Annotated in this window: 46 protein-coding genes, 2 tRNA genes and 1 riboswitch (1 of these 49 running past the window's edge); of the genes, 15 read left to right on the forward strand and 33 right to left on the reverse strand. The window is 50.9% G+C overall.

The window, feature by feature from the left end; translation table 11 throughout:
• The 5 genes from BLU47_RS13120 to pyrE all read right to left on the reverse strand — a co-directional run.
• The coding region (locus tag BLU47_RS13120) for a helix-turn-helix domain-containing protein (RefSeq protein ID WP_143025578.1) at positions 1 to 292 on the reverse strand (292 nt) is incomplete at its 3' end.
• A gap of 128 nt (positions 293 to 420) precedes the next feature.
• Positions 421 to 999 carry a hypothetical protein gene (locus tag BLU47_RS13125; RefSeq protein ID WP_091963719.1) on the reverse strand — a complete coding sequence of 193 codons (579 nt, stop codon included), beginning with the start codon at positions 997 to 999 and terminating at the stop codon, positions 421 to 423.
• Entirely contained in the window at positions 996 to 2,333 is a 1,338-nt protein-coding gene (gene argH / locus BLU47_RS13130) for an argininosuccinate lyase (protein ID WP_091963722.1), read from the reverse strand. The genes BLU47_RS13125 and argH overlap by 4 nt, the downstream gene beginning before the upstream one ends.
• Positions 2,333 to 2,746, reverse strand: a complete 414-nt coding sequence (locus BLU47_RS13135; protein WP_091963725.1) for an SRPBCC family protein — start codon at positions 2,744 to 2,746, stop codon at positions 2,333 to 2,335. The genes argH and BLU47_RS13135 overlap by 1 nt, the downstream gene beginning before the upstream one ends.
• Positions 2,747 to 2,766: 20 nt before the next feature.
• Positions 2,767 to 3,399, reverse strand: coding sequence for an orotate phosphoribosyltransferase (pyrE, locus tag BLU47_RS13140; protein WP_091963728.1), 633 nt, complete (start codon positions 3,397 to 3,399; stop codon positions 2,767 to 2,769).
• A gap of 234 nt (positions 3,400 to 3,633) precedes the next feature.
• A riboswitch (TPP riboswitch) is annotated at positions 3,634 to 3,729 on the forward strand.
• Between the two features lie 38 nt (positions 3,730 to 3,767).
• Here pyrE and BLU47_RS13145 point away from each other — a divergent pair.
• From BLU47_RS13145 to BLU47_RS13165, 5 genes are all read left to right on the forward strand, one after another.
• Complete coding sequence (locus BLU47_RS13145) at positions 3,768 to 6,032, forward strand: TonB-dependent receptor (RefSeq protein WP_091963731.1); 2,265 nt, start codon at positions 3,768 to 3,770, stop codon at positions 6,030 to 6,032.
• A 7-nt stretch (positions 6,033 to 6,039) separates the two neighbouring features.
• The gene (gene pnuC / locus BLU47_RS13150) at positions 6,040 to 6,615 is read left to right on the forward strand and encodes a nicotinamide riboside transporter PnuC (protein ID WP_091963733.1); all 576 of its coding nucleotides are present in this window, start codon (positions 6,040 to 6,042) and stop codon (positions 6,613 to 6,615) included.
• Complete coding sequence (locus tag BLU47_RS13155) at positions 6,585 to 7,196, forward strand: thiamine diphosphokinase (RefSeq protein WP_091963735.1); 612 nt, start codon at positions 6,585 to 6,587, stop codon at positions 7,194 to 7,196. Before pnuC ends, BLU47_RS13155 begins: the two co-directional genes overlap by 31 nt.
• A gap of 213 nt (positions 7,197 to 7,409) precedes the next feature.
• Complete coding sequence (gene argS, locus BLU47_RS13160) at positions 7,410 to 9,194, forward strand: arginine--tRNA ligase (RefSeq protein ID WP_091963738.1); 1,785 nt, start codon at positions 7,410 to 7,412, stop codon at positions 9,192 to 9,194.
• A 1-nt stretch (position 9,195) separates the two neighbouring features.
• Entirely contained in the window at positions 9,196 to 9,654 is a 459-nt protein-coding gene (locus BLU47_RS13165) for an RNase H family protein (RefSeq protein WP_091963740.1), read from the forward strand.
• Here BLU47_RS13165 and ribD read toward each other — a convergent pair.
• On the reverse strand, positions 9,599 to 10,564 hold the full coding sequence (ribD, locus tag BLU47_RS13170; protein ID WP_091963743.1) for a bifunctional diaminohydroxyphosphoribosylaminopyrimidine deaminase/5-amino-6-(5-phosphoribosylamino)uracil reductase RibD: 966 nt from the start codon (positions 10,562 to 10,564) through the stop codon (positions 9,599 to 9,601). The two genes, BLU47_RS13165 and ribD, sit on opposite strands and share 56 nt — an antisense overlap.
• Before the next feature lie 42 nt (positions 10,565 to 10,606).
• Between ribD and prmC the strand changes: the two genes are divergently transcribed.
• From prmC to BLU47_RS13185, 3 genes are all read left to right on the forward strand, one after another.
• Complete coding sequence (gene prmC / locus BLU47_RS13175; RefSeq protein ID WP_091963746.1) at positions 10,607 to 11,446, forward strand: peptide chain release factor N(5)-glutamine methyltransferase; 840 nt, start codon at positions 10,607 to 10,609, stop codon at positions 11,444 to 11,446.
• The gene (locus BLU47_RS13180) at positions 11,443 to 11,928 is read left to right on the forward strand and encodes a regulatory protein RecX (RefSeq protein ID WP_091963749.1); all 486 of its coding nucleotides are present in this window, start codon (positions 11,443 to 11,445) and stop codon (positions 11,926 to 11,928) included. Before prmC ends, BLU47_RS13180 begins: the two co-directional genes overlap by 4 nt.
• 136 nt (positions 11,929 to 12,064) lie before the next feature.
• The gene (locus BLU47_RS13185) at positions 12,065 to 12,604 is read left to right on the forward strand and encodes a ComF family protein (RefSeq protein ID WP_255402208.1); all 540 of its coding nucleotides are present in this window, start codon (positions 12,065 to 12,067) and stop codon (positions 12,602 to 12,604) included.
• A 6-nt stretch (positions 12,605 to 12,610) separates the two neighbouring features.
• On the opposite strand, the gene BLU47_RS13190 is transcribed toward BLU47_RS13185, so the two are convergent.
• A tRNA-Arg gene (locus BLU47_RS13190) sits at positions 12,611 to 12,682 on the reverse strand.
• Between the two features lie 84 nt (positions 12,683 to 12,766).
• Here BLU47_RS13190 and BLU47_RS13195 point away from each other — a divergent pair.
• On the forward strand, positions 12,767 to 13,231 hold the full coding sequence (locus BLU47_RS13195) for a MaoC family dehydratase (RefSeq protein WP_091963757.1): 465 nt from the start codon (positions 12,767 to 12,769) through the stop codon (positions 13,229 to 13,231).
• A gap of 101 nt (positions 13,232 to 13,332) precedes the next feature.
• Here BLU47_RS13195 and secDF read toward each other — a convergent pair whose 3' ends face one another.
• The 3 genes from secDF to BLU47_RS13210 form a co-directional block, all read right to left on the reverse strand.
• Positions 13,333 to 16,356, reverse strand: coding sequence for a protein translocase subunit SecDF (gene secDF / locus BLU47_RS13200; protein ID WP_091963760.1), 3,024 nt, complete (start codon positions 16,354 to 16,356; stop codon positions 13,333 to 13,335).
• A 113-nt stretch (positions 16,357 to 16,469) separates the two neighbouring features.
• On the reverse strand, positions 16,470 to 17,294 hold the full coding sequence (locus BLU47_RS13205; RefSeq protein WP_255402209.1) for an endonuclease/exonuclease/phosphatase family protein: 825 nt from the start codon (positions 17,292 to 17,294) through the stop codon (positions 16,470 to 16,472).
• 260 nt (positions 17,295 to 17,554) lie between these two features.
• Positions 17,555 to 18,472 carry a rhomboid family intramembrane serine protease gene (locus tag BLU47_RS13210; RefSeq protein WP_091963765.1) on the reverse strand — a complete coding sequence of 306 codons (918 nt, stop codon included), beginning with the start codon at positions 18,470 to 18,472 and terminating at the stop codon, positions 17,555 to 17,557.
• Positions 18,473 to 18,700: 228 nt separating this feature from the next.
• Here BLU47_RS13210 and BLU47_RS13215 point away from each other — a divergent pair, with 228 nt between their 5' ends.
• On the forward strand, positions 18,701 to 18,976 hold the full coding sequence (locus BLU47_RS13215; protein WP_091963768.1) for an HU family DNA-binding protein: 276 nt from the start codon (positions 18,701 to 18,703) through the stop codon (positions 18,974 to 18,976).
• A 65-nt stretch (positions 18,977 to 19,041) separates the two neighbouring features.
• Here BLU47_RS13215 and BLU47_RS13220 read toward each other — a convergent pair whose 3' ends face one another.
• The 13 genes from BLU47_RS13220 to BLU47_RS13280 form a co-directional block, all read right to left on the reverse strand.
• Positions 19,042 to 19,845: a gluconate 5-dehydrogenase gene (locus BLU47_RS13220; RefSeq protein ID WP_091963770.1), complete on the reverse strand. Its 804-nt coding sequence runs from the start codon at positions 19,843 to 19,845 to the stop codon at positions 19,042 to 19,044.
• 13 nt (positions 19,846 to 19,858) lie between these two features.
• Positions 19,859 to 20,701 (reverse strand): 5-dehydro-4-deoxy-D-glucuronate isomerase, encoded by an 843-nt coding sequence (gene kduI / locus BLU47_RS13225; RefSeq protein WP_091963774.1) that lies wholly within the window; start codon positions 20,699 to 20,701, stop codon positions 19,859 to 19,861.
• A gap of 141 nt (positions 20,702 to 20,842) precedes the next feature.
• Positions 20,843 to 20,913 (reverse strand) — tRNA-Gln (locus BLU47_RS13230).
• Positions 20,914 to 20,975: 62 nt separating this feature from the next.
• A complete protein-coding gene (tyrS, locus tag BLU47_RS13235) occupies positions 20,976 to 22,271 on the reverse strand; it encodes a tyrosine--tRNA ligase (RefSeq protein ID WP_091963777.1) in 1,296 nt (431 codons plus the stop codon).
• Between the two features lie 44 nt (positions 22,272 to 22,315).
• Entirely contained in the window at positions 22,316 to 22,558 is a 243-nt protein-coding gene (gene yidD, locus BLU47_RS13240; RefSeq protein WP_091963780.1) for a membrane protein insertion efficiency factor YidD, read from the reverse strand.
• Complete coding sequence (locus tag BLU47_RS13245) at positions 22,555 to 22,950, reverse strand: ribonuclease P protein component (RefSeq protein ID WP_091963783.1); 396 nt, start codon at positions 22,948 to 22,950, stop codon at positions 22,555 to 22,557. Before BLU47_RS13245 ends, yidD begins: the two co-directional genes overlap by 4 nt.
• Positions 22,951 to 22,953: 3 nt before the next feature.
• Complete coding sequence (locus BLU47_RS13250; protein WP_091963786.1) at positions 22,954 to 23,703, reverse strand: uroporphyrinogen-III synthase; 750 nt, start codon at positions 23,701 to 23,703, stop codon at positions 22,954 to 22,956.
• A 7-nt stretch (positions 23,704 to 23,710) separates the two neighbouring features.
• Positions 23,711 to 24,727 (reverse strand): DUF4271 domain-containing protein, encoded by a 1,017-nt coding sequence (locus BLU47_RS13255; protein WP_255402211.1) that lies wholly within the window; start codon positions 24,725 to 24,727, stop codon positions 23,711 to 23,713.
• Between the two features lie 5 nt (positions 24,728 to 24,732).
• Complete coding sequence (metK, locus tag BLU47_RS13260) at positions 24,733 to 25,992, reverse strand: methionine adenosyltransferase (protein WP_091963789.1); 1,260 nt, start codon at positions 25,990 to 25,992, stop codon at positions 24,733 to 24,735.
• A 130-nt stretch (positions 25,993 to 26,122) separates the two neighbouring features.
• Positions 26,123 to 28,948, reverse strand: a complete 2,826-nt coding sequence (locus tag BLU47_RS13265; RefSeq protein WP_091963792.1) for a M16 family metallopeptidase — start codon at positions 28,946 to 28,948, stop codon at positions 26,123 to 26,125.
• Between the two features lie 512 nt (positions 28,949 to 29,460).
• The gene (locus BLU47_RS13270; RefSeq protein WP_091963795.1) at positions 29,461 to 31,152 is read right to left on the reverse strand and encodes a BACON domain-containing protein; all 1,692 of its coding nucleotides are present in this window, start codon (positions 31,150 to 31,152) and stop codon (positions 29,461 to 29,463) included.
• 18 nt (positions 31,153 to 31,170) lie between these two features.
• On the reverse strand, positions 31,171 to 34,479 hold the full coding sequence (locus BLU47_RS13275) for a TonB-dependent receptor (protein WP_091963799.1): 3,309 nt from the start codon (positions 34,477 to 34,479) through the stop codon (positions 31,171 to 31,173).
• A 79-nt stretch (positions 34,480 to 34,558) separates the two neighbouring features.
• Entirely contained in the window at positions 34,559 to 36,286 is a 1,728-nt protein-coding gene (locus BLU47_RS13280; protein WP_091963804.1) for a Na/Pi cotransporter family protein, read from the reverse strand.
• Between the two features lie 82 nt (positions 36,287 to 36,368).
• Here BLU47_RS13280 and BLU47_RS13285 point away from each other — a divergent pair, with 82 nt between their 5' ends.
• From BLU47_RS13285 to BLU47_RS13295, 3 genes are all read left to right on the forward strand, one after another.
• Positions 36,369 to 38,030 (forward strand): nucleoside kinase, encoded by a 1,662-nt coding sequence (locus tag BLU47_RS13285; protein ID WP_091963807.1) that lies wholly within the window; start codon positions 36,369 to 36,371, stop codon positions 38,028 to 38,030.
• A 149-nt stretch (positions 38,031 to 38,179) separates the two neighbouring features.
• A complete protein-coding gene (locus BLU47_RS13290) occupies positions 38,180 to 40,027 on the forward strand; it encodes a 2-oxoacid:acceptor oxidoreductase subunit alpha (protein WP_091963811.1) in 1,848 nt (615 codons plus the stop codon).
• A 34-nt stretch (positions 40,028 to 40,061) separates the two neighbouring features.
• Complete coding sequence (locus BLU47_RS13295) at positions 40,062 to 41,066, forward strand: 2-oxoacid:ferredoxin oxidoreductase subunit beta (protein WP_091963814.1); 1,005 nt, start codon at positions 40,062 to 40,064, stop codon at positions 41,064 to 41,066.
• A 182-nt stretch (positions 41,067 to 41,248) separates the two neighbouring features.
• Here BLU47_RS13295 and BLU47_RS13300 read toward each other — a convergent pair whose 3' ends face one another.
• Positions 41,249 to 43,453: a S8 family serine peptidase gene (locus tag BLU47_RS13300; protein ID WP_091963817.1), complete on the reverse strand. Its 2,205-nt coding sequence runs from the start codon at positions 43,451 to 43,453 to the stop codon at positions 41,249 to 41,251.
• A gap of 179 nt (positions 43,454 to 43,632) precedes the next feature.
• On the opposite strand from BLU47_RS13300, the gene BLU47_RS13305 reads away from it, so the two are divergent.
• Both BLU47_RS13305 and BLU47_RS13310 read left to right on the forward strand, forming a co-directional pair.
• Complete coding sequence (locus BLU47_RS13305; protein ID WP_091963820.1) at positions 43,633 to 45,186, forward strand: S28 family serine protease; 1,554 nt, start codon at positions 43,633 to 43,635, stop codon at positions 45,184 to 45,186.
• A gap of 16 nt (positions 45,187 to 45,202) precedes the next feature.
• Positions 45,203 to 46,708, forward strand: coding sequence for an SLC13 family permease (locus BLU47_RS13310; protein ID WP_091963823.1), 1,506 nt, complete (start codon positions 45,203 to 45,205; stop codon positions 46,706 to 46,708).
• Here the strand turns inward: BLU47_RS13310 and BLU47_RS13315 are convergent.
• From BLU47_RS13315 to BLU47_RS13350, 9 genes are all read right to left on the reverse strand, one after another.
• A complete protein-coding gene (locus BLU47_RS13315) occupies positions 46,705 to 48,366 on the reverse strand; it encodes a glycoside hydrolase family 43 protein (RefSeq protein ID WP_091963826.1) in 1,662 nt (553 codons plus the stop codon). The genes BLU47_RS13310 and BLU47_RS13315 overlap by 4 nt on opposite strands.
• A gap of 71 nt (positions 48,367 to 48,437) precedes the next feature.
• Positions 48,438 to 49,886, reverse strand: coding sequence for a family 43 glycosylhydrolase (locus tag BLU47_RS13320; protein ID WP_369796992.1), 1,449 nt, complete (start codon positions 49,884 to 49,886; stop codon positions 48,438 to 48,440).
• A 4-nt stretch (positions 49,887 to 49,890) separates the two neighbouring features.
• Complete coding sequence (locus BLU47_RS13325; RefSeq protein ID WP_091963834.1) at positions 49,891 to 51,861, reverse strand: family 43 glycosylhydrolase; 1,971 nt, start codon at positions 51,859 to 51,861, stop codon at positions 49,891 to 49,893.
• A 4-nt stretch (positions 51,862 to 51,865) separates the two neighbouring features.
• Positions 51,866 to 53,812 (reverse strand): glycoside hydrolase family 97 protein, encoded by a 1,947-nt coding sequence (locus BLU47_RS13330; RefSeq protein WP_091963852.1) that lies wholly within the window; start codon positions 53,810 to 53,812, stop codon positions 51,866 to 51,868.
• A gap of 14 nt (positions 53,813 to 53,826) precedes the next feature.
• Positions 53,827 to 54,717: a poly(ethylene terephthalate) hydrolase family protein gene (locus BLU47_RS13335; protein WP_091963837.1), complete on the reverse strand. Its 891-nt coding sequence runs from the start codon at positions 54,715 to 54,717 to the stop codon at positions 53,827 to 53,829.
• Between the two features lie 120 nt (positions 54,718 to 54,837).
• On the reverse strand, positions 54,838 to 55,848 hold the full coding sequence (locus BLU47_RS13340) for an amidohydrolase family protein (protein ID WP_091963840.1): 1,011 nt from the start codon (positions 55,846 to 55,848) through the stop codon (positions 54,838 to 54,840).
• 57 nt (positions 55,849 to 55,905) lie between these two features.
• Positions 55,906 to 57,138 carry a serine/threonine transporter SstT gene (gene sstT / locus BLU47_RS13345; RefSeq protein WP_091963843.1) on the reverse strand — a complete coding sequence of 411 codons (1,233 nt, stop codon included), beginning with the start codon at positions 57,136 to 57,138 and terminating at the stop codon, positions 55,906 to 55,908.
• 13 nt (positions 57,139 to 57,151) lie between these two features.
• Positions 57,152 to 57,298 carry a hypothetical protein gene (locus tag BLU47_RS14895; RefSeq protein ID WP_176780594.1) on the reverse strand — a complete coding sequence of 49 codons (147 nt, stop codon included), beginning with the start codon at positions 57,296 to 57,298 and terminating at the stop codon, positions 57,152 to 57,154.
• A 16-nt stretch (positions 57,299 to 57,314) separates the two neighbouring features.
• On the reverse strand, positions 57,315 to 57,671 hold the 3' portion of the coding sequence (locus BLU47_RS13350) for a hypothetical protein (protein WP_143025580.1). 2,316 nt of this gene lie beyond the right edge of the window; only the last 357 of its 2,673 coding nucleotides appear in the window; the start codon falls outside the window, past its right edge; it ends in the stop codon at positions 57,315 to 57,317.

The following is a 57,671-nucleotide window of genomic DNA, read 5'->3' on the forward strand; positions in this document are numbered from 1 at the left end:
CCCATGTCTCAAGATTAGTGCGACTGATGTCTGCGGAGGTGTAAATCTCGCGCAAAGATAAGTCTTTTTCCAGATACAAACGAACTAAATGTTCTTTTTCTGCACAAGAAATCTGCCTGTAGGTCTTATGACGTACTAAACCAGCCTCTCCTTGTTCATCATAACGACGTACCCACTCGAGAATCTGATCACGCCCTGTGTGTAGGTCTTTGCATAACTGGACGATGGGTACGCCAGACTTTACCTTTAATACTGTTTCTAATCTTTCTTTTAATGAATGAAAACTACTCATAATGTACCTCTAAAAGCTTTATGTCTAACTTTAGGGGTGCATTTCACTTAAACCGTAGGTCAGAGGTAGGAAAAAATGGGAGTGTGCCCATTTTTTTGCGTTAATAATTGCGAAACATGGTGGTTTTCTTATCTGCGGAAGACGCTGATAAAGCCAAAAGGACCCGTGGTGTTAGCCACATATTTCTCCAATCCGGTGTCACCAGCCTGTCCGTTTTGCAGGATGCCGTTGTTGTTCAGGTCGTACTTCCTGCCGCATTTCGAACAGGTGGCAATGCCCGTTGCTGCCATTCGGATGTAGAACGTGGGGTTGATGTAGTTGTTATTGGCACGCACACAATTAGGACATTGTACGTCGTAGGCTACAAAACCACCGTAGGCGCCATCCGTGTTAAGTGTCTGGAAACCAACGATGATGCCATTGTTCATACCCAGAATGTAGTTGGCTTGCATCTCCATCGCGGTCTCGCGCTTCTGCGACTGCTGACCAGTACTGCTGGTGAAATTAAGATAGCGAACGCCCTTACTCGATGTTTCCGAAATCTGACAGAACACGCCTCGCGAACCATTGTTCATGGCTGACGCCAGCACGTCGTCCAGATAGACGCTGTTATCGTAGGAGAAGCGGCAGGGCCACGTCGAGAACTCCTGATCGGCATTACAGCCAACCAGCATCAGCACCATGAGTCCTGCCAGCCATTTTCTCATTTCAGCAATTGTTTTTCCGCGTTCAACATCTTCTCGAAGGCAAAGCCCTCCACCACGCTTTGCATCAGGGCGCTGATGCGGTCGTTGCACAGGTTGCCTATCGAACCCTCGTGGGTGTGGTGAATATCCTTGTCAGGACGGAAGGTACCAGCCTCAATGTCGAGTCCTACCTTCTTATAAGCATCACGGAAAGGCATTCCTGCTGATGCCAGACGGTTGACTTCCTCCACGCTGAACATCGGGTCGTACATAGGATTGTCGAGGATGTCCTCGCGCACCTCTATCTTATTAATGATATAAGCAGCCATCTGCAGACAGTCCTTCAGCTCGTCGAAGGCAGGGAGGAACACCTCCTTGATAATCTGCAGGTCGCGGAAATAGCCTACGGGCAGGTTGTTCATGATGAGCATCACCTGCTGAGGAAGGGCCTGTATCTTGTTGCACTTGGCTCGTATCAGTTCGAAGACATCAGGATTCTTCTTGTGCGGCATGATGCTCGAACCCGTAGTACACTCCTTGGGCAGTTTGACAAACGAGAAGTTCTGCGAATTGAACAGGCAGGCGTCGAAAGCCATCTTGGCCAGTGTGCCTGCGATGGTAGCCAATGCAAAGCCCACATTACGCTCCATCTTGCCGCGTCCCATCTGGGCATATACCACATTATAGTCCATCGAGTCGAAGCCCAGCAGGTCTGTTGTCATCTGACGATTCAAGGGGAATGATGAACCATAGCCAGCTGCTGACCCCAAAGGATTGCGATTGGTCATCTTATAGGCAGCCTGCAGGAACAGCATGTCGTCGCAGAGCGATTCAGCATAAGCACCGAACCAAAGTCCGAAACTTGAAGGCATAGCCACTTGCAGATGGGTATAGCCAGGCATCAGCACCTTCTTATACTGTTCGCTTTTCTGGATAAGTTCGTCGAAGAGCACCTTCACACCATCAGCCACCTCCATCAGTTCGTGACGAGTGAAGAGTTTCAAGTCTACCAGCACCTGGTCATTGCGCGAGCGGCCCGAATGGATTTTCTTACCCATATCGCCCAACTTGCGCGTCAGCATCAGTTCCACCTGCGAGTGCACATCCTCTACCCCATCCTCTATCACGAACTCACCGCGCTCGCAAATCTGATAGATATTCTTCAGTTCTGCCAACAGCAGGGGCAGCTCGTCCTTTCCAATGAGTCCGATGCTTTCCAGCATGGTGATGTGCGCCATTGAGCCCAGCACATCATATTTGGCGAGGTAGAGGTCCATCTCGCGGTCTCTGCCAACGGTGAATCGCTCAATCTCCGCATTCACCTCGAAGTTCTTTTCCCACAGTTTGTTTGCCATTATACAAAAGGTATTTGTGACAGCGCATCTGCTATCTTCTCAACGCCATCCTGCAACGGACCAGCCACCATTCCCTTCAGCATGAAGGGGATATCGGCCTGTACGGTAATCTTCATCTTGCTCTCCGTAGCTGTGACAGGAAGCACCTGAATCCACAGATTGAAGGGCAGAGGGGTCTGCACACCCTCGAACTTCACGCACTTGCCTTCCTCGCGCTCTATGATGCGTAGCTTTAAGTCGCCTACGGGAGCCACATTGACACTGACGGAATCCTTATCAAAAGAGAAACTCTTCAACTTGTCCTCCGGAATACGGTCGCGCACACGCTCAAGGTTGTTCAGGTCACTGATATTACGATACACATCCTCTACGGGATAGGGTATCTGCTTGACGCTACTTTCAAATTTTGTCATTTCGATTTACAATTTACCATTTATTGTTTCCATGTAGAGGGGCTTTTGCGCCATTCCTTCAACACTTCAATCTCCTCAGGCTTGATATAGCCCGTCTCAGCAGCCTGCTCCAAGACGGCATTGTAGTCGCTGAGCGTGACCAGACGGACACCAGCCTCACGGAAAGCCTCCTCAGCAACGGGGAAGCCATAGGTGAACGAAGCCACCATACCAATCACCTCGACACCATACTGGCGCAGAGCCTCAACAGCTTTCAGTGACGAACCACCTGTGGATATCAAGTCCTCGACAACGATGACCTTGGCACCCTTCTTCAGTTCGCCTTCCACCTGATTACCCATTCCATGATCCTTGGGCTTCGGACGGACATAGGCATAGGGCAAGCCCAGTTCGTCAGCCACCAGCGCACCTTGTGCAATAGCGCCCGTAGCCACGCCGGCTACTGCCTCAGCCTCAGGGAATTCCTGCTGAATGGCGTGACAAAGTTCCAACTTGACAAACGAGCGGACATCAGCATAGCCTAATGTCTTACGGTTGTCGGTATAGATAGGCGATTTCCAGCCCGAAGCCCATGTGAACGGCTCGTTAGGCTGCAACTTGATGGCTTTGATATCCATCAGTTTCTGAGCAAACTGTTTCTTGATAGTATCCATTTCACTATAATTTTGGCGCAAAGGTACAAAAAAGTTGAGAGTTGAGAGTTGAAAGTTGAGAGTTTTTTCTATTGCGGCAGCAAATTTTTCACTTTTCACTTTTCACTTTTCACTTTTTTTTACTTCCTTTGACTGACGTCGAAGGTAGGCTGCATTTCGGAAATAAAACAAAAAAATGGTTTTTTGTTTTGTATTTCGCTCAATTTGCACTACCTTTGCAGCCGATTTAGCAAAGTGCTTGTCAAGGGGTGCTCACGGGTGTGGGCTGAGATGATACCCTCCAAACCTGATACGGATAATGCCGGCGTAGGGATGATAGAGTAACTGAACCCCCTTATTTTTGTGTATTAATAAATAAGGTAAAAGAAATGAGAAAAATTTTCATGATGACAGTTTGGTGCGCATCTTTGTCGCTGCAGGCTGCCGAACTGGACACGCTGAAAAGCGTGGAACTGCAAGAAGTAGAGGTAAAGGCCACTCGTGCTACGAAAAAGACACCTATGGCATTCACCAACATGGATAAGGAACAACTGAAGGCCGTGAATTTCGGACAGGACATTCCTTTCCTGTTGTCGCTGACACCTTCTGTCACAATGACCTCCGACGCTGGTAACGGCATCGGATACACCTCACTCAGGGTGCGCGGCACAGACCCCAGCCGCATTAACATCACGGCCAACGGCATCCCCATGAACGACGCGGAGTCAGCCCAGCTCTACTGGGTGAACATGGGCGACTTTGCCAGCAGCGTGCAGTCCATGCAAATTCAGCGTGGTGTAGGTACATCGACCAATGGTGCCGGTGCCTTTGGTGCTACCCTGAACATGCAGACGGAGAACATCGGGATGGAACCTTATTTCGGAGTGGACTTGAGTGGCGGTTCGTACTACAGCCATAAGGAGACTCTCCGCTTCGGTACGGGTCTGATGAAGGGACATTGGGGCATTCAGGGCCGTCTGTCGAACATCGGCTCGAAAGGTTACCTGGACCGTGCTTCCACCAAACTGAACAGTTATTTCGTTCAGGCTGGTTGGTTTGGCGACAATACGGTGGTGAAGTTTATCACCTTCAATGGTGTGGAGGAAACCTATCATGCCTGGAACTACACGTCGAAATATGAACAGAGCCTGTATGGACGCACCTACAACTCATGTGGAGAATACTACGATGCAGACGGTAACACCCGATACTACGACGACCAGACGGACAACTACCACCAGCAGAACTATCAGCTTATCTGGAACCAGCGTCTGGGACAGGTACTGAGCCTGAACGCTGCCCTGCACTATACCAAGGGAAAGGGCTACTACGAGGAGTACAAACGCAAGCGCACCTTGTTCGAATATGAGCTGGATCCTCAGATGACATGGGCCGTAAGCGACCTCGTCAGACAAAAGAAAATGGACAACGACTTCTATGGTGCTGTCGCCTCGCTCGTCTACGACAATCATGAGAACCTGCAAGCCACCTTTGGAGGAGGATGGAACAAATATGAAGGCGACCACTTCGGACTGGTGAAATGGGTGAAGGCTCCTGTCACTCCGATACAGCCCAACAGCCCTTACTACTTTGACAAGACCAAGAAGACCGACTTCAACGTTTATGGCAAGGTGACCTACGATTTGCTGTCTGGTCTCAACGCTTTCGTAGACTTGCAATACCGTCATGTGGGTATCAAGATGGACGGTCCTACGGATGAGATAGACTGGGACATCTACGAGCGCATTGTCTATGACATGAAGCAGTCGTACGATTTCTTCAACCCCAAGTTCGGACTGAACTACGACATCACGCCCAACCACAAGGCCTACATTTCGTATGCCATCGCTCACAAAGAGCCTACGCGCAACAACTTCCAGAACAACCTCAACGCAGCAATGGAACTGCCGAAGGCTGAGCGATTGAACGATCTGGAAGTGGGATATAAATACCAGAGCAAGGTATTCTCAGCCGGTGCCAATCTCTATTGGATGGACTACAAGGACCAGTTCGTGCTGACAGGTGAGATTGATAAAATCGGCGAAGCCATCACACGCAACGTAGACAAGAGCTACCGCCTCGGTGTGGAACTGGAAGCTGCCGTGAAACCTGTCGACTGGTTCCGCTGGGACATCAATGCTACCTGGTCGAAGAACCGCGTGAAGGGCATCACCGTAGTGTTGGATGACGGCAATGTGGCTGACCTTGGCGACCAACCGCTGGCTTTCTCGCCCGACTGGATTGCCAATAACATCTTCACATTCAATTACAAAGGCATGAAAGCCAGCATTCAGAGCCAATATGTCAGCAAGCAGTATCTGACGAATACGGGCTTCGAGAGCTATCGGACACTCGATGATAATGATAAGCCTGTAGATGTGGGCATGATGCTCGACGGACATTTCACCACCAACATCGACTTGTCGTATAACTTCAAGTTACCCAAACTGGGACTAAAAGACGCCACTATCGGTGTGACACTTTACAACCTGTTCTCTGCTGAATACGACAACAACGGATGGGCCGCTCCTGCCTATACCAAGGAGAACGGCAACGTTGTGGCTACTGGCCAGGGCACTCATGACCTGTATGAGGCTGGCTTTGCACCCTCAGCGCCGTTTAACGTGATGGCACACCTGTCGGTGAATTTCTAAGTGAAAAATGACGCTTGACTGGCTGGACATATTGACCACGATACTCGGCCTGATGTATATCTGGCTGGAGTATCGTGCGCATATCGCCCTGTGGGTGATTGGTATCGTGATGCCTGCACTGGACATTATCCTCTATTGGCAACACGGACTCTATGGTGATGCGGGGATGGCCTGTTACTACACGTTGGCTGCTATCTACGGACTCTTTGTGTGGAAGTTCGCGAAGACACGCAAGGAGAAGGAACCGCTCCCCATCACCCACATGCCACTCAGCAAGTATCTGCCCGCCACATTGTTCTTCTTTGCAGCATGGGGCGTTACCTACTACGTGCTCATTACCTGGACAAACTCTACTGTTCCCCTACTCGACTCCTTCACCAATGCCCTGTCGTTTGTCGGCATGTGGGCGTTGGCTCGCAAATATATCGAGCAGTGGTTCTTTTGGATTGTCGTCGATGTCGTCTGCTGCGTGCTCTACGTACAGAAAGGTATTCCCTTCAAGGCTGGTCTCTACGGACTTTATGTCATCATCGCTATAGCAGGATATTTCAAATGGAAAAAACTTTCGACGCAGTCATCATAGCTAACGGAGCGTTTCCCACCCACGACGTACCGTTAGACATCCTCCATCACGCAACGCATCTTATTGCCTGCGACGGAGCCGTTATCCGTGCGCCTCATGCAGATATCGTTATCGGCGATGGTGACAGCGTGCCCGCTGAATACCATAACCGACTCATACAAATCAACGAACAGGAAGACAACGACCTGACAAAAGCCACTCGCTACTGTCTGTCACAAGGTTGGCACAAAATAGCCTACTTAGGCTGCACTGGCAAACGTGAGGACCATACCTTAGGTAACATCTCGCTGCTGATGCGCTACTTCCGCGACATGAACATCGAGGGAATCATGTTCACCAACCACGGATTCTTTACCCCTGCAAAGGGTGACCACACCTTCTCTTCATTCAAAGGACAACAGGTTAGCATCTTCAACTTCGGAAGTACCAGCATCTCATCAGAAGGCCTGAAATGGAACTCCTATGCCTATGAACAATGGTGGCAAGGCACCCTGAACGAGAGTCTTTCTAACACTTTTACACTTCATGCTGACGGGCATTATATGGTGTACCAGACGTACAATCCAAAGGTTACTGTTTAATAACCCGGGGTTATTGAGTGATAACCTTGGGTTATTCGATGATAACCCAGGGTTATTTGATTTAATTGCAAATATATTTGCATTTTCGCTCGCTTATTCGTACCTTTGAGTTGTTTCCGCAACTCGAAGGTAGGCTGTATCTCGGAAATACCCAAATAAATTTGGTATTTCGCTCGATTTGCACTACCTTTGCAGACGCTTAACGTTAAGAGTATGAAGATAGAACAACAGATACAGTCGGCAGCCATTGCTGCCGTGAAGGCATTGTATGGACAGGACGTGCCTGAGAAGATGGTACAGCTGCAGAAGACACGCAGCGAGTTTGAGGGAAACCTGACCCTCGTGGTGTTCCCCTTTGTCAAAATGGCTCGCAAGAGTCCAGAACAGACGGCACAGGAACTGGGTGAATACCTGGTGCAGAACTGTGACGCCATCAGCAAATTCAATGTGGTAAAAGGTTTTCTGAACCTCAGCATAGCTGACCAAGCTTGGCTCACACTCCTACAAGATATCGACAAGGATGAGCACTACGGCGAGAAACAGGCTACTGACGAGAGCCCGCTCGTGATGATAGAATACTCATCGCCCAACACCAATAAACCCCTGCATCTGGGACATGTGCGCAACAACCTGCTGGGATGGTCGCTGGCTCAGATTATGCAAGCCAACGGCAATAAGGTCGTGAAAACGAACATCGTGAACGATCGTGGCATCCACATCTGCAAGTCAATGCTGGCTTGGCTGAAGTGGGGCAATGGCGAGACGCCTGAATCAAGCGGGAAGAAGGGTGACCACTTAATTGGCGACTACTATGTAGCCTTCGACAAGCACTATCGCGAGGAAATCAAGGAACTCATGGCTCAGGGTATGGACGAGGAACAGGCCAAACAGGAGGCTCCGCTGATTAAGGAAGCTCACGAAATGCTGGTAAAATGGGAACAGAACGACCCTGAGGTTCGTGCCCTTTGGGAGAAGATGAACTCGTGGGTTTACGCCGGTTTCGACGAGACCTACCAGAAAATGGGTGTAAAGTTCGACAAGATATACTATGAAAGCCAGACCTACCTAAAAGGTAAGGCTAAGGTGGAAGAAGGACTGGCTAACGGTCTATTCGAGCGCCATGAGGACAACTCGGTCTGGGCAGACCTCACTAACGAGGGACTGGACCAGAAGCTCTTGCTGCGCAGCGATGGCACTAGCGTATATATGACTCAGGACATCGGCACGGCTGAAATGCGTTTCCAAGACTACCCCATCGACAAAATGATTTATGTAGTGGGCAACGAACAGAACTACCACTTCCAAGTGCTCAGCATCCTGCTGGACCGTCTAGGCTTCAAGTGGGGCAAGGAATTGGTTCACTTCTCTTACGGTATGGTGGAATTGCCTAATGGTAAGATGAAAAGCCGCGAGGGTACTGTCGTAGATGCAGACGATTTGATGCAGCTGATGGTGGATGATGCCTATAAGACATCAATGGAGTTGGGCAAATTCGACGATATGACTGAGGATGAGCGTCGCGAGATAGCCCGCATCGTTGGTATGGGAGCACTCAAATACTTCATCTTGAAGGTTGATGCCCGCAAAAATATGCTGTTCAACCCTAAAGAGTCTATCGACTTCAATGGTAATACTGGTCCATTTATCCAATATACCTATGCACGCATCCGCAGCATCCTGCGGAAAGCCGAGGGAACAAACTATTCTCTTACCTCTCACCTCTCGCCTCTCACCTCTAAAGAGGTTGAGCTCATTCAGAAGATGAGCGAATATGGAGCTGCCGTTGAGCAGGCTGGCAAGGATTACTCACCATCGGGCATTGCCAACTACTGCTATGAATTGACGAAGGTTTTCAACCAGTTCTACCACGACTATAGCATCCTCAACGAGTCTGATGAGCAGAAGAAGGCCGTGCGCCTGATGCTGGCCAAGAACGTAGCCAAGATTATCAAGAACAGCATGGCGCTGCTGGGTATCGAAGTTCCTGAGCGCATGTAATATGCAAAACCCTCCCGACTATAGAAACGACACGGTGTTGCCCTTGCCTCTTGAGGTAAGGGCAGACGCATGGGCTGTGGATGCCGCCTGCAGTGGCAACCCCGGGCCTATGGAGTATCAAGCCATAGACCTACAGACTGGCGCTCGTGTGTTCCACTTCGGACCTATGAAAGGAACGAATAACATCGGGGAGTTTCTGGCTATTGTACATGCTTTGGCGCTGATGCAGCAGCAGGGATTGCACGACAAAGTTATATACAGCGATTCCTATAATGCCATCCTTTGGGTCAACAAGCGCCAATGCAAGACAAAATTAGAGCGTACTCCCGAAACGGAGCCGCTCTATCAGATTATTGCCCGTGCAGAACGCTGGCTGAAAACCCATCAGTGGCGCAACCCCATCATTAAATGGGAAACGCAGAAATGGGGCGAGGTGCCTGCTGACTTCGGTAGGAAATAATGGTATTCCCACCATATTCTACCGTATTATATAGTTGCACATAAGCCGGAAGCTGAGGTGCGCGTGTACCATCACTAACGGTGATGGGTGACGTCTCAACCCGTATCTCGTCCCACAAGCCTGCCTTGATGAATGATTCATGTGTCTGACAACCACCCTCAACAATAAGTGATTGGATGCCATGTTGGTAGAGGTCGTCCATTAGCTGGGGGATTGGACGATGATGTGTCAAGACTACTCGCTTGGGATTAGGACCATACCAATGACGAACGGTTAACTGCGGATGTTCACGGACGTCTGTGGTATGTCCTACCAAAATGGCATCTTCCTCGGCACGCAACTGATGCGAGAGCATCTGTGTCTGTTCGTTGGAAATCTGGAGGGCTTTACCATGATCGTCAATAAAGCCATTGGCCGTCTGTGCCCACTTCAAGATAATGTAAGGACGATGCTTGGAATGGTAAGTGAAAAAACGACGGTTTAACCACTGGCACTCCTCCTCCAAAACGCCGACAGTAACATCTATACCTGCCTCTCGAATCATCTCCACGCCCCTGCCCTGCACCTTTGCAAACAGGTCTATGCAGCCAACGACAACACGCTTTACCCCCTTACGGACTATCAGCTCGGCACAGGGGGGCGTCTTGCCATAATGGGCACATGGTTCCAGCGAGACATAGATGGTGGCATCCTTCAGCAAAGTTTCATCCTCCGGATTCACAGAGGCAAAGGCGTTCACCTCCGCATGCCCCTCGCCACAACGCACATGATAGCCCTCGCCGATGATGCGGTCATTGGCCACAATAACTGCACCTACCATCGGATTAGGTCTGGCACCATGAATGCCGTTGGCTGCTAGTTGTAGGCAGCGTCGCATGTATTTTTCGTCTTTACTCCTATAATTTTTCATTTTTCACTTTTCACTTTTCACTTTTCTTCGTACCTTTGCAGTATGACTTACAATGAACTATGGCACCTGCTAGCACCGCTCTATGGCGACGGCGAGGCGAAAGCGATTGCACGGATGGTCTATGACGTGCGGTTCGGCTTATCGCTGTCGGACATTTACATCGGCAAAGATACACAATTATCAGCAAACAGCCAAGCAGAACTCAGAAGATTTGCGGAAAGACTATTGCAACAGGAACCCGTGCAGTATGTACTGGGACAGGCAGACTTCTGCGGAAGAACATTCTTAGTCAACAAGCATGTGTTAATACCCAGACCTGAAACGGAAGAATTGTGCCAGTGGGTAGCGTCTCTCACTCCTTCCTCCTTAAAAGGAAAGGAGGCAAAACTTCTCGACATCGGCACAGGGTCCGGATGTATCGCCATCACACTGGCATCTATGTATCCCAAAGCGAAGGTAACGGCATGGGACATCTCAAGAGAGGCATTAGGGGTGGCACACGAAAATGCCAGGAGGCAGAACGTCAACGTTACATTGGAGCAAGTAGACGCCCTAAACATTTCTCACATCTCTCAATGGGACCTCATCATCAGCAATCCTCCTTATATTATAAATAAGGAACGCGCACGAATGGAAGCCAATGTGCTAGACTATGAGCCACATACCGCTCTGTTTGTACCTGATAGCGACCCATTGTTGTTCTACCATGCTATTGCACAGTATGGTCGGCAGGCGTTAAAAGAAGACGGATGGTTGTTCTTCGAGATGAATCCGCTTTATAACCAAGAGATGACTGAAATGCTTAGCACTATGTCCTACCACGACATTGAAATCAAGAACGACCAATTCGGTAAACAACGAATGATTAAAGCAAGGCGATGAAACAAAAGACAGAACAAGAAGCTTTCCTGACATTGGCTACTCTTTGTGCACAGGCGGAACACTGCCAATGGGAAATGACAGAAAAAATGCGCCGATGGGAATTGTCCGAAGAGGCACAGGCTCGCATCATGGAACGTCTCACGAAAGAACGATATGTGGACGACGAGCGCTTTGCACGTGCCTTCATCAAAGACAAGGTACGCTACAACAAATGGGGACGACGCAAGGTAGAGCAAGCTCTATGGCAGAAACATATTGCAGAAGACATTCGACAGCAAACACTTGACGAAGTCAGCAATGAAGAGTACCTTGACGTACTGAAACCGCTAATCAAGCAAAAAAGCAAAACAATTAAAGCAAAAAACGACTACGAGATGAACCAGAAACTGATGCGCTTTGCACTCAGCAGAGGCTTTACCTTTGATATTATCCGACAATGTATAGATGTGGAGGATACGGATGAAAACGAGTTGGCTGACTAGAATATTAGACTTCATATCGCCCCGTTTGTGTGTGATATGCGGTGAGCGATTAGCGCCAACAGAGCGTTCAATTTGCTCTGCCTGCATGCTTCAACTGCCTCGCACAAAATTCCAATATGCTGCTGATGATAACCCAATGGTACAACTTTTCTGGCACCTGACACCCATCCGACGAGCAGCTGCTCTGGTATTCTTCGAGCCACACTCTGAAATGGCGCAAATTATCTACAAACTGAAATACGCGCAACGTCCTGACATTGGCGAGGACATGGGCAGACTGATGGCAACGGAGATGAAATATGGCAACTTTTTCGAAGGCATCGACGCTCTACTTCCTGTCCCGCTAGAACGCAAGCGGCAACGTCAACGAGGCTACAACCAAAGCGAACAGCTGGCCATTGGAATTAGTCAGGCAACAGAATTACCTATCATCTCCAAAGCGCTGAGCCGAAAACGGTTCGTACAGAGCCAGACACAACTCAACAGGCGTGAACGACAAGAAAATGTCAAAGACATCTTTCACTTGGAAAACGCATCACTTCTTAAGAACAAGCACGTCCTATTGATAGACGACATCTGCACAACAGGAGCTACATTGATAGCCTGCACCAACGCCATCAAAGCTGTTGAAGGCATCCGCATCAGCGTCCTCACCTACGGTTTTACCAAAAGTTAAAGGAAGTACCCCGACCCAGAATCGAACTGGGAACTAAGTCTTAGGAGGACCTTGTTATATCCATTTAACTATCAGGGCAGCAAAATCTGGTGCAAAGGTACAAAATAATTCGCAAATATTTCGTACCTTTGCACTATAATTATTCTAAAACAAAGAAAAAGCATGGGAAAATTAGTGATTAACTCTTACGATGAGTTTGCTGCCCATTTGGGTGAAGAACTGGGAGCCTCTGACTGGCTGCAGGTAGATCAGGACCGTATCAACCTCTTTGCTGACGCGACACTAGACCACCAGTGGATTCATGTCGACGTGGAACGTGCAAAAGAAGAAAGTCCATATAAGTCGACCATTGCACATGGTTATCTGACACTCTCGTTACTACCTTACATGTGGGACCAGATTATCGAGGTCAACAACATCAAGATGCTGGTCAACTATGGTATGACGGATATGCGCTTTGGGCAACCAGTTATCACAGGAAGCCGTGTACGCCTTGTTACCAAGTTACATAGCATTCAGAACCTGCGTGGCATCTGTAAGGCAGAGATCAAGTTCAAGATTGAGATTGAGGGCCAACGGAAACCAGCCCTAGAGGGCATCGCCTCTTTCTTGTATTATTTTAATTAACTTGATCTACTAGTCATACTATAACAACTTGTTGAAAAGTCAACTATAAAAAAAGCCCGCCTCCATGAAAGGAAGCGGGCGATTTTTATTTTTAGAAATTGTTATGCCTTAGTCTCTGTTTCTTCCTCACGGATGGTACGACCCATCACGAGGAAGGCTGTAGGAGCAGCAATAAAGAGTGAAGACAGCGTACCGAAGACAACACCCAAAATCATGGCGAAGGAGAAGCTGCGGATAGAATCACCACCGAGGATGAAGATGCACAGCAACACGATCAGAGTTGTGACAGAGGTGTTGATAGTACGAGCCAATGTCTGGTTCAGCGAATCGTTGAACAACTGCTGACGATCGCGCTTTCCATAGAGTTGGAAGTTCTCACGGATACGGTCAAACACAACCACCTTATCATTGATTGAGTAACCTATCACAGTCAAAATAGCACCGATAAATACCTGATCAATTTCCAGTGACATCGGCAAAATACCCCACAAAGCACTATACATACCGATAACTACCAAGGCATCGAGAGCCAGTGCAATAGTTGCACCAGTAGAGTAAGCAACATTGCGGAAGCGAAGCAGGATGTAGAGGAAAATTGCGATAAGGGCAATAATCACAGAAACGATGGCACCATAAGTAATGTCCTTAGCAACGGCAGGACCTACCTTAGCTGAGCTGATGATAGAGCCACCCTGACGAACGTCTGGATTCTTGAATGCCTCAACGCTTTCCTGACTTACAAAGCCTCCTTTCTTTAAGGCGTTATAAAGAATGGTCTCTGCCTCATCATCTACCGTCGGGCTGTTAGACTCGATGTTCCAGTTAGTGCTGACACGAATCGTCTTACCATCAGTACCCAGAGCGATTACGCTAGTGTTAGCTTCCTTACCTGTATTCTCGCCTACCGAGTTGACAAAAGTACCAGCAAGAGCCTGTCGAACATCCTCAACGTGAGTTTCTTTGTCAAGTGTTACCACATAGTTACGACCTCCAGTGAAGTCGATGCTCTGGCTCAAGCCACGAACAAAGAAACAGCCGATGAAGAATATTGCGGCACAGCCCCAGATAGCAAAGCTCTTCTTGTACATACCCATGAAGTTGTACTTGGCGTTCTGCATCAGGTTCTTGGAATATCCGGTAACAAAGGTCAAATTGAGCCACTTATCCTTCTTCAGACGGTTCTCATAAACCAGACGTGTCAGGAACACAGCGGTGAAGAACGAGCAGAAGATACCAATAATCCAAGTGGTAGCAAAACCTTTAACAGGACCTGTACCGAAGAACAGCAGGATGAAACCAGTAATCAATGATGTAACGTTAGAGTCAAAGATGGCTGAGAAAGCATTTGAATAACCCTTTTGCAGAGCTTCCTTCATTCCCATTCCATGACGTAACTCTTCCTTGATACGCTCATAAATCAGTACGTTTGCATCAACTGCAGTTCCCAAGGTCAGCACAATACCTGCAATACCTGGCATTGTCAACGCAGCCTGGAAGGATGTCAAGATACCCAACGTAAAGAACAAGTTGAACAGCAGAGCAATATCAGCTAAGATTCCGGGGATGAAGCCATACAACATAATCATGTAGACCATCAACAACACGAAAGCAACAGCAAATGAGATGACACCCTGCTTAATAGACTGAGCACCCAGTGAGGGACCAACGACTTCCTCTTGTACGATGCGAGTAGGAGCCGGCATCTTACCAGAATTCAGCGTGTTTGCCAAGTCCTTGGTGGTCTCAATGGTAAAGTTTCCTGTAATCTGAGAGTTACCACCATCAATCTGTGTCAGAATACGTGGAGAACTATATACTGCATCGTCCAATACGATAGCCACTCCACGACCAATGTTCTGTTTCGTGATTTGTGACCAGCGACGAGCACCGTCGGAATTCATCTGCATAGAAACAGAGGGATGACCCATCTGGTCGAACTCATCCTTGGCATTAGTAATCACGTCACCTTCCAGCGGAGCACGACCGTTAGGCTCTGTCACCTTCAAAGCATACAAAGCAAAGATGTCACCCTTAGTGCTCTCGCCACCGAAGTCCTCAGGCTGAGCACCCCAGCGCAGTTTGCACTCTGCAGGCAGCACCTGGCGGGCAATGTCAGAATAGATGACCTTATTAACGTCTGCAGTATCACGGGCGTTAGCATAACCAACGATAGACAAACCTTGTGGAACGGGCTGGAAAACAGCGAAGAGAGGATTTTGCTTCAGCGCATCAGCCTTAGCCTTTGCATCAACAGCGTTTGCCTTCTTACCTGCAGCCAACTTAGCAGCCAAATCATTTGAAGAAGCCACTGCTGTAGTATCAGCAGCAACTGCCGTCGTGTCAGCGGCTACTTCCTCTGCTTCACCACCAGTAATAGCATATTTCTGATTCAATTGAGCAAGCATCGGATAAATTTCCTGTGCATTGTAAGTCTCCCAGAACTCCAGATTAGCAGACCCTTGTAACAACTTACGAACGCGCTCAGGCTCTTTGATACCAGGCATCTCAACCATGATGCGACCGGACTGACCTTCCAACTTCTGGATATTAGGCTGTACGACACCAAACTTATCAATACGATTACGAACGACATTGAATGAATTGTCTACAGCAGACTGCACCTCTGCACGAAGAGCTGCCTCTACCTCAGAGTCTGAAGACTGCGTGCTGACCTTACCCTTCATCTGCTGAGTAGCAAAGATGGCAGCTAAGGGACGACCATTGCCATTTTTCTTCCAAGCTTTGATGAAGAGAGAGATAAAATCATCTTGACTGGTCTCTTCTTCTTTCTTAGCCTCTTCCATTGACTTCTTGTAGGTTGCGTCAGTCTTATGATCAGCCAGCACATCTACGACGTCAGGCACTGACACCTCAAGAATAACGTTCATACCGCCCTTTAGGTCAAGACCAAGGCCGATCTCCATCTCGCGGCACTGTTTGAACGAATAGATTCCACAGTACACTTTCTCGTTCATGATCGAGTCCAGATACTCCTGACCTGCCTCTTCACTCATGGCTGCTGCCTTGTTCTCGTGGTAGCGAGTTACGAATGAGAAGGAAAGGTAGAAGCAGCAAACGAGAATCAGAACGATTGCGATAAATTTTACAATTCCTTTGTTTTGCATTTTGTTTATTGTGTTATTAAATTTTATGATTCCGCATTTTAAGCCTGCAAATATACTTATTTTTCTTCACTTACCGAAATTTATTGCCAAAATTCGTCGTTTTTTCAAGGAATTCACCTTATTTTAAGCCAACAAAGCACCGGATTATGATCACTTGCATCCATTTCGCTGTCTATTTGGCAGTTATAAGGCTGAATGTCTTTTGAACAAAAAACATGGTCTATCCTAAACGAAAAGGCCTTCTGATTATATGACAAACCTATGCCACGACCTGTCTCAACAAAGCAATCGGTGAGTTCCTTACCCATCTCATGTCGGGAATAGGATATAGGATTATCATTAAAATCTCCACAAACAACAACAGGATACTGAGAATGTTCCTCCACGTATTGCTTGACAGCTCGTATCTGAGGGGCTCTTTTGGCATTGGCCTCAGCAAGTTTGACGAGCAAAATTTGGGATTCTGCTCGCATAGAGTCACGCGACACTTGCCCCTTTATCAATTCTCGATAACGACGGCGGTCTTCCGTGTTCAGATGACAGCTTTCAAAGTGATTGTTTACAACAATTAATGTATCCGTTCCTACCCGTAGCCACCATGCGCAACTGCCATTTGAAGTCGAGGGGTATACAATACGTTCTCGTTTCACGATAGGAAAACGGGAATGAATTCCCAACGCATTGAGTGTTAGGTGATTATTCACCAAAACCAAGGTGTCGTTATAGGGGAATACCTTGCCATATTCTCGCATCACATAACGGCGCCAGGTATCTGCATCCTCCTGCACACAAACGATGTCTGGCTGCTGGTCACGCAAGTAGTCGAGCACCTTCCCAAAACCATCCTCATATTTATAGTTGCCACCATAGGAACACACATTATAGGAGATGAGTTTGATGGCTTCGTCAGGTACATCCTGGGAAGGATGAATAGGCATATATATACTTATAGGTACGTACGCGAGAAGGAAACCAATCACCGGAACCCATGCTCTTGTCCATTTGAATACAATCCAAAAAAACAGGAACCCCATATTCATCAACAGGAAAAAGGGAAATGTCATTCCTACTGTAGACACCATTGGATGATCCGTAGGATTGACATGGTCACTATACCCTACAAGTAACATCAAGATGACAGTGGCAATATTAGCTCCTGTCAACACTTGCACCGTGAAATTCCTAAACTGCTTAATCACTACTGACGACTTTGATCAAACAACTTTTGCTTTTCCTCCTTCGTCAGACTGTCATAGCCACTTTTCCGTATCTTATCTAGGATAGCGTCAATCTCATCCTGGTTCTGACGCTTACGGGTATTATATTCCTCGTCTGTCTCACCGCGTCGGTTCGTGGGCTCAGCTTTCATCCTATTATTATGCTGACGCTCATCAAACTTACGTTTCATATTGTCAAAGAACTCCTGACCATGACTGCGTCCAAAGCGCTGACTGGAATCAGGATGCTTCTGCCAATATCGAATAAGAAGAAAGCCAAACAACATTCCACCAAGATGCGCCATGTGGGCTACCCCATCACCAGGGCCACTCATTGCCGAGAATAGTTCTATTGCAATGTATCCTGCTATCAACCATTTAGCCTTGATAGGAAATGGAAATGGAATTATGAACAAACGCTCATTAGGGAATATCATACCAAAGGCCAACAAAATACCATAAACAGCACCTGAAGCTCCGATGGTTGTCCACAGGTTGATATAGGCATCTGTCGTCATCTGCACCCCACCCGCATTCACATATTGGTAGGCTGCAATGCCTTGAATGCTGAAGTCGGCATACTGAACCAACTCTTGGATAATACCGGCACCTACACCGCACACAATGTAATAAAAAAGAAATTTCTTCGGACCCCACACTCTCTCTATCACGCTACCAAACATCCAGAGGGCAAACATATTGAAAAGGATATGTGTAAACCCTCCATGCAAAAACATATAGGTGATGAACTGATAAACCCGGAAGTCACTAGCCAAGAAGAAATGGAGTCCCAACATAGATGTCAGGTCTACCCCACTACGCTCTAACACCAATGTGGCGACGAAAGCCAAAACATTGATGATAAGAAGATTCTTGGTCATTGTTGGTATATTATTCATATCTCAGTAATATCGTTTAATTTCTATTTGGCACACTTACCACTGATTTCGAAGGCAAAATTACTAAATTTATCTCGTTTTTAGCATAAAAAACGCCTAATACGAACTTTTTTTAGGTAAAAAAGCATTTTTTTTTCATTTTTTGTTTGTCATTTGACAACTTTATCCTATATTTGCGTCAGAATTTCTACTTTATTCTATTAATAATTCACTTAAAACAACAAAATTATGAACAAAACAGAATTAATTGACAAGATTGCAGCTGGTGCAAATCTGACCAAAGTTGATGCAAAAAAGGCTCTCGACGCTACAGTAGATGCTATCAAGGGTGCTCTGAAGAAGGGTGATAAGGTTCAGCTCGTTGGTTTCGGAACATTCGATGTTGTTAAGAAGCCTGCTCGTGAAGGTATCAACCCTGCTACCAAGCAGAAGATTAAGATTGCTGCTAAGAAGGTTGCTAAGTTCAAGCCCGGCACTGAGCTTGCAGAAGCTGTCAACAAATAATTTGTAAATAAAAATTTAGAGGGGCCTCATCAATGATGAAGCCCCTCTATTTTTATTTACCCCAATTACTGAGGCTGCTTGCCGATGTATGCCAAGATACCACCGTCAACATAGAGGACGTGGCCATTAACAGCATCAGAGGCATGAGAAGCCAAGAAGACAGCGGGGCCACCTAACTCAGAAGGATCGAGCCAACGACCTGCGGGAGTCTTGGCGCAAATAAACGAGTCGAAAGGATGACGGCTTCCGTCGGGCTGACGTTCACGGAGAGGAGCTGTCTGAGGAGTAGCGATATAACCCGGGCCAATACCGTTACATTGGATGTTATACTCACCATACTCTGAACAGATGTTACGGGTCAGCATCTTCAGACCACCCTTAGCTGCAGCATATGCACTCACTGTCTCACGACCCAACTCAGACATCATTGAACAGATATTGATAATCTTGCCTTCCTTGCGCTCCATCATCTCAGGAATGACGGCGCTAGCCACAATGAACGGAGCTACCAAATCAACGTCAATGACCTGCTGGAACTCAGCACGTTTCATTTCGTGCATAGGGATACGCTTGATAATACCAGCATTGTTTACCAAAATATCAATCTGGCCTACCTCAGCGTGAATCTTTTCTACCAAAGCCTTCACGTCGTCTTCTTTCGTCACGTCACAAACATAGCCATGAACATTCTCAATGCCAGCCTCCTTGTAGTTAGCAAGACCTCGCTCCAAAGCTGCTTCATTGATGTCGTTGAAGATAATGTTCTTAATACCTGCGGCTACAAATGCTTTTGCAATGTTAAAACCGATACCGTAAGATGCGCCGGTAATCCAAGCGTTCTTACCTTCCAATGAAAATGGATTTGCCATAATAGTTCTGTTTTTATTTTAAATCAGTAATTTGAAAAAAATCTTGATCTCCATAATCGAGGTTCTCACCACCCATGCCCCAGATAAATGTATAGTTGTGAGTAGCAGCAGCCGAATGGATACTCCATTCTGGCGAGAGCACAGCCTGCTCACCACGCATCCAGATATGACGTGTCTCTTCTGGTTCTCCCATCAGGTGACACACAGCCTGATCGTCAGGTAGTTCAAAATAGAAATAGGCCTCCATGCGACGAGAGTGCACATGGGCTGGCATCGTATTCCACACAGAACCTGGAGCCAGCTCTGTCATACCCATCTGCAACTGGCATGTCGGCAAAACCTGATTAACCAACATTTTATTGATATCACGTTCGTTCGACATCTCCAGCGAACCCATATGAGCCACTACTGCGTTTTGTTTGTTCACCTTTTTACAAGGATAGGACGTGTGTGCCGTTGCTGAATTGAAATAGAACTTGGCTGGGTTGGCTGCGTCTTTCGAGCAAAACTGCACTTCCCTGTCACCACTACCTATATATAAAGCCTCCTTGTAGTCAAGGTCAAATACTTCATCGCCTACCTTGACGGTACCAGCTCCACCAACATTATAGACACCAACCTCACGACGATGTGTAAAGCAAGGAGCCTTCAGTGGGTCTATAGCTTCTAGCGTAAGTGTTTCTTTAATTGGCATCGCTCCACCCACCACAATACGGTCATACATGGAGTACACCATATTCACCTCATCCTTCTCAAAGAGTTTTTCTATGAGAAAATCACGGCGCAAACGCTGTGTATCATAGTGTTTCACGTCCTCTGGATGAGCCGCATAACGTATCTCATAATTTGTCTTCATATTCGTTTTAGCAGTTTTCTTCCGCAAAGATACAAAAAAAAAACGTACTACCAACATAATCGCTCACGTTTTAATTTAGATTAATATTTGACTGTATTGGCATAAATAAAAGAAGTGACCTAAAAAGGCCACTTCTTTGCGTTGTCCAAGGCGGATTCGAACCACCACAAACAGAACCAAAACCTGTTGTGCTACCATTACACCATTGGACAATCATGCTGTTAGCGGGTGCAAAGGTAGTGGTTTTTTAGTCCACCACCAAATTTTTTCTCGATTATTTCACGATAAGCAGGTAATAATTCTTCTTACCTTTCTGTGCCAAAAGGTACTTCCCGTCTATCAAATCGTCAGTTGTCACTGCGCGATTTTGATCTGTCAACTTCTCTTTGTTGAGTGACACGCCACCACCCTGAACCATCTTACGCATCTCACCCTTAGAGGGGAATACTGGAGCCACAGTGGTGAACAGCTCTATAGCAGGTTGCCCCAATTGATCCTTAGAAATCTCAAACTGTGGGACACCATCGAACACATCAAGGAAGGTTTGCTCGTCTAATTTCTCCAGTCCTTCTTTGGTTGACTTGCCGAAAAGAATGCTGCTGGCCTCAATTGCAGTGTCGAGAGCCTCCTGGGAATGTACCATCAAGGTTACCTCCTCTGCCAGACGTTTTTGCAGCACACGTCGGCCTGGATCCTGCTTGTGTTCTTCGACAAGGCCTTCAATGACCTCTTTCTCCAGCGAAGTAAAAATCTTGATATAGCGTTCGGCATCTTCGTCACTGACATTCAGCCAGAATTGATAGAACTTATAAGGTGTGGTGCGCTTAGGATCGAGCCAGATATTGCCACTCTCCGTCTTGCCAAACTTCTTACCATCACTCTTGGTGATAAGCGGGCAAGTAAGAGCGAAGGTCTCTACATCATTTCCTAAAGTACGACGAATTAACTCTGTTCCTGTTGTCATGTTGCCCCATTGGTCATTACCACCTAACTGTAACTTGACACCTTTATGCTGGTAGAGGTATAGAAAATCATAGCCCTGTAACAGCTGATAAGTGAACTCGGTAAATGACAGACCATCACGGGCTGTTCCGTTCAAACGCTGCTGAACAGACTCCTTGGCCATCATATAGTTCACGGTGATATGCTTGCCAACTTCACGAGCAAAGTCCAAGAAGGTAAAGTCCTTCATCCAATCATAGTTGTTAACCATCTCTGCAGCATTGGCATCCTTTGATTCAAAGTCAAGGAACTTTGCCACTTGTTGCTTAATACACTCCTGATTATGACGGAGTGTCTCATCGTTCAGCAAGTTACGCTCCTGCGATTTTCCCGAGGGGTCGCCAATCATACCTGTAGCACCGCCAACGAGAATGATGGGTTTATGACCGCAATGCTGCAAGTGACGCAGCATCATGATGCCACAGAGGTGGCCGATATGCAAGGAGTCGGCTGTAGGGTCGGTACCCAAATAGGCCGTTACCATTTCTTTCTGGAGCAATTCCTCCGTTCCTGGCATCATCTGTGCCAGCATACCACGCCATTTCAGTTCTTCTACAAAGTTCTTCATATTATTGTTTCTTTCGTTATTTCTTTATATCGTTGTTCTGATGTTTAAGGAACAGGGTCATACCCCGATCCTCCCCAGGGGTTACATCTTAGGATGCGCCACACAGCCAAATACAAGCCTTTCACCGGACCATGCTTGATGAGAGCCTGCCGTGCATACTCGCTACATGTGGGCGTAAAACGGCATGAAGGACCTAACAACGGGGAGATGGCAATCTGATAGAAGCGGATAGGCAGCAACATCAACCACACCAGACCTCTAGACAAAAGATGCGCCAAATTTCTCATAGCTTTTCGACCACTCGTCGCATCAGCGACACCATTTTGTCCGTTATCTCCGCAGAGGGGCAATGCGCGTCAGACAACCATATACAAGCCAGTTGCAGTTGTACTGTTTCAGGCAGAGCCTCAACGAGCATTTGTCGATGACAACGCCATGCCTCTCGAATTTGCCGTTTTACTCTATTACGGTCCACTGCATGCTTGAAGTGTCTTTTTGAAACGCTTACCAATAACTGTACCGGAGCATCATCCGCTTGACGTTCACATGTCCTATATACTATACGCAGGGGGAAAGTTGCCAGAGAATGACTACATTTACCACCAAAGAGCGTCTCTATCAGTTGTCTGCTGACCATGCGCTCCTGTTTTGGAAACGTTAAACGCCCGGAGCTAGTCATACTTTATCCTTGTTTCTCCAGCAGGTAGTGCTGTAAGGCACCTGTCATCGAAGGATATTTCTCCGATGGGGCTTCCAAGTCTACACGCAACCCTGCATCCTTAGCGGCCTGTGCTGTCGAGGGTCCAAAAGTAGCAATGGCAATCTTGTCTTGCTTGAATCCCGGGAAGTTCTTGGTCAGCGACTCAATACCCGAAGGACTAAAGAAAACCAACATATCATAGTCGAAGGATTTCACTTCCTCTGGTGTAAAATCATTGCTGACAGTACGATACATTACACACTCGTCATGCTGCAGTTTCTTGGCATCGAGCATCTTGGCAACACTATCGCTATGGACATCACTCATGGGCACCAGGTATTTCTCCTGTTTATGCTTGACCATCGTTGGTATCAAATCATCGATCTTACCAGTCGTCCCGAAGAACACCTTACGCTTACGGTACTGAACATATTTCTGGATATAGAGGGAAATGGTCTCTGTCACACAGAAATACTTCATATCCTCGGGGATGGCAAGACGCATCTCTTTAGCCAACGTAAAGAAATGGTCAATGGCATGACGTGAAGTGAACACAACGGCAGTATGGTCAAGGATGCTGACCTTCTGCGCACGAAACTCCTTAGTTGTTATCCCTTCCACTTTAATAAAAGGACGGAACACTAGTTCTACCCCAAATTTTGAAGCGATGTCGTAATACGGTGATTTCTCACTGGAGGGTTTAGGTTGTGAAACCAAAATCTTCTTTATCATTGATGTCCTAAAATTTTATTTTCAACACATTCGCTGTGATATCCAAAATACTCCATAAAGCGAGCATCGGTACCAATTCGAGCGCACAAAAGTACAAAATAATCTGCAATTTGACGACATTTCGATAAAAAAAGATAATAAAGCACTTGAAAATCGTCAGTAATTTAACAAATACCAATACTGTTACAACATAAATCACCACTGTTTTGACAGAAAGATCGAAATAAGCCTGCATCATCACAGCAGGGAACAGCAGCACACCTTCGATGGCAGTTATAAAGAGTAATGCCTTCATCCATTGTCTGTTTCTTTTACCATCGAAAAGGACTACATTCACGATTTGGTATAACAGTATTTTCAACAAGAAGTATGCAATGAATATTCCTAAATATATGGCGATAAGATAATATTGTGACGCCAAGACAAAGGTCTCGCCAATAAAGCGCAGGGTATAGAAGTAATAGAGCAGCGAGGACATTAAACCTGTCAATATGGCAAGGAATAACTGGAAACGTAACTCCACAAGTGTTTCGCTAGTATTTCCCTCATCATCATGGAAGGGACTAAAGAATTTGCTGTACTGGCGTACTATGAAGCCTTTCGCACTGGAAAATGCCAGTATGGCCAGAATAAAACAAAATAGCAGGAGACCTGTCATCACATTGTCCGTATTCACCGTATCGGGGACGGGGTCACCCGCCACGCCATAGCGTCCTCCAGTCAGTTCTGGGTGGAAGAGGGTATCTTTGGAAAAGAAGCCTTCGCGATAATACTGTGGGATATCCACATCCAGCATGTTATGTCCCTTGTCATGGCCAGGCAAATGAAGGGTATCAGGGCGTTTACTCCATCGAATCGTATCCGGCTTGAAATGAGCTTGGATAGCAGAATCCTGCTGTGCAGGCGTTGCATTACGAGGGAGCCATTTCAAGACCTGTGCAGGAGTAAGCTGACGATGGGTGGCAACTACCGAGTCGCCTCCCACCGTCGTATGCTGTTGCTGTATGCTGTCTTGCTGTGCCAAAGTACTTACAATGCAAACTCGTGCTTAATGTCTTCTACCCTGTCCAGTTTTTCCCAGGTGAAGAGTTCCACATCAATGGTCTTCGTCTCGTGATATCGACTGGTGAACGTCTTTTTCACCACCTCCGAACGACGTCCCATATGCCCATAGGCAGCCGTTTCCACATACATTGGCTGACGTAGTTTCAATGTACGCTCTATGGCCTTCGGGCGCAAGTCGAATAGTTTCTCAATACGCTTGGCAATCTCGCCATCCGTCATATTGACATGACTACGTCCGTAAGTATTGACATAGATATTCATAGGCTTAGCCACGCCGATAGCATAGCTTATCTGTACCAACATCTCATCAGCGACGCCTGCCGCTACCATATTTTTAGCAATATGGCGGGCCGCATAGGCAGCAGAGCGGTCTACTTTAGAAGAGTCCTTGCCCGAGAAAGCGCCACCGCCATGGGCACCCTTGCCTCCGTAGGTGTCAACGATAATCTTACGTCCAGTCAGTCCGGTGTCACCGTGAGGTCCGCCAATAACGAACTTTCCTGTAGGATTGACATAATACTTGATGTCATCGCCAAAGAGGTCGAGCACCTTCTTGGAATGGATTTTTGACTTGACACGAGGTATCAGAATGTTGATGACATCCTCGCGAATCTTAGCCAGCATGCGTTCATCGTCCGTATCGAACTCGTCATGCTGAGTAGAGACGACAATGGTGTCGATGCGCTCTGGAATACCTGCGTCGCTATATTGGATCGTCACCTGACTCTTGGCGTCGGGCCGGAGATAAGTCATCAGCTTACCTTCCTTGCGGATTTCAGCCAAGGTATGAACGAGGAGATGCGCCAAGTCCAGTGATACTGGCATTAAACTCTCCGTCTCGTTCGTAGCATATCCGAACATCATGCCCTGGTCGCCAGCACCCTGTTCGTCCTCGTCGCCATTATCCACGCCACGGTTAATGTCTTCGCTCTGCTCATGGATAGCCGTGAGGATTCCACAGGAATTACCGTCGAACTGATACTCTGCCTTGGTATAGCCAATCTTCTTGATGGTGTTACGGGCTATTGTCTGCAGATCGATATAGACATCGCTGCGTACTTCGCCCATAATGACCACCTGGCCGGTAGTAACAAACGACTCACAAGCCACTCGTGCATGCTCATCATAAGCCAGGAACTGGTCCAGGATGGCATCACTTATCTGGTCGGCCACCTTGTCGGGATGACCTTCTGAAACTGATTCTGAAGAAAAGAAATAGGACATATTATTTACTGTTTGAGTATTTACTGTTTATTATTTGCGTGCAAAGGTACGGAGTTTTTGCCAAACAACAAAATAAAACGGCTTGTTTCCATTAGGAGCAAGCCGTTTTACCTTTATTATATGTCTTCTGCTATTTAGCCTCGGGAGTCATGATTACCTCAACGTGGTTACCACTCTTCAGGAGCTGGTTGAGGAAGTCGCGGACGGAGTCGACGGTCAGCGCCTCAACAGTCTTCTTATAGTCAGTATAGAAGTCAAGACCATACTCCTTGTAGGTGGTGATGGTGTTAATCCAATAGCTGTTCTTCTTGGCATCGATGTCGGCCTGCTTCAGCATGAAGTCCTTCACCTTCTGCAACTGGTCGGCATCTACCTTCTTGGTCATGCTCTGGATACCCTCGTGGAGCAGGCGTACAGCCAACTCAGACTTGTCAGGATTCATCGGGCAGTAAGCCATCAGCATGGCCTTGGGCTGCTTGGAGCCCGTGTTGAAGTAGCCGGCGGCTCCGCAAGAGTAGGCAGCGCTCTCGTCCTCACGGATGGTCTTCAGGTAAATCATAGAGAGCACCTGACCTACAGCATCCAGCTTCACGTTGTTCTCGAGTGTGTAAGGCATCTCGGCGTACCACATCTCACGGGCGGTAGCCTTGGGCGACTCGGTCTTCACTTTGAACTGGTTAACCACCTCACCCTTGGCTAGGGTGATGCACTCCTTGAAGTCCCCAGCCTTCTTCTTGGCAGCGGGCAGCGAGGCGATGTACTGCTCGATGAGCGGACGGATGGTCTGCTCGTCGAAGTTACCTGCGATGACGAAGGTGAACTGTCCTGCATTCTGGAAGCGCTCCTTGGCAATCTCGAGGATGCGGTCGTAGTTGATGTCCTTCAGGTCCTCCAACTGCGGATTGCTGAAGCGCGGATTATGAGCATAGGTTGTGGTAGCCACTGAGTCAGAGAACACGGCATCTGGCGACAGCGACTTGTTCTTCAGCGCCATGTCGAGCTGAGTCATCAGGTTCTGGAACTGCTTCTCGTCCTTCTTCACGTTGGTGAAGTAGAGGTATGACATCTGGAACATTGTCTCCAGGTCCTTCGGAGTTGAGTGAGCGGAGAGATACTGACGGGTGTTGGCCAGCGAGATGTCGGCGTTTACTTCCTTGCCAGCCAGTGCCTTCTGCAGTTCTGTGCTTGAGAAGTTGCCCAGTCCGCTCATGCCGATGGCAGTGTCGAACACCTTGAGGTTGGTGTAGTCAGCTGCGCCATAGAGCGACTTGCCACCCTTTGAGAAGGCTTGCATCTGCACCTCATCGTCCTTGAAGTCGGTCTTCTTCAGGATAACGGTGGCACCGTTGGACAGTGTCAGCTCCTTATAACCGAAGGTCTTGTTCTCAGTCTCCTTCGTAATCTTACCCTTCTTAATCTTGGCAGCGTCCAGCAGCGGCTCGTCCTTCACATTGTCGACGTAAGCCTCCAGTTTCTCGGCACGTGCTGCAGCGATGGCAGCGGCCATGTCTTTCTCGGTCGGGTGTACCTTGCCCTCCTTGTCCTGTGCCATGATCATGACAACCAGGTTGCTGTCCGTCGGGCTGATGAGTTCAGGCAGCATCTGGTTGATGGCCTGTACGGGGATGTTGGGTGCAATCTGCTGCATGGTCTGATAGAGGATGTCCAATGGTGGGATAGGCTCGTTGGTCAGATAGTGGTCGCGATAGGCATTGCCGAACTCGTCGTTCTTGCGCTTGTCGCGGTTGGTGTAGCGCTTCTCCAGGCTGCTCAGGTAGTCGGCTTTGGCACGCTCGTACTCTGTTGCGGTGAATCCGAACTCACGTGCACGCTTGGCCTCGCGGTAGAGCACCTTCAGTGTCTCCATCTCCTTGCCCTCCTTGGGGATACCGATCAGCTCGAAGCAGTCCTTGGTGCTTGAGAGCAGGTACTGGCTGTCGTCGGCAAATCCCTGGAAGAAGGGGCAGGCGGCGTCCTGCGTCATTTCCGACAGGCGCTGGTTGATCATCTGCGAGATGACGTTGACGGCATAGTCCTGGATGAGGTAAGCCATGCTGGCCTTCTCCTCGGGCTTGGTGGCCTCGTGCTTCATCATGACGAAGACGTTGGCCATCTGCATCTCCTTGTCGGTCTCGTAGACATAGATGGCTTCCTTGTTGTCGGGCACGGCCTCTGGCACTACCTTGGGAGCCTTGGGGTCGACCTTGATACCGGCGAAGAGTTCCTTGATCTTGGCCTCCATGTGGTCTACGTCGACGTCGCCCACGACGATGATGGCCTGGTTGTCGGGACGATACCATTTCTGGTAGTAGGCGCGGAGTGTCTGGGGCTTGAAGCTGTCGATGACGGACATCAGGCCGATGGGCAGGCGCACGCCATACTTGGAGCCGGGATATACCTTGGGCAGGGCACGCTGGATCATGCGCTGCGAGGGTCCTTCGCCCAGTCGCCACTCGTTGTGGACGACGTCGCGCTCCTTGTCAATCTCGTCGGGCTCGAGGGCGAGGCCGTTCGACCAGTCTTTCAGGATGAGCAGACAGGAGTCGAGGGCTGTGGCGCGCTTGGTGGGCACGTTGCAGACGCGGTAGACGGTCTGGTCGATTGAGGTGTAGGCGTTCAGGTCGCTGCCGAACTCGACGCCCAGCGAGCGGGTGAACTCGATAATGCCGTTGCCCTTGAAGTGCTCAGAGCCGTTGAAGGCCATGTGCTCCAGGAAGTGGGCCAGTCCGCGCTGCGACTCGTCCTCGTTGATAGAGCCTACGCGCTGGGCGATGTAGAAGTTGGCCACGTGTTCGGGATACTCGTTGTGACGGATGTAATACGTCAGTCCGTTGTCCAGTTTGCCGATGCGCACGGCAGGGTCAACGGGGATGGGCGGCAACTGCATGGGTTGAGCCACCATAGCTGTCGTGCCGAGCAACATCAGCGCAGCTACAAAGATTTTTCTCAGTTTCATTGTCGTATTATTAGTTAGTTGGATAATAAAAAAATACATGCTTTCGACGCACAAAGGTACGTAAAAACTACACGCGTTGTAATAAATCGTTCTGATTATTAATATTTTTTATCATTCAAACGTATCAACGGCACCTTCGATGGGGGGTGTCATCATGGTCCTGCGCGGCACCTTGTTTTTATTTTCTCCGTGGACTTTTACGCAGAAGTCCGTGGAGTTTTCAGCCGAAGTCCGTGGAGTTTTCAGCCGAAGTCCGTGGACTTTTCCATCAAAGTCCGTGGACTTTTACGCAGAAGTCCGTGGAGTTTTCAGCCGAAGTCCGTGGAGTTTTCAGCCGAAGTCCGTGGACTTTTCCATCAAAGTCCGTGGACTTTTCCGCAGAAGTCCGTGGACTTTTCAACAAAAGTCCGTGGACTTTTGCATCGAAGTCCGCGGACATTATTTTCAAATAAAAAAAAGATGCCCCGGCTAATGCCGAGACACCTTATTAAATATATATAAAGAGTAGTTTGTTATTCGGTCTTACCGTTCAGCGAGTAGACGTAGGCGGCACCCTTGCCCTGCGTTTCGCGCGTGTTGTTGTACTTAGTCAGCGGACCGTAGATGACAACCACGTCGCCCACCTTGATCTGCGGGTCGGCCTCGGTCCACTTGCGACCGCCCAGGTAGTTCACCTGGTAAGCCTCGAAATCCTTCAGGTAGTCGCCTGCCTTCTTGCCGTCGCTGGAAATCCAGAAGGAACCGTTGCCGTAACCGGGGTCGAAACCGGTCTTCACCAACTCCGACACGATACCCTTCACGTAGACAGCGTCCTTACCGCCGCCGTCGACGTAGGCAATGGCCTGTTCAGGGGTGAACGGATTGTTCTTCGTGCCGGGGTCGTTGGACGCCTTCTTGATGGAGTATACGTAAACGCTGCCTGAGAACTCGGGAGTCTCCTTGCCGGTCTTGTCCTTGTAGTACACCAGCTTACCGGTGATGACCACCTCGTCGCCGACACCAATCTGACCCTCAGCCGTGAACTTCTGGTTGTCGAGGAAGTAGGAGCGGAAGACGGTGACGAAGTTCTCGTCGTTGCCGTTGTCCGAGATGTTGAAGGTGGCATTGCCGTACGAACCGGTGTCAACGCTGGAGATGGACGAGATAACACCCTTGGCGAAGTAGATGACGCCGTCCGTGGTGTTGCCGATGGCCTTACACTTGGCGACAGCCTCGGCCACGGTGAACGGATCCTCAGGATTCTCACCGTGAGGCAGCACGTTGGCGGCCTGCTTGATGGTGAAGTTAACGCTCGACGAGCTCTTCTCGTTGCTGCAAGTGAAGGAAACCACGGCGGAACGGCCCTTGCCCTCGTTGGCGTCGACGGCGAACTTGACGTAGGCGGTGTCGGCAGGATTCGGCGTGACAGCGGTCACCGTACCCTTGACAACGGTCATGTTCTTATAGCGAACCCAGTTGCAGTCGTCGGGGATGCCGGGAGCGAGATTGCCCTTGAATGCCAGCTTCACGGTCAGGTCGCCACCTTCCTTCGCGATTTCCGGAGTCTTCGCCGGTGCGACAATCTTAACCAGCGACTTCTCAATCTTCACGACGGTGACGTCAACCAGCTCTACCGTGCCGTTATAAGTCTTCTTCGGACCTTCCACGGTCACCACGTCGCCTGCCTCAATGCCCAGGCTGAGGAAGTTCTTGGTGGCACCCTTGGCGTCAAGCGTACCGTAGATGTATATCTCGCCGGTCTCATCCTTCAGATACCAGTTGCCATAGGTGTCGTTGGCTATCGTCGTCACAGTACCCTTCACGCGGAATGTCTTACCGTCGGCGCCTTCAATCACCTGCTTACAATTTGCCAGCTCGGCAACGTTCTTGCCTTGCAGGATATTGATTTCCTGGACGCTCGAACCGCTAACCAGCTTGATGGTTGCACTCTTGGCACTGGCGGCCTTAGCGGCTGTCAGCGTGACTTTGCTCTCACCGGAGCTGCCTGTGGCCGGCGCTATCGTCAGCCAGTCGGGAACATTCTGGAATGCCCAGTCTGAAGAGGCATTCACCGTAAGCTCAGTAGAACTGCCGTCAAGAGAGAAAGCCAGGTAGGACGAAGACACACGGAGATTGCCCAGATAAGAACGCTCAAAGTTCTCGGAACATCCTACCAGCATGGCGAAAACTGCCAGCAAAGACGGAATAAAATATTTCAGTTTCATAAATCTGCCTTTCTTTAATTAGTTGAAGATATACTTAATACCGATAGAGGCATACCAGCACTGACCAATGGTGTGGCTGGGCTTCCATGTCTGCGTGTTGCCATTGACGGCCGACGGCGTAGAGAAGGTGGCATAACCCTGAGCGTCCACGCCCTCGTACTTCAGAATCTTACCGCCGTTCAGGTCGGGATTCATGTACTTGGCAACACCCCAGCTTGAGTTGAAGAAGTTCAGCACGTTCTTCATGTCGAAGCTCAGCTGCAAGGTGTGGTGAGTCTTGCCGATATTCAGGTTGAAGTCGTGCTTGTAGCTGAAGTCCAGACGGTGAACCCAAGGGGAATATACGCTGTAAGCCTCAGCATACTCGCCCTGATGCTTGCTCAGATAGTCGTCGTTGTGCACGAAGTCCATGAAGCGCTGCTTGTCATCCTCTGAAACAAAGCGGAACTCGTTGTTGGCTACCTGCAGGTCCGTTGGTACATACACCAGGTCATAGACGTTGCCGTCACCGTTCATGTCGTTAGCCATCATGTACGAGTAGTTGCCGTCACCACGCCACGTCTCATACACCAGTGAGTAGTGGTTGTTGGCCTTGTCGTGAATGGTGGCGCTGGCAATGATACGGTCTGGGGTCACAAACTGCGAGTTGTGCAAGCCCAGGAAGTTAGGACCGTCAACAGAGGGGATGTAAGAGAAGGCTGACGAGGCGTTAGAGCCTGGCATACCGGTCAGCTCTTTCTGCACGGTATGTGTGTAGGCTGCCATCAGGCTCATCCACTCGAACGGCTGCGCATTCAGAGTCACGTTGGCTGTGAATCCGTAGCCCTTGCTGGTATTCTCCAGCACGTAGGCATTAGGCATACCAACCACCTTGCCGTCTGCTCTGGTATAGGTCAGCTTATAGTCCTGATAGATGGCACGACTGTCAGCACCGTTCAGACGGGCATAGCCACCCACGTCGCGCAAGCTCCAGTCGGAAATGCACACTCCGTTGACGGTCTTGTTGAAGATACCCTCAACAGTAACAGAGAACGGGAACGATACGGGAATCTGATAGTCTACAGCCAAGGAGGTCTTCCATACCTGAGGCATCTTGAAGTCGGAGGCAATACCGTTCACCGTACCTGATGCTGTACCGTCTTCCGGCGTGATGCTATACGGACCGAGGCCATTGTCTACGATGTAGCTTCTCAAGGCTTCGATGCTGGGATAGCCATTGCCATCCACCTTCATGCCGCCGGCAAACTGTGACATATCGGTCTTCGTGCCGCTGCTTCCTGTGGCGTTCCATACACCTACCAACTGATACATGTTGGCATTCGAAGGCATGTTAGTGAAGAACACGAGGGGCAGACGACCCAGGAAGAGTCCGGAACCTCCGCGCACCTTCAGGCTCTTGTCACCGAACACATCCCATGTAAAACCAACACGGGGTGAGAATGACATGGCATTGGAAGGCCACTTACCGGTATCAACACGCTTGCCGTTATAGTCGAGTGCCAGAATAGCATTGTTGGTCATCAGGTCCTTGTCCTTGAAGAACAGGCCGTCAAGACGAAGGCCATAGGTCAGCTTGAACTTGTTGCTAACGCGCCAGTCGTCCTGTGCATAGATACCCAACTGGTTGAAGTTGACATTACAGCTGGGATTCTCAACACCGTTATAGCCATAAGTCAGGGCAACAACAGATGGTGCTGCATCGGAGAAGAAGTCTTTCATACTCTCATAACGGTAATATCCCGTACCGTTACGCATATAGTGGTTCTCGGCTTTCTGGTATTCATAGCTCAGACCACCGGTGATGGTATGGCTGCCCAGATAGTAGGTCACGTCGTCCTTGATGTTCAGCACGTTGTTGTTGACAGCGTTGTGCCATGTGAACAACTCATAACCCAGTGAGATGTAGTTGCCGCCATCGCCGTCCAGGATATCAACGAACGGGAAAGGCCTCGAGTTAGAGTCGCGTTCCTGGTCATTCTTAGAATAAGTGACCAGCAACTGGTTAGACAGATTATCCGTCAGACGGCTGTTCAGATCGAAGGCGAACGTCTTCACATAATAATTTGTCTTGTACATAGAATTAGAGAACGACATTGCATAGAGCGACGTTCTGCTGTAAGGCAGCGTACCACCGTTTACCGACATTGACGGACCTGTCCAGTCGGTGCTCTTGGTGTAGTTGTAACGCAGTGCCAGATGATGTCTGTCGGTGATGTTCCAGTCTAAGCGAGCCAGCAACTTGTAGGTCTCGGTATCGCCCGACCAGTCGGTGTAAGAACCGGTATCATAGCCGTACTTGTTCTTGACGAATGCAGAAACGGCATCCATATCTGCTGTGGAAACACGTGACTGATAGTTCTCTGCATCATATTTTCCTCCCTCAGAAGCACGCCAGCGGTTGATAATGGCAGGTGATTTCACCATTTCACCGCTTCCGAAGAAGAACAGCTTGTTCTTGATAATCGGACCGCCAAAGGTGAAACCATAGGTCGTTGTCTTGCTGCGCTCACGGGCACCGGCAATCTGCTCTCTGTCGACAGCATCACCCTGCATGTTCTCATTCTTATGGTAGATATAGGCAGTACCCTTGAAGGTGTTGGTACCCGACTTCGTGATGGCGTTCACACCACCACCGATGAAGTTGGTCTGACGAACGTCAAACGGCGAAACGACAACCTGCAACTCCTCGATAGCATCGATAGAGATAGGGTTACCATTACCTGGCAACTTATCTGACAGACCGAAGTTGTTATTGAAGTTGGCACCGTCAACCGTGAAATTGGTCATCTTACCGTTACCTCCGGCAAAGCCCATGCTGCCACCGCCACCTGAGCCGTAAGGAGAAAGGCGTACCACATCTGTAATGGTACGGTTCACCGTAGGCAGGTTCGTAATCATCGCATTGTTGATGTTGGTAGAAGCACCGGTCTTTTCTGCAGCAAACTTGGAAGCCTTACCGCTGACAACCACTTCTGACAACTGGTTGGCATCTTCCGACAACCAGACGTCCAGGTTGAAGGTCTCAGCAAGCTCCAAGGTGATACCCGTCATTGTCTTCGGCTGGTAGCCAATGTACGAAACCGTCACCTCGTAAGGGCCACCGGTACGCATTCCTTGGATGGTAAAGTTACCCGTAGTGTTGGTAACCGCCGTGTAACGCGTACCAGAAGGTGCGTGTACCGCAACGACTGTTGCACCAATAACTTCCTCGCCTTTGGCATCGTCGAAAGTCACCTTACCGGCCATGCTCGAAGTCGTGATTTGTGCCATGATGGTCAGCGTTGATGTCAACATCAGAACCACCAGAAACAGCATTCTTTTTTTCATAGAATTGAAAGCTTTATAATTAATTAATGTGAATTTGGCTGCAAAAGTAACTAAAAAAAATCAAACCTACGTTATAAAATCAGAAAAACTTACCTTTGTCGTACATCTTTTTATCGTGTCCCATTCGTGCCTCAACGACATTTACTACGTAGTCGCCCAATTTTTCACACTCGTTGATGATATCCATGTATATCGTTCCGACAGCATAGGTATAGGCATGGTTGTTGATGTCGTTGATGTTTTGTGACTTCAGCTGATTACGGTAGTTGTTGATTTCGTGCTCGATATTGAACGAGCGATTCACATCGTAGGCTTCCTTACGGCCGCCCATCAAGGCATTCATCTGACTAAGGGCCTGGTCGGTCAGTTCCATCATCTGATGGATATGCTCATACTGTTTCTCGTTGAAATGGTCTTGTTTGCCCTGTACCTTGCGGTTAATCGTACGGGCGATGTGGTAGCAGGAGTCACCGATGGACTCCAGTTCCGATATCTCACGGAGCATGGCGCGTATCTTCGCCTTCGTATCGTCCGACAAGTGGGCATCGCTCACCTGGTCCAAATACTTGGCAATCTCTATTTCCATATTGTCGGAAATGCCCTCATATTTCTCGATGCGGGCGTACTGCTGGGCGAACTGCTGCTCGTTCTTTTCCGTCAGCAGTTCGCGCACCATGCCGAACATGCGTTGCATGCGGTTGGAGAACGAACGGATTTCCTTCTGTGCCTCCAGCACGGAGAGCTCCGGGGTTTTCATGATACCCGACTGGATGAAGTGCAGACGGAATTCCTCTTCTTCGTCCACACTCTTGGGCTGAACGACCCAACAGACAAAGCGCTCTATATACTGCGCAAATCCTATCAGCAACAGGGTGTTCGCCACATTGAAGGACGTATGGAAGGCTGCCAGCACCACTGCCGTATGAAGGGCAAAGCCGGGGTCTGTGTACGACATCTGCGGGTCGTAGTCCACCAATTGGCATACCAGTCCGAAGAAAGGTCTGAGCAAGATCAGCGCCCATGTCACGCCCACGGCATTTACCACAAAGTGGGCAAAGGCCGCCCGTCGTGCCTGTACGTTGGCGGTAGCAGCGGCAATATTGGCAGTAATGGTGGTACCCACATTCTGCCCCAGCACCAGCATGATGCCCGGTTCGATGTGGAGCACACCTGTAGCACAAAGTGTCATCGTCATCGCCATGATAGCGGCCGACGACTGTGCGCAGAGCGTCAGCGTGATACCTATCAGGAGGAAGAACAGCGAGTTCCAGAAATGCGTCTCGTTAAGTCCTTCGAATGACTGGATGAGTGCTGCATGGGCCACTTTATCCTCCATCAGTCCGAACCCCGTACTTGTCAGCGTGCTCAGTCCCAGGAAGAGGAAAGCCAGTCCGAACAAGAAATCTCCCATGGTGCGCCGGCTCTTCATGTATATCAGCACGATGCCCAGGAAGAAAGCAGGATAGATAACCACCGCCATGTTGAAGGCGAATCCCAATGACATCATCCACGCCGTGATGGTCGTACCGATATGGGCACCCATGATGACGGCCACAGCCTGCAACAGCGTGAGCAGTCCGGCATTGACAAACGAGACTGTCATCAGTGCCGTTGCCGTCGAACTCTGTACGGTAGCGGTGACTATGATACCGGCTATCATGCTTGTAAAACGATTGGAAGTCATGGTTGCCAGCACATGACGTAACTGCGGACCTGCCATCTTCTGCAACGCCTCGCTCATCGACTTCATGCCGAACATCAGCAGCGCCAGCGACCCCAAGAGTCGGAAAATCACCCAAAAAGACATAGCATCTGTATTTTTTTTATACTTAAAAAGTTATTTATCCGAGATTATTCGTATATTTGCACCAACTAAAAACTAATGTTTTATGGAACAACAAGTCATAATCCGCTGCAAAAATAACAAAAAAACTCTAAAAGTAGCTATTGGCAGCACACTTTCTGATATTTTTTCCCAATCTGGCCTGGAAATGGACTACGGCCCTATCAATGCCAAGGTGAACAACAAGGTTGAAGGAATGCACTATCGCGTCTACAACCAAAAGGACGTTGAATTCCTCGACCTGCACGATGCTTCCGCTGTCCGTACCTATACGCGGACGCTCTTCTTCGTGCTGAACAAGGCGGCTCACGACCTTTGGCCCGACTGTACCGTCATCATCGATATTCCCGTCAGCAACGGCTACTACGTCGACTTGCGACTGGACCGTCCCGTCACACCCGACGACGTCAATGCTCTTCGCAGCCGCATGCAGCAAATCATCGACGCCAACATTCCTATCCACCGCCACGAGACCACCACGGAGGAGGCCATCCGCATGTTCACCGAGTCGCGTTCTTTCTCCAAGGTCAAGCTGCTCGAGGGCATCGGGTCACTCTATACAACCTTCTACGACATTGACGGCTACCTGGACTATTACTACGGTGCCCTGCTCACGTCTACCGGACAAGTCACGCTCTTCGGCCTGGAGTACTACTACGACAGCGTACTGCTGCGCATCCCGTCGCAGGAAGACCCATCCAAGCTTGGAGCCTTTGTGCGCCAGGACAAGATGTTTGAAATCTTCAAGGAGCACCATCGCTGGCAAAGCATCCTCGGCATGCGCACCGTAGGCGACCTGAACCGCGCCATCACTGAGGGACATACCAACCAGCTCATCCAAATCAGTGAAGCCTTGCAGGAGAAGAAAATCTCCCAGATTGCCGACCAGATAGCACACCAGAAGGGCATTAAGCTGGTGCTCATCGCCGGACCCTCATCCAGCGGAAAGACCACGACCTGCAAACGACTCAGCGTGCAGCTGGCCGTCAATGGCATCAAGCCTGTCGGCATCTCGCTCGACGACTATTTCCTGAACCGCGAGGATACCCCACGCGACGAAAGCGGCGACTATGACTTCGAACACCTGCACGCCCTGAACATCCCCCTGCTCAACGAACAGCTCAACGCCCTCTTCCGCGGCGACGAAGTGGAACTTCCCCGCTACAATTTCCAGAAAGGCACGAGCGAGTGGAGCGGCAAACGACTGAAATTGAAAGGCAACGAGGTGCTGGTCGTTGAAGGCATCCACGCCCTCAACCCCGAGCTGACTGCCGACATTCCCAACGAACAGGTCTTCCGCGTCTATGCGTCAGCACTGACCACCATCCTGCTCGACAACCACAACTACATCCCCACCACCGACAACCGACTGCTGCGCCGCATCATCCGCGACCACAAGTACCGTGGCGTTTCCGCCCAGGAGACCATCCGCCGGTGGCCTTCCGTCCGCAAGGGTGAGAATCGCTGGATATTCCCCTTCCAGGAAAATGCCGACGCCATGTTCAATTCCGCCATGCTCTTCGAACTGGCCGTCATCAAGCGACAGGCCGACCCGCTGCTTGAACAAGTGCCGGAGAACTGTCCTGAGTATGCAGAAGCCTACCGGCTGCGCAAGTTCCTCAAATACATCAAACCCATCTCCGAAGACCAGATACCGCCCACATCCCTGCTTCGCGAATTCTTGGGCGGCTCGTCGTTCGAGTACTAAGCACCCACTCTTTTTCCTGTATAAAAATGCAAGAACGGAATAATAATACAGCCCGTTCTTGCATTTTTATCGTTTTTTATTTGGTTATTACATTGAAAATTACGACCTTTGCAATCGTTTTTCAAAAACTCATACATATTAGATATATTATGGCTGAAAAATTAGAAGCAAAAGAACTGGAACAGGTTGTTGTCCGGTTCTCTGGTGACTCCGGCGACGGTATGCAGTTGGCCGGAAACATCTTTTCTACGGTATCAGCTACCGTAGGTAACGGTATCTCAACATTCCCCGACTATCCTGCCGACATCCGCGCCCCGCAAGGCTCGCTGACGGGTGTCTCAGGTTTCCAGGTACACATCGGTGCCGGCAAGGTATACACGCCGGGCGACCTGTGTGACGTGCTGGTGGCTATGAATGCTGCAGCGTTGAAGACGCAGCTGAAGTATGCCAAGCCGCAGGCTACCATCATCATCGACACCGACTCCTTCGGTCCCAAGGACCTCGAGAAGGCACAATTCCAGAGCGACGACTACCTGGGTGAACTGGGTGTCGACCCCGACCGCGTCATCCAGTGCCCGCTGACCACGATGGTCAAGGACTGTCTGGCTGACACCGGCATGGACAACAAGGCCATCCTCAAGTGCCGTAACATGTTTGCCCTCGGTCTGGTTTGCTGGTTGTTCGACCGCGACCTGTCGCTGGTGGCCAACTTCCTGAAAGAGAAATTTGCCAAGAAGCCTGCCATTGCCGAGAACAATATCAAGGTGGTACAGGCTGGTTACGACTACGGACACAACACCCACTCCTCGGCTGTCAACGTCTATCGCATCGAGTCGAAGCACAAGGAGCCTGGCCGTTATATGGACATCACCGGTAACAAGGCAACAGCTTACGGTTTCATTGCTGCTGCCGAGAAAGCCGGTCTGAAGCTTTACCTGGGTTCCTACCCCATCACCCCTGCTACCGACGTGCTCCACGAGTTGTCGAAGCACAAGTCGCTGGGTGTGACCACCGTTCAGTGTGAAGACGAGATCAGCGGTGCAGCCTCTGCCCTCGGTGCCTCGTTTGCCGGTGCACTGGCCGTCACTTCCACCTCTGGTCCTGGCATCTGCCTGAAGTCGGAGGCCATGAACCTGGCCGTCATCATGGAACTGCCCCTGGTCATCCTCGACGTACAGCGCGGCGGTCCTGCCACGGGTCTGCCCACCAAGTCGGAACAGACCGACCTGCTGCAGGTGCTCTTCGGCCGCAACGGTGAGAGTCCCATGCCCGTGCTGGCAGCCACCAGTCCTGCCGACTGCTTCGATGCTGCCTACCAGGCTTGTAAGATAGCCCTTGAGCACATGACACCCGTCGTGCTGCTCACCGATGCCTATATCGCCAACGGCTCCGGTGCGTTTAAGTTGCCGGAGATAGCCAAGTTGGATGCCATCCAGCCTCCTTATGTTCCTGAGGAACTGAAAGGCAAGTGGACTCCCTATATGCGCGCCGAGAACGGTACCCGCTACTGGGCCGTACCGGGTCGCGAGGGCTTCACCCACATCCTGGGTGGTTTGGAGAAGGACTCCGAGACGGGTGCTATCTCGACCAATCCCGAGAACCACGACCTGATGACGCGTCTGCGCCAGCAGAAGATTGCCAACATCCAGGTGCCCGACCTCGAAGTAGAGGGCGACGTACAGGATGCCGACCTGCTGGTCGTTGGCTTCGGTTCTACCTATGGCCACCTGCACTCTGCCATGGACGAGCTCCGTCAGAAGGGTTACAAGGTTGCCCAGACACAGTTCAAGTTCCTGAACCCGCTGCCTAAGAACACCGCCGAGGTCTTGAAGAAGTACAAGAAGGTGGTTGTGGCCGAACAGAACATGGGTCAGCTGGCTGCCTATCTCCGCATGAAGGTCGACGGCCTCGTTCCCTACCAGTTCAATCAGGTCAAAGGTCAACCGTTCGTGGTAGAAGAGTTAGTGAACGCATTCGAAGACATCTTGAAAAAGTGAATAGTGAAAAGTGAATAGTGAAAAGAAAAGAGATATGAGTTACACAGCACAAGATTTCAAGAAAGGCCAGCCACGTTGGTGTCCCGGTTGCGGTGACCACTTCTTCCTGGCATCATTCCATAAAGCATTAGCAGAAATCGGCGTAGCCCCCGAGGATACCGCCGTTATCTCAGGTATCGGCTGTTCAAGTCGTCTGCCCCACTATATGGCCACCTACGGCATGAACACCATCCACGGACGTGCCGCAGCCATTGCCACGGGCGCTAAGGTTGCCAACCCCAACCTGACCGTATGGCAGGTCAGCGGCGACGGCGACGGACTGGCTATCGGTGGTAACCACTTCATCCACGCCAACCGCCGTAACATCAACCTCAACATGATTCTGCTCAACAACCGCATCTACGGACTGACCAAGGGACAGTACTCGCCCACCTCACCCCGCGGCTTCGTCTCCAAGTCAAGCCCCTACGGCACGGTGGAAGACCCCTTCCGTCCCGCTGAGCTGTGCTTCGGTGCCCGCGGACATTTCTTCGCACGCGCCGTTGCCACCGATGCCCAGGGCACCGTCGACATCCTGAAGGCTGCCTACCAGCACAAGGGTGCTGCCGTCTGCGAGATTCTGCAGAACTGCGTCATCTTCAATGATGGCACCCACGAGGCCGTATATAATAAGGAGGGCCGCAAGAAGAACGCCATCTACGTCCGTCACGGCGAGAAACTGGTGTTCGGCGAGAACAATGAGTTCGGACTCGTACAGGAGGGCTTCGGACTGAAGATCGTGGAGATTGGCAAGGACGGCTATACGCTCGACGACGTACTGGTGCACGATGCCCACTGCGAGGACAACACCCTTCAGCTGAAGCTCGCCCTGATGGGCAACGGCGACGGATTCCCCGTGGCCCTCGGTGTCATCCGCGACGTCGACGCTCCCACCTACGACGAGGCCGTCAGCGCCCAGATTGCCGAGGTCAGCGCCCAGAAGAAGTACCACAACTTCGCTGAACTGCTGGAGACCAACGACACCTGGGAGGTGAAGTAAAAACGACCATACAATAATAAAGCCCCCGCAACTGCGAGGGCTTTTTTGTGTTTAGTCGGCCAGCGACTGGTTGAGTGCGTCGTCGATGACCTCGGGTCCTGCGGCCTCGATGGTGTAGAAGTATTGTCTGCAGTCTTTGCGACGGTTGTCGGAAGCACTGCATCTATCACGGGGGCTGTCTTTTACTTATTCACGTATTTCTTGCCACGATAGATGACCAGTCCGCGGGTGTTCCTGCTGACGCGCTGGCCCATCATGTTGTAGGCGGGAGCGTTGTCGTCAGTCGGTATGGCGGCCTCGACAGTGTCGATGCCCGTGCTGGCGAGAATCTTCTTCAGGCCAGCCACGGCGTCAATGAGTCCGTAGCCCGCCTGCTGGATGTCCTTCGAGGGGCACTGGTCTGCCGTCACCGTCATGCAGGTCTCCCGCATCACGTCCTTGATTCTGTTCACCGTGAGTGTGTTGTCGGCCTCCATCCACAGTGCCACGATGCCTGCGGCGTGGGGACATGACATCGAGGTACCGTTCATGGCACCATACCAGTATTTCCTGCCTACGCCCTCTATCTGTTGCGTTTCAGGCACCAGGAAGGAACAAATTTGCGAATTTAAGAGAACATTGGGCACATCGCCATCGAAGCTCGTGATGTCGTACGCGTTGTAGGCAGAGAGGACCATCTGTCCGGGAGCCAGCACCGTGGGACGAGCCTTGCCGTTGTCGTCGGCGATACAGTAGGACGAGAAGTCGCTGACGTCGCCAATCCTCGGGGCTTTTCCTGTCACCTTCGATTCCTGCAGATAGGCGACGCCACCTGCCGGTGCCTGATAGTATTCCCACTGTGTGCGGCTGACGGTGCTGCCCACGCTGATGACGGCGTCGTCGCATACGTAGGTGTTGATGGAGAAGTTGTTGACACCCTCGGTATAGCCTTGATTGGCCAATGCAGCAGGCACGAAGAAGTTGCGCTCCCTTGCATTCTCGTCGTCATTGATCAGCTTGATGGTCTGTCCCTGATTGCCCTTGACGAAGATGGCCAGTCGCTCATAGGGGTCTTTCAGCACGGATTTTGTCCTGTAGGTAGCCTTGTAAACCACTGCCGTCGCACCGCTTGCCGTGGGATAGTTGTTGATTTTCGTCAGTTCGATGGTGCATGGTTTCGGATTCATGACGTCGCCGTCGGTCATCTTGCCCGTCAGGTCGTCAGTCACGGCACCCGTCTTGGTATTCACAATCTTGATTTCTGCCGTGAAGTCCTTGCCGTCGGCAGCGTAGGCAATGAAATCGATGCTACCGTATTCGGGCATGTCGCCGATGACGGGGTCCAGGTTCTTTATTTCATTGTCGCAGCCCATGATGGCTTTCAGCTGATAGCCGTCGCTGCCCGGTGCGCCCAGCGTCTGGACGATGCCGCCCCACATGCAGGCGGAGTTGCTGGAAGATACGAGCACAGCCCTACCTTCCGCGGTGCCGTCCTTGGTGACTTCCTTGATGGCCTTTGCCACCAGTGAGCTGCCGTCGTGGAGGTCAGTCTCCTTGCCCAGGCTGATACTGATGACGCAGGGCTTTTTCACCTCGTCGGCATACTCGGCGATGTACTTGATGCCCTGTGCGACATTCGATTCTGACATGGTATTATACAAACCTACTGCCACCATCTCCACCTCAGGGGCCACGCCTTGCAGCGAGTTGCCCTGTTCCGTACCGGCAGCAGTGGCCAGCGTGTGGGTGCCGTGTGACATTTGATTGAAGTCAGTAGTCAACGCCTTGATTTCTGCCGGTGTCGTGTATTTGGAGTTATTGCCGGCGTCGGTATGGAAAATCATCACGCGCTTGATGCGGTTGTTGTCCTGATAGTCCAGAAACGCCTTGTGGTTGAAGTCTATGCCGGTATCGACAACGCCCAGCACCACGCCCTTGCCGGTATAGGCCTTCGCCAGTCCCACGGTAGCGGCATTGGCGTCCACCGACAGTAAACCGGCTTTGGTCACCTCGCGCGCCTTGTCATTCATGAAGTGCACCAGTTCGTCGGCCTTGGCAAACTGTATCTCGTCGACATCCTCCAGTCGGGCAACCTTGTCGAGGGGTACCGACAGCACGGCGACATCATCTACCACGTAGCGCACCGTGATACCCATCTGTTCCAGTCGGCTCGTAGGACACTGTGCCCCTTTTTTCAGGTAAGCCTGGACGCTCACGGCTCTCACGCTGCCGGCCTCGTCGTAGTCCACGGCAATGCGGTCCTTCACGGCCTCGGCACCAGTCTGTATGCCCTGTGCACGTCGTTGTGCGGTTTCCACTGCCAGCCGAGTCAGTCGCTGGTCAACTTTCTGAGCCCCTGCCATGGTAGCGGTCAGCAAGGCCACCAAGAGTAAAAAATTTCTCATCATGTGTTTATTTCGTTTAATATTATCCCATCAGTCAGTTTGTTGCGTGCAAAATTACTTGATTATTATGAGAATTTCCCGTTTTGATGTTTTAATTTGTGTTAACACGCGAGCGGTATCATTTTTTTGTTATACCTTTGCCGCACTATTCAACGAAGGTACCAAGAAACGTTATAACCACAATGAAGAAAAAGAATTTATGGATGCTGGCTGCCATCCTGACTTGCGGCCTCATGCTTGACTCCTGCGCAAAGGAAGACGCACCTGCCGTCGCCCCCGTCCCCAGCGATATGCAGCAGAACACAAACAAGTTTGAAACCGATGTGCCCGCCATTTCCGGCGATGCCAAGGTGATTGCCGCACTGAAGCAGATTCCCGGCGTGACGGACATCAAGTGCTTCGAGCATGAAAGCGAGGACACGATGTACTACTTCAACTTCGAGCAGGACATCGACCACCGCAACCCCGCACTGGGCAAGTTCAAGCAGCAGGTGGTGCTGTTGTATAAAGGCAAGGACCACAACAACGTGCTGTACACCGAGGGCTATGCGCTGGCCGGCGACCCCGAGGTCAACTACAACCGCCTGGACAGCCTCGAACTGCCGGCTATCGTCGATATGTACGAGACCAACTACGTGGGCGTAGAGCATCGCTACCACGGATGGTCGCTGCCCCAGGGATTTACCAACGATTTCACATACCTGAGCACCTGGCAGCAGTCTACCGACCTGCACTGCATCGTTACGGCACTGAAGGCGTCAGGCCTCTTCGCCGGCAAATGGGTATCGACCGGCGTGAGCAAGTGCGGTGAGACCACAGCATACTACGCCTACCACTACCCCAACGAGATGGATGCCTACGTGCCCTACTGCGGTCCGTACCTGACATCGCTTGCCGACCCGCGCGTGGGTGATTTCGTGCTGGAACCGACCAGCATCAAGGCCGACATCGAGAAGGTGAAGACAGCCTACAGCTATGCCCTGAATAACAAGCCGTTGATGGACCAGCTGCTGTCACTCCTCGTCAAAGAATATGGCGAGAGAGCCGGAAAAACACGCGAGGACCAGACCGCCTCACTGGTGTCCACGCTCATCGGGAACCTGTTTAGCAAGGAGAGCCTCGTACACATCAGCCTGTGGAGAGACTGGATTCCCACCGAGAAGAGCTCGGCAGAGGAATTCATGAAATTCCTCATGGCAGACGAAAATACCAAATACAAGAACGAGAGCCAGCAGGAGATTGCAGCCCGCCACCGCATGAAGATGCGCGACATGGACCTGCAGACCACCTTCGGACAGTTCAGCCGCCGTGCTGCTCCCATCGCCAAATATGGCAACCGCTTCAAACCCTATAACGTGCAGAAATGTATCGACCTGGGTGACTACGTTTACTCCTACGCATGGTTCGAAGACCTGCTGGGTACCGAAAAGGTCAAGATGCTCAAGGATGCAACCATCGAATCCCCTGATAATTATGGCGTCACCTACGACAACGGCAAGTTCGTCAAGGAATTCCTGGAGGGCATGAAGACCACGCCGTGTAAGATACTCTTCGTTTTTGGCGGTTCCGATCCCTGGACGGGTGCTGCCATTTCCGACGACATCGTCAGCGCCAATGCCAACATCAGCAAGCTGATCGTATTCGAGGGAGTACACACCGACGTTACCACTCATTGGAACAAGGAAGACATACAGACACTGAAAAAATTCCTCGACCCCTATCTGAAAAAACAATAATCAACAACTAACTGACATGTTCAACAACTATAAAGGTTTCCACCTCGTACAGTCGTACCACGACTTACGACACATGCGGAAATACCATCCGTCAAACGCCTTCGTGCGCTTTATCAAGATTCTCATCGTCGCCATGGTCACCCTGACGCTCTGGAACATGCCTACCGAATGGTACGGCATACAGAACCTCACCGTCGTCCAACAGCGCATCATCGCCATCTTCGCCTTCGCCACCCTGATGTGGATACTGGAGATTGTCTCCTCGTGGGCCACGTCGGTAGGCATCATCGTGCTGATGCTGCTCTTCTGCACCGACAGCGGCATCGCCCCCATGGTGAAGGAAGAGGAGGTAGGACAGCTGCTGAGCTATAAAGGGGTGATGGCCACCTTTGCCGACCCCGTCATCATGCTGTTCATAGGCGGTTTCGTGCTCGCCATCGCAGCCACCAAGACCGGACTGGACGCCCAGCTGGCGAAAGTGCTGCTGCGCCCCTTCGGTACCAAGAGCGAGATGGTGCTGCTGGGCTTCCTGCTCGTCACCGGACTGTTCTCCATGTTCGTGTCGAACACCGCCACGGCAGCCATGATGCTGACCTTCCTCACCCCCGTGTTCCGCCAACTGCCTCCCGAAGGCAAGGGGCGCGTCGCACTGGCGATGTCAATCCCCGTGGCTGCCAACCTGGGCGGTATGGGAACACCTATCGGCACACCGCCTAACAATATCGCACTGAAATACCTGAACGACCCCGAGGGACTAAACCTCGGACTGGGCTTCGGACAGTGGATGATGTTCATGTTCCCGCTCGTCGTCGTCCTGCTGTTCATCAGCTGGCGCATCCTGCTGAAGATGTTCCCCTTCACCCAGAAGACCATCGAACTGAACATCGACGGCGAGATGAAGCGCGACGCACACTCGTACATCGTCATCGCCACCTTCATCCTGACCATCGTGCTGTGGCTCACCGACCGCTTCACAGGCATCAACGCCAACACGGTGGCTATGATTCCCTTCTGCATCTTCGCACTGACAGGTGTCATCAACAAGCGCGACCTGGAGCAAATCAACTGGAGTGTCATCTGGATGGTAGCTGGCGGTTTCGCACTGGGCTTCGGTCTCAACAAGTCTGGACTGGCGGAGAATGCCATCGAGAGCATCCCCTTCGGCGAGTTCTCTCCCGTACTCATCCTGTTGCTGGGCGGTGCTATCTGCTACCTGCTCTCCAACTTCATATCCAACTCAGCCACGGCAGCCCTGCTCATGCCTATCCTCGCGATTGTCTGCGGAGCCATGGGCGACAAGCTGGCACCCATCGGTGGCACACCCACCGTACTGATTGGCGTCGCCATCGCTGCCTCGAGTGCCATGATCCTGCCCATCTCCACACCGCCTAACGCACTGGCCTATGCTACCGGCTACGTGCAGCAGAAGGACATGTCGAAACTTGGCATCATCATGGGTGTCATCTCGATGGTGCTGGGATTCGGCCTCGTCTACATGATCGGGCTGATGAAGATTATTTAGGAGTTAAGAGGTGAGTATTCAAAGAAATCAAAGTCTACAGAACCGCCGAGGCGCTTGGTGGCGTAATTGAACAGGGCAAACTTGGAACCCATGAAGAAACGCTGCCAGTCGAAGCGCAACTTATAGTCGGAACCTAACTGCTCCCAGGACTCACCGTCAAGACTGTAGTGGAACGAGGCGATATCGCGCCCTACGTTGAAGTCGGCATCGATACGGAGCCATACCATAGGGCTGTTGAGCGCAACCTGTCTGACGACATGCTCGTCGACACGCTCGACAGCCTTTTCGCGTTGGGTCAACTTGACGGACTGCTCGCTGAACGAGAGCACCCATCGGCGCCCTTCCTTCTTGACACACAACACACCAGCGTCGCTGTTGAAAGCAGAGAAGCCGGCACAGTCGCCATCCTTCATCTTCGACAGGTCCATCTTCACAACACCACAGCACTGGGGACCCTCCATGCGCTGCGTCAGCGTATTGGGAGCCAGGAAGAGGTTGGGAACCACCCTACTGGTCTTCAGGCGCAGCCAGCCCGGACGCTCGGTGAGACTCCAGGCAGCATCCACCGGATTGTGGTTCCACTGCCAGTGCAAGCCCAGCTTAGCTCCGGAGAAGTCGTCACTGCAGACAATGTGGCGCTCGGGCTCTCCCGTCTTCACCACACGCATACGGTCGGGAACACGGCCTTCCTCATCGCCCAGCAGGGGCCATCCGTCAATCCAGCGACAAGGCATCAGCGTGGGAACACGGCCCACACCGCCACGGTCCTGGAAGATAATGGCATACCAGTCGCCATACTCACTGTCGACAATGGTACCTTGTCCGACATAGGGGAAACCGCCAAAGTCGGATTCCAGGATGACGTGCTTCTCATACGGTCCACGGATGTTGTCGGAACGGTAGCAGACCTCACGGCGGTGACGACCTGGGACACCCCATACCTGCGAGATCATCAACAGGTAGTAGCGCCCCTTGTACTTCAGCATGCGACTGCCCTCCAGAATGCCCGTTTCGTCAGCCTCACGCTTGAACAGCTGGTGGTGGGAGCCCTCGATGACGTCGGAGAGGTCTTGTTTCAGTTCCATCATCTCACCCGTACCATAGACCACATATACCCGGTCATCATCGTCGAAGAACAAAGAGCAGTCGTGGAAGTGGCGCATGCGCGACAGCAGCGTCCAAGGTCCCTCAGCGCGCTCAGCCGTATAGATATAGGTATTACCCATCGGACCCGCCTCGTTAGGTGCCAGAAGGGCATAGAAACGTCCGTTATGATACTTCAGCGACGTGGCCCACTGTCCGCGTCCGTAGGCTGTTCCCTCACGCAAGTCGTACTTAGGCGAGTCAGTCAAGCGGTCGAAGACGTAGCTGACGGTCTCCCAATTCTTCAAGTCACGCGAGCGCATGATGGGCGCACCCGGCATGAGGTGCATCGTGGTGCTGACCATATAATACGTGTCGCCTACGCGTATGACGTCAGGGTCGGGCACATCAGCCCACAGCATGGGATTGGGGGTATAAAAACCATCAGGGCCACTGGAACGCTTTCCAGCAGCCTCTGAAGTAACAAAACAAACTACTAATGATATTACTACTAAAACAAATCTATTAAATTCTGAAAAAAACTTTTTTCCTTTCGATGTTGCAAAGGTAGACATTCTTTTTGAATCAGCCATAATCATATGTTTCATGAATTTTGTTATTTGTATCATGCGTTTATTTTTTCCTATTATTGTACGAAATTCCACTTGGAATTGTCACTTTTTTCATCATATTCCGCCAGTGTCGGGGTGGAATCAGCAGCAGCATACAACACATAACGCGTGTTCAGATGCTCATCACCAGGCAGACGCTTGGGCATGATACGATAGGTGCCGTCGACAAGTTGCTCGATACGCCAAAGCTGTTCGTCGGTGCCGGTGAACGCAGGCAGCGTGACCAGTTCCTTGTCAGCAGTAGCCGCCAGCGTGCGGTTTGTTCCGGCAATGACAATCTGATAGTAAGGACCACCCAGATAACCACCGCCCTCAGCGACCGGCTTGATGGTCCATAGCTGATGCGGACGGAACATATAGTCGCTGCAACGCACGGGGATATCACCCTGGGGCCACGTACCCACCACGTCAGCCAGCGACTGGTTGGGAATGGACTTCAACGGTTTCGTCAGATCCATCTGCCAGAAGCGCTCACGTTCCTGAGGGATGCGTACAAAGTCGACAGCCAGTTCGAGTGAATAGCCGCGACGCTCCGACAGGATGGCCAGCGTACCACCCTGGAAGCGCCGTCCGGCAACAGGCCAGCCGTTGCGCCATAGCAAGGGACGGATGCCCAGCACACTGCGTCCGCTGCGATCGAAGTCGGCTTCATAGTGGCACGACATCACCTCCACACCCTCGTCGATAACCGTCCGTCCGAAATGACCTGGTCCGCAGACGCGGTCGCCTGCGGCAATCACCATCCTGCCTCCGCCATTAAGCATATCACGTCCTACGTTGTCTATATAGGGACCTTCCACCGTGCGCGAGCGCCCCACCACAATGTTATAGGTGGAGTTCACACCGTCGCAGCAGGTGCCGTGGGTGCCCAACAGATAATACCAGCCGTTCCTGTAGATGAGGTCGGAAGCCTCGCAGTCGATGGCGATGTCCTTCTCCACATTACCCTTCACGCGCTCCCCCGTCGTGGGGTCGAGTTCTATCAGGCGGATGCTGCCGAAGTAGGTGCCATAGGTAGCCCACAGGCGTCCCGTGGTGGGATCAAGCAACAGACTGGGGTCAATGGCATCGCAATCCTCCATGCCGTCGCTGGATGCAACCTCTATGGGAGTAGTAAAGTGGAAGTCAGGCGATTTCGGGTCGAGCGTCTTGTTCCACATGGTCAGGATGCGTCCGTTATGACCACCGAAGAGACCACCTCCCGTGGCACCGTATATAATAAGGTAGCGGTCGCCTATCTTCAGCACATCAGGAGCAGCACCGCCACCAGGACGCTCTGCCCCACTATGCCACGACCAGCCATCTTCGGAGATGAGTCCTCCCCCACCCGTTCCGAAGGTGTAGTATTTGCCTTCGCACGCGGCGATGGTCGAGGGGTCGTGAATATAAGGATTCCCTACCTGCGCATTGGAAGAGACGACATACAGGCAGAGCGCTATCAGAAATAGAACAGTTCGTTTCATCATCTTATCGGATTATAGTATAGTGAAGTACCGGATTTCCTTTCTCATCAATGAAGCGGACACAGAAGTCGCTCAGTCCAGGACCGTTGACCAGACAGAAGCGGAGCACGTTGCGCCCAGCCTTGAGTGTCAGGCGCGGTGACACACCATCGTCCTGCACCATGCGGCGGTCTCCGTCTAGCGTCAGCACGGGCTGGTTGTCGAGCCACCAGCAGGAAGCGCCATTGCTGCCTACAGCCAGTCGCACGTTCTGCAACTCCTGTGGACAGTCGATAACCGTCGTTCCCCAGAACAGCGAGTGATAGGGCTCGTTGCCTGTCAGTTCGGCAAAGCGGAATGCACGGACGTTGTAGGTCCGGCTGTCTATGGTATGCCATTTCCCCTTTTTCCAATTCACCTTAGGCCACTCCTTAGCCACCATGTCGTTCAGGTAGCTCTCCGTCAGCATGATATTGGAGCGCACCTCATAGTGAACAGGCTCCAACAAAGTCCAGCGGCGGATAAAGCCCTCAGCATCAGGAGCCAAAGGCGCAGCACCGGCAGACACTTCGCTGTAGTATTCCGGACGGTTGCGCAACTGCACCCAGTCGACATCCACCGCCTCGCCGTCGCAAGTCACCGTGATATCGGCAATGCCCTTGGGAAGGGCTGTCAACGGTGCCGTCAGCGTCAGCCACTGGTTGCTCTGGTCTCTGCGGAAACCGCCACGCTCCGTGATCACCGTCACGGGAATGCGGGCTATCTGCTTCTTACCTGCCGACAATATCATGCTGGTGTTAGCCTTCGCCCTCACCTGCACGACAGCATAGGCACCGGCACGAAGCGGCGCGTAGTCCACATCGTCATAGCGCACCTGACTGCCTTTGTGCGGCAGGGTGACAAACCATCCCTTGAAGCGGTTCAGCGTGTCGAGAGCGGCAATGGCAGTGCCCTCACTGGCTGCACTGTAGCGGTCTACCTCCATGCGAGCGGTAGCTTTCGTCGTTCCGACGCCGCGCAAGGTGGGCTTTACCTCTTGGATAGTACCGTCCTTACGGAACGTGACTCGTTCGATACATGCCGAACGACGTTTGTCCACCAATGGAGAATAATCGTTATGATGGTAGAAGAGATACCATTGTCCCTGATACTCCACGAAACTGTGGTGGTTGGTCCAGCAACTATCGGCATGCTCCGCCATGAAGACACCCTTGAAGTCCCAGGGTCCCAGCGGAGAGCGTGACATGGCATAGGCCAGCGTCTCCGTACCCTTTTCCTTGCGCACCCAGGGGAAGGTCAGGTAATACCAGTCGCCACGGCGGAAGGCAAAGGGACCTTCCTTGAAGCCGTCAGGCAGCCCTTGCATCTGCTGTCCACCCACCTGCATCGTGCCACCCTGCGGAAAGGTGACCGTCTCCAGCTCGCCATCCAGTTCCGTCATGTTGTCCTTCAGCCTGGCACCGCGGATGCCCATGCCACTCCAATAGAGATAAGCGGTGCCGTCGTTGTCGACAAGCACACAAGGGTCTATACCCATGACGCCACGGATGGGCTCTGCAGCTATCCGGAAGGGACCTGTGGGGGAGTCGGCAGTAGCCACGCCAATGGCAAAGCCTCGTCCGCTCTTCGGAGCATTGGGGAAGTAGAAGTAATACTTCCCACCCTTCTCCACACAGTCAGGAGCCCACATGGAGTAGGCATCAGGCTTGCCCCAAGGCACCTGTTCCTGCGACACGATGACACCATGGTCCTGCCAGTCAGTCAGGTTGTCTGACGAAAAGACGTGGTAGTCTGCCATACAGAACCACTCCGAAGCCTGATGACCTGCAATCTTCGACACGGAAGACGGTGCAGGAATGTCGTGCGACGGATAGAGATAGACACGGCCGTTGAAGACGCGTGCCGTCGGATCGGCGGTAAACTGATTCCTGACAATGGGATTCTGTGCAGATACCGACAGCGTCGCCACCGCCAATAGGGACAAGAGTATTCTCATCTGTTTAGTTATTAGTGATGACCACGCCTCCATTCTGCGGAATGGTAACCGTCATTTGCTGCTTCTTATTCATGCGCTGAGCCTTCATGCTGCCCTGCAGCTGGGCATCGTCAGCATAGACGGAGAGCGCTGTTCCTTTCTCGAACATAGGCAATGTCAGCGTTTTCTTAACAGCTTGCTGCTCGGCATTGATACCGACAACAAACCACTGGCTGCCACTGCGACGGGCCAGGATGATGTACTTTCCGGGATAGCCGTCGATGAAGCGCACCTCATCCCATGTCGTCGGCACCTTTTTCATGAAGTCGATAGCCCACGCAGGAGCATCGGTCAGATTATTGGGTGCCAAGGCAAAGTGCTGTACGGCACTCTGGAAAAGAACGGCAGCGGCTAATGCATAGACATCACTGGTGCGGCGGATGGTGCCATGCTGGTTGTCAGTGCTATAGAACTTATTAAGTGCAGAACCGCCAAAGTCCATCGAACCTACCGTGTTACGCACGAAGGGATGAATACAGGCATTGCGGGCCTCAGCATCGCAGGCACCCTGGCCGAAGTGCAGGTTCTCGGAAGCCAGCACAGCCTCAGAAGCCACGTAGTTAGGATACATACGCTCCCAACCGCGGGGCAACGTACAGCCATGGAAGATACAGAGCAGTCCAAAGTCGTTGGCATCGCTGAGGATGTCCTCGTAGAGCTGCATCATAGGCTGCTTGTCACCACCGAAGAAGTCTACCTTGATGCCACGGATACCAGTCTCCTGCATCCATTTCATCTCCTGACGACGGATGCGGCTGTTGTTCATCTTACCGATAGGTGTCTGGGGTGCGTCATTCCATGCACCGTTGGAGTTATACCACAAGAAGAGGGCCACACCCTTCGTCTTGGCATAGCGGGCCAGTTCAGCCACACGCTCATAGCCTATCTGCTTGTCCCAATGGGCATCGACGAGTACCGACTGCCAACCCATGGCTGCCGAGAAGTCGATATACTCCTTCTGCTCGTCGAAGTTGCAACTGGAGTCCATGCGGATAATCCACGACCAGGAGCCCTTGCCGTAGACGTATTCCTTGGAAGCCTTGTACTTCGGCTGTACGAGGTCGAAGGGCACCGTGGTCTCAACGATATTGGCCAACGAACCGATGGTGATGGTGCGCCACGGTGTCTGGGCAGGCAGTCCAAGGGCAGGTGTTGTGGAACCTTGTCCGTTCAGTTCGCCAAGCATGGGGAATCCAATGCGATAGTTACCCCCGCCCTCGTTCAGCAGTCGGCAACCTACATATCCGCCGTCGGTACCCGTCTCGCTGATGAGCACCCAGCAGTCCTGTTCCTTAAACAGGCAAGGGAAGGTATAGCCATTGCCCCATCCGTTCTTGCCCATGGGTTCGTCCAACGTATAGGATGTCTCGTAGCTGGGCATGGTACGGGCAAAGCCTACCATCGCCTGCGACTGCGGACAAAGGAAGGTCGTGGTACCGTCGGGCAGGGTGAAGCTACTGGCCTCACTTTCAACGACACACACGCGACGGGTGTTGCCCATCGGATCGGGTTTCTTGTCGTGCAAACGATAACAGAAGGCCACGTCGCGGTTGCTGACACGGAAGATGACATCCATGACGGGCTCACCCTTTTGCATATAGGTGGCCACCGCCTCGTTGGCACGGTAGTCAACATGGCGCTGTTTGATGTTACGCAACTCATAGACCTCTGCGACCTCGCGGCTTTCGACACCCTTCAGTGCCAGCCCTTGGGTAAAGTCTCCGATGTTTGTCTTCAGTCCTAAGACGGAGGGGGTTACCACCTCCTTGCCTTGATAGTTCACCCGATAATAGGGTTTGCCTTGATCCTTCAGTTCCAGAAAGACCAGTATCTTACCGTCAGGACTCTTGATGGTTTGTGCCACAGAGGTCAGGCACAACAGTGCCAGCCCCATCATCATTAATTTCTTCATCATATGTTCATATTTTATTTCTTGTTATACTCCAGCGTCCAACCCTTACGTTGCAAGAGTCCAGGGTGTTTGCCCGTCAGCATCTTGGCAGCCTCACCGTCTCCCTTCAACTGCCAGTCAAGCCATGCCAGTGCCGGAATGGTGAATTCACCGCCATGAGCCTCACGGTAAGTACCGCCATGGCCTACGGGATAGTTGGCCACATAGGCAGACACATGTTGGATAAGGCGGTAGTCGTCCATGCCATTCTCATAGGCTATGTCCTCCTTACCTCCTAAGATGTAGAATACAGGGGTATGGATGTCCTTCAGCTTCGACTTCTGAGGCATGGGCATTCCACCCACCGCCTGGGCAGCATTCTCCACCTTGAAGAGTCCGCTATTGCATATCATCAAGGCGGTGATGCGCGGATCGGCACAGTTGAACAGCGACTGCAAGCCACCACACGACATGCCAGCCACGCAGATATGCTTCGTGTCAATCTTCTCAAAATAAGGCGACTGTGGGTCTGCATTCTGTGCTACAGCCCAGTCAATGCTCTCTATCTGCTGTTGCGTTGTTGACATAGGACCCTTGTAGGGCTCGTCATCCATGGGGATATAACCCGTTGCCAAGACGAGATAGCCATGAGAAGCTATCTCATTGAGAAATTTGTAGTGCTCCCATGGAGAGTTGCTACAGGCACCGTTGCCCCATACCAATACGGGAAGCGGGTGTTTCTGACTGAACGCCGTGAGGTCTTGGGGTACAAACACTGTATGAGCAGGCAGTGTAGCCACTTCTTTCATCACTGCCTTATAGGCACCCGTGCCGCCTTCCTCAACGATACGCGAACGGGTTTGTGCCGACATTCCCTGCACCATCAAGCCAAGCAGAGCCAGCACGATCAGCATTGTTTTCTTCATCTTATCTGTTTTTGGTTTATTGTTTACAGGTTTACTGCTGCAAAAGTACAAAAATTTAATGAGACGCACTTTTCTGCACGTCTCATTTTATTTCCAGTATGTAACATAACAGGAGTCTGACTAACCTAAGATGTACTTCTCGGCATTCAGGTGGAAGAGCTTTTCTTTTTCCTCTTCTGTCAGATCCAGCGTTTTCACGAACTTCATCATGTCAGCCAGGCACACATAGGGATAGTCCGATGCGAAGATGATGCTGTCGATGCCGAAGACCTTCTTGGTACACTCAAAGCTGATTTTAGACATAACGCCGCTGGTCGTCACCACCACATTCTTGTTCTTGAAGTAGTAAGCAACCGTGTGCTTCATCTTCACCTCGTCGTCCCTGATCCATGCAAAGCGGTTGTCCACCCTGTCGATGATGAACGGGAAGAATTCGCCCAAATGGCCGAGAATCATTCTCAGCTTGGGGAACTTGTCGAAGGTGCCGTTGAGAATCAGTCGCAGCGACGTCTTCATGGTATCCAGTCCGAATCCAAGACCAGGCGAAGAATACACATAGCCCATATCCTTCATATCCGTGTCGTCGGAAGCCTGCGGATGAACGTAGACAGCACAGCCCAACTCCTCGGCCTTGGCCAGCAGAGGCAGGTATTTCTCATCATACAGGTGCTCGTGCATGTAGTTGGAATGCGTGTGCCAGTATTTGAATCCCAGTTCTTTAACGCAACGCTCCAACTCTTTGATGGCCTCATCGACGTATGGCGTCGGCAAAATGGCAGTACCCATGAAGCGACCTGGGAATTTCTTGATGAGTTCTGCCACAGCGTCGTTGGATTTCTTGGCGAAATACACACTCTCCTTTTCGGGCAGTTCCTCCACAGCGGGCGAGCTGGACATCACACCGACATCGATGCCGTTACGGTCCATCTCCGCCACGCGCTCTGCTCCAAAATTCATCATTTCGTCAATGAAAGGATAGGTGTTCGTCACACCACCGAAATGGGCATAGACATGATCCCTCACTTCCAGGACTTTTGTTTCCGGATAATACCTCATGGCCTTGTCTCTCGTAGCGAGATAGTCCATCAACTCGGGCAGATAATAATGAAATTCGCAATCAATAATTTTCATGTTGGATTGTATTTTAAAAGCTAAAAAATAAAAAAATAAAAAAGTAAAATCTAGTTGCTAACTGTTCGCCTTGTTGTCGCCTCTTTTCTTCCTGTCGTAATAATCAGCTGTAGCGGTAAAGAACACGTCACTGCTGGAGTTAAGGGCTGTCTCAAGGCTATCCTGTATCACACCGATGATAAAGCCTATTGCTACAACCTGCATAGCCACGTCGCTGCCGATATTGAAAAACGAGCAGGCCATAGGTACCAACAGCAGCGAACCGCCGGCAACACCTGACGTTCCACAAGCGGCCAAAGTGGCAATGATACTCAGGAAGAGAGCCGAGGCGAACGTCACTTCAACACCCATCGTGTGGGCTGTAGCCAATGTCATCACCGTAATGGTGACAGCAGCACCATCCATATTGATGGTCGCACCGAGTGGGATGCTCACAGAGTAGAAGTCCTCATCGAGTCCCAACTTCTTGCACAGGGCTATGTTGATGGGGATATTGGCAGCCGACGAACGGGTAAAGAAAGCCTGTATTCCGCTCTCCTTTAGACAGGTGAATAGCAGGGGATAGGGATTGCGGCGCAACATCAGGAAACAGATGAGTGGATTGAAGATAAGCGCACAGGCAAGCATACAGCCTATGAGCACCAGCACCAGATGACCATAGGTGCTAAACACCGTCAAACCGCCATCAGACACTGACGTGAACACCAGACCCATAACACCGAATGGCGCAAACTCGATGACCCACTTCACCGTCAGCGTAGTGGCGTCTGAGATGTCCTGCACCACCGTAATGGTCTGCTGGCTCGCCTTCATCTTCAGGGCAATGCCTATCAGAATCGACCAGAACAGAATGCCGATATAGTTGGCCTCCGAAATAGACACCATCGGGTTGGTCACCATATTGGAAAGAAGGTTGCTGAACACATCGGAGAGGGCACCTGGAACAGACTGGTCAACGGTATTGCTCAGCTTCAACGTGACAGGAAACAGGAAACTGCCCACCACGGCACACATCGCTGCAATAAACGTGCTGAGCATGTACTGCGAGATGACCACCCGGAAACGGGATCCCAGTCCGCTACCTGCTTTGGCGATGCTGGCTGCTATCAGCACAGCCACCAGTATGGGGGCTATGGCTTTCAGCGCACTGACGAACGTAAAGCCCATGACGCCTATCCAGTTCCACTGTGGCACAAAGAGTCCGAGACAGGTACCGATGATGAGTCCGCCCAAAATGCGGAGCACAAGACTCATCTGGCACCATTTGTCAAAAATCGATATATTTGTCATATACTAATATACTTTAATACGATATATCTTCCCATGCGCCATAGTAGTCGATAAACAACTGCCACTTTTCCATGTTCAGTTTCTGACCGAGCATCACCATCTTTGTGTTGGCTCCCTTGGCTTCGCTCACATGCACAATAGGGTCGGTTCCGCTGTGCACTTTAGATCCTTAGCTTTTATCTGGAGTAGCCGAAGAGCAGCTTGAAGCACTTGTTGATGCGAGCTGCCTGGAAGTCGTAGCTCTGAGTGTGGCCAGCGGTCTTCGGGCTGAGGTTCTTCTTCGCCAGTATGCGGTCGAGTATTGCCAGTGATGCCTGCTCGTCGCCTACCACTCTCACATATTCGTATTCAGGAAGATAGATACGGTTATAGACGATGGGGTCAGCCATATTCTTCATCTTGATGGTCAGCGTCACGTTGACTTCAGCTGCAGGGAAACGAACAGGGATGTGCTTAATGTCTATTATAGGAGTAGAAGTCGTGGGATACCCATTCTTACCATCATCATCATAACCGACAACATAGCCAGTAGT

It is taken from the genome of Prevotella sp. tc2-28, assembly GCF_900107705.1.
Classification (GTDB): domain Bacteria; phylum Bacteroidota; class Bacteroidia; order Bacteroidales; family Bacteroidaceae; genus Prevotella.

Excerpts from the sequence above, each read along its gene's own strand:
- BLU47_RS13125 (WP_091963719.1), bottom strand. The coding sequence starts at position 999 with ATGAGAAAATGGCTGGCAGGACTCATGGTGCTGATGCTGGTTGGCTGT.
- argH (WP_091963722.1), bottom strand. The coding sequence starts at position 2,333 with ATGGCAAACAAACTGTGGGAAAAGAACTTCGAGGTGAATGCGGAGATT.
- BLU47_RS13135 (WP_091963725.1), bottom strand. The coding sequence starts at position 2,746 with ATGACAAAATTTGAAAGTAGCGTCAAGCAGATACCCTATCCCGTAGAG.
- pyrE (WP_091963728.1), bottom strand. The coding sequence starts at position 3,399 with ATGGATACTATCAAGAAACAGTTTGCTCAGAAACTGATGGATATCAAA.
- BLU47_RS13145 (WP_091963731.1), top strand. The coding sequence starts at position 3,768 with ATGAGAAAAATTTTCATGATGACAGTTTGGTGCGCATCTTTGTCGCTG.
- pnuC (WP_091963733.1), top strand. The coding sequence starts at position 6,040 with ATGACGCTTGACTGGCTGGACATATTGACCACGATACTCGGCCTGATG.
- BLU47_RS13155 (WP_091963735.1), top strand. The coding sequence starts at position 6,585 with ATGGAAAAAACTTTCGACGCAGTCATCATAGCTAACGGAGCGTTTCCC.
- argS (WP_091963738.1), top strand. The coding sequence starts at position 7,410 with ATGAAGATAGAACAACAGATACAGTCGGCAGCCATTGCTGCCGTGAAG.
- BLU47_RS13165 (WP_091963740.1), top strand. The coding sequence starts at position 9,196 with ATGCAAAACCCTCCCGACTATAGAAACGACACGGTGTTGCCCTTGCCT.
- ribD (WP_091963743.1), bottom strand. The coding sequence starts at position 10,564 with ATGAAAAATTATAGGAGTAAAGACGAAAAATACATGCGACGCTGCCTA.
- prmC (WP_091963746.1), top strand. The coding sequence starts at position 10,607 with ATGACTTACAATGAACTATGGCACCTGCTAGCACCGCTCTATGGCGAC.
- BLU47_RS13180 (WP_091963749.1), top strand. The coding sequence starts at position 11,443 with ATGAAACAAAAGACAGAACAAGAAGCTTTCCTGACATTGGCTACTCTT.
- BLU47_RS13185 (WP_255402208.1), top strand. The coding sequence starts at position 12,065 with ATGGTACAACTTTTCTGGCACCTGACACCCATCCGACGAGCAGCTGCT.
- BLU47_RS13195 (WP_091963757.1), top strand. The coding sequence starts at position 12,767 with ATGGGAAAATTAGTGATTAACTCTTACGATGAGTTTGCTGCCCATTTG.
- secDF (WP_091963760.1), bottom strand. The coding sequence starts at position 16,356 with ATGCAAAACAAAGGAATTGTAAAATTTATCGCAATCGTTCTGATTCTC.
- BLU47_RS13205 (WP_255402209.1), bottom strand. The coding sequence starts at position 17,294 with ATGCCTATTCATCCTTCCCAGGATGTACCTGACGAAGCCATCAAACTC.
- BLU47_RS13210 (WP_091963765.1), bottom strand. The coding sequence starts at position 18,472 with ATGAATAATATACCAACAATGACCAAGAATCTTCTTATCATCAATGTT.
- BLU47_RS13215 (WP_091963768.1), top strand. The coding sequence starts at position 18,701 with ATGAACAAAACAGAATTAATTGACAAGATTGCAGCTGGTGCAAATCTG.
- BLU47_RS13220 (WP_091963770.1), bottom strand. The coding sequence starts at position 19,845 with ATGGCAAATCCATTTTCATTGGAAGGTAAGAACGCTTGGATTACCGGC.
- kduI (WP_091963774.1), bottom strand. The coding sequence starts at position 20,701 with ATGAAGACAAATTATGAGATACGTTATGCGGCTCATCCAGAGGACGTG.
- tyrS (WP_091963777.1), bottom strand. The coding sequence starts at position 22,271 with ATGAAGAACTTTGTAGAAGAACTGAAATGGCGTGGTATGCTGGCACAG.
- yidD (WP_091963780.1), bottom strand. The coding sequence starts at position 22,558 with ATGAGAAATTTGGCGCATCTTTTGTCTAGAGGTCTGGTGTGGTTGATG.
- BLU47_RS13245 (WP_091963783.1), bottom strand. The coding sequence starts at position 22,950 with ATGACTAGCTCCGGGCGTTTAACGTTTCCAAAACAGGAGCGCATGGTC.
- BLU47_RS13250 (WP_091963786.1), bottom strand. The coding sequence starts at position 23,703 with ATGATAAAGAAGATTTTGGTTTCACAACCTAAACCCTCCAGTGAGAAA.
- metK (WP_091963789.1), bottom strand. The coding sequence starts at position 25,992 with ATGTCCTATTTCTTTTCTTCAGAATCAGTTTCAGAAGGTCATCCCGAC.
- BLU47_RS13265 (WP_091963792.1), bottom strand. The coding sequence starts at position 28,948 with ATGAAACTGAGAAAAATCTTTGTAGCTGCGCTGATGTTGCTCGGCACG.
- BLU47_RS13270 (WP_091963795.1), bottom strand. The coding sequence starts at position 31,152 with ATGAAACTGAAATATTTTATTCCGTCTTTGCTGGCAGTTTTCGCCATG.
- BLU47_RS13275 (WP_091963799.1), bottom strand. The coding sequence starts at position 34,479 with ATGAAAAAAAGAATGCTGTTTCTGGTGGTTCTGATGTTGACATCAACG.
- BLU47_RS13280 (WP_091963804.1), bottom strand. The coding sequence starts at position 36,286 with ATGTCTTTTTGGGTGATTTTCCGACTCTTGGGGTCGCTGGCGCTGCTG.
- BLU47_RS13285 (WP_091963807.1), top strand. The coding sequence starts at position 36,369 with ATGGAACAACAAGTCATAATCCGCTGCAAAAATAACAAAAAAACTCTA.
- BLU47_RS13290 (WP_091963811.1), top strand. The coding sequence starts at position 38,180 with ATGGCTGAAAAATTAGAAGCAAAAGAACTGGAACAGGTTGTTGTCCGG.
- BLU47_RS13295 (WP_091963814.1), top strand. The coding sequence starts at position 40,062 with ATGAGTTACACAGCACAAGATTTCAAGAAAGGCCAGCCACGTTGGTGT.
- BLU47_RS13300 (WP_091963817.1), bottom strand. The coding sequence starts at position 43,453 with ATGATGAGAAATTTTTTACTCTTGGTGGCCTTGCTGACCGCTACCATG.
- BLU47_RS13305 (WP_091963820.1), top strand. The coding sequence starts at position 43,633 with ATGAAGAAAAAGAATTTATGGATGCTGGCTGCCATCCTGACTTGCGGC.
- BLU47_RS13310 (WP_091963823.1), top strand. The coding sequence starts at position 45,203 with ATGTTCAACAACTATAAAGGTTTCCACCTCGTACAGTCGTACCACGAC.
- BLU47_RS13315 (WP_091963826.1), bottom strand. The coding sequence starts at position 48,366 with ATGTCTACCTTTGCAACATCGAAAGGAAAAAAGTTTTTTTCAGAATTT.
- BLU47_RS13320 (WP_369796992.1), bottom strand. The coding sequence starts at position 49,886 with ATGAAACGAACTGTTCTATTTCTGATAGCGCTCTGCCTGTATGTCGTC.
- BLU47_RS13325 (WP_091963834.1), bottom strand. The coding sequence starts at position 51,861 with ATGAGAATACTCTTGTCCCTATTGGCGGTGGCGACGCTGTCGGTATCT.
- BLU47_RS13330 (WP_091963852.1), bottom strand. The coding sequence starts at position 53,812 with ATGAAGAAATTAATGATGATGGGGCTGGCACTGTTGTGCCTGACCTCT.
- BLU47_RS13335 (WP_091963837.1), bottom strand. The coding sequence starts at position 54,717 with ATGAAGAAAACAATGCTGATCGTGCTGGCTCTGCTTGGCTTGATGGTG.
- BLU47_RS13340 (WP_091963840.1), bottom strand. The coding sequence starts at position 55,848 with ATGAAAATTATTGATTGCGAATTTCATTATTATCTGCCCGAGTTGATG.
- sstT (WP_091963843.1), bottom strand. The coding sequence starts at position 57,138 with ATGACAAATATATCGATTTTTGACAAATGGTGCCAGATGAGTCTTGTG.